This is a genomic window from Paenibacillus macquariensis, assembly GCF_900156375.1.
Lineage (GTDB): Bacteria > Bacillota > Bacilli > Paenibacillales > Paenibacillaceae > Paenibacillus_AQ > Paenibacillus_AQ macquariensis.
The window spans coordinates 115,344-156,652 of record NZ_FTNK01000014.1; the positions used below are offsets into that span (position 1 = coordinate 115,344).

The 41,309-nt window shown below is 41.3% G+C and carries 36 protein-coding genes (1 of these 36 only partly in view); 8 read left to right on the forward strand and 28 right to left on the reverse strand.

Going from position 1 to position 41,309, the window contains the following annotated elements; translation table 11 throughout:
* From nfsA to BW961_RS21360, 4 genes are all read right to left on the reverse strand, one after another.
* A protein-coding gene (nfsA, locus tag BW961_RS21345) for an oxygen-insensitive NADPH nitroreductase (RefSeq protein WP_068592032.1) crosses the window boundary here: on the reverse strand, nucleotides 1–299 show its 5' end (the start). Its footprint begins 463 nt before the window's first position; the window shows 299 of its 762 coding nt (coding positions 1–299); it begins with the start codon at nucleotides 297–299; its stop codon lies beyond the left edge, outside the window.
* On the reverse strand, nucleotides 296–889 hold the full coding sequence (locus BW961_RS21350) for a TetR family transcriptional regulator (protein ID WP_068592034.1): 594 nt from the start codon (nucleotides 887–889) through the stop codon (nucleotides 296–298). The genes nfsA and BW961_RS21350 overlap by 4 nt, the downstream gene beginning before the upstream one ends.
* 60 nt (nucleotides 890–949) lie before the next feature.
* Nucleotides 950–2,125 carry a YhgE/Pip domain-containing protein gene (locus tag BW961_RS21355; protein ID WP_068592036.1) on the reverse strand — a complete coding sequence of 392 codons (1,176 nt, stop codon included), beginning with the start codon at nucleotides 2,123–2,125 and terminating at the stop codon, nucleotides 950–952.
* A gap of 194 nt (nucleotides 2,126–2,319) precedes the next feature.
* Nucleotides 2,320–4,554 (reverse strand): heavy metal translocating P-type ATPase, encoded by a 2,235-nt coding sequence (locus tag BW961_RS21360; RefSeq protein ID WP_068592038.1) that lies wholly within the window; start codon nucleotides 4,552–4,554, stop codon nucleotides 2,320–2,322.
* Between the two features lie 294 nt (nucleotides 4,555–4,848).
* Here BW961_RS21360 and BW961_RS21365 point away from each other — a divergent pair, with 294 nt between their 5' ends.
* Nucleotides 4,849–6,693, forward strand: a complete 1,845-nt coding sequence (locus tag BW961_RS21365) for a diguanylate cyclase (protein WP_068592040.1) — start codon at nucleotides 4,849–4,851, stop codon at nucleotides 6,691–6,693.
* Between the two features lie 112 nt (nucleotides 6,694–6,805).
* Here the strand turns inward: BW961_RS21365 and BW961_RS30660 are convergent, their stop codons facing one another.
* Nucleotides 6,806–6,979, reverse strand: coding sequence for a hypothetical protein (locus tag BW961_RS30660; RefSeq protein WP_169810361.1), 174 nt, complete (start codon nucleotides 6,977–6,979; stop codon nucleotides 6,806–6,808).
* Between the two features lie 285 nt (nucleotides 6,980–7,264).
* On the opposite strand from BW961_RS30660, the gene BW961_RS21370 reads away from it, so the two are divergent.
* Both BW961_RS21370 and BW961_RS21375 read left to right on the forward strand, forming a co-directional pair.
* Nucleotides 7,265–8,929, forward strand: coding sequence for a copper resistance CopC/CopD family protein (locus BW961_RS21370; protein WP_068592042.1), 1,665 nt, complete (start codon nucleotides 7,265–7,267; stop codon nucleotides 8,927–8,929).
* A 36-nt stretch (nucleotides 8,930–8,965) separates the two neighbouring features.
* Nucleotides 8,966–9,679, forward strand: a complete 714-nt coding sequence (locus BW961_RS21375) for a YcnI family copper-binding membrane protein (RefSeq protein WP_244556017.1) — start codon at nucleotides 8,966–8,968, stop codon at nucleotides 9,677–9,679.
* Between the two features lie 129 nt (nucleotides 9,680–9,808).
* Here the strand turns inward: BW961_RS21375 and BW961_RS21380 are convergent, their stop codons facing one another.
* Both BW961_RS21380 and BW961_RS21385 read right to left on the reverse strand, forming a co-directional pair.
* On the reverse strand, nucleotides 9,809–10,039 hold the full coding sequence (locus BW961_RS21380; protein WP_068592044.1) for a cold-shock protein: 231 nt from the start codon (nucleotides 10,037–10,039) through the stop codon (nucleotides 9,809–9,811).
* A 160-nt stretch (nucleotides 10,040–10,199) separates the two neighbouring features.
* The gene (locus BW961_RS21385; RefSeq protein ID WP_036651712.1) at nucleotides 10,200–10,400 is read right to left on the reverse strand and encodes a cold-shock protein; all 201 of its coding nucleotides are present in this window, start codon (nucleotides 10,398–10,400) and stop codon (nucleotides 10,200–10,202) included.
* Nucleotides 10,401–10,956: 556 nt separating this feature from the next.
* On the opposite strand from BW961_RS21385, the gene infC reads away from it, so the two are divergent.
* From infC to BW961_RS21400, 3 genes are all read left to right on the forward strand, one after another.
* Nucleotides 10,957–11,442, forward strand: a complete 486-nt coding sequence (infC, locus tag BW961_RS21390) for a translation initiation factor IF-3 (RefSeq protein ID WP_068592046.1) — start codon at nucleotides 10,957–10,959, stop codon at nucleotides 11,440–11,442.
* Between the two features lie 117 nt (nucleotides 11,443–11,559).
* Nucleotides 11,560–12,633 (forward strand): undecaprenyldiphospho-muramoylpentapeptide beta-N-acetylglucosaminyltransferase, encoded by a 1,074-nt coding sequence (locus BW961_RS21395; RefSeq protein WP_068592048.1) that lies wholly within the window; start codon nucleotides 11,560–11,562, stop codon nucleotides 12,631–12,633.
* Nucleotides 12,634–12,894: 261 nt separating this feature from the next.
* Entirely contained in the window at nucleotides 12,895–13,644 is a 750-nt protein-coding gene (locus tag BW961_RS21400; RefSeq protein ID WP_082867701.1) for an SDR family NAD(P)-dependent oxidoreductase, read from the forward strand.
* Nucleotides 13,645–13,755: 111 nt separating this feature from the next.
* Here BW961_RS21400 and BW961_RS21405 read toward each other — a convergent pair whose 3' ends face one another.
* The 4 genes from BW961_RS21405 to BW961_RS21420 form a co-directional block, all read right to left on the reverse strand.
* On the reverse strand, nucleotides 13,756–14,550 hold the full coding sequence (locus BW961_RS21405) for a YitT family protein (RefSeq protein ID WP_212568137.1): 795 nt from the start codon (nucleotides 14,548–14,550) through the stop codon (nucleotides 13,756–13,758).
* A gap of 161 nt (nucleotides 14,551–14,711) precedes the next feature.
* On the reverse strand, nucleotides 14,712–15,965 hold the full coding sequence (locus BW961_RS21410) for a cation:proton antiporter (RefSeq protein ID WP_068592052.1): 1,254 nt from the start codon (nucleotides 15,963–15,965) through the stop codon (nucleotides 14,712–14,714).
* 4 nt (nucleotides 15,966–15,969) lie between these two features.
* Complete coding sequence (locus tag BW961_RS21415; protein ID WP_068592054.1) at nucleotides 15,970–16,464, reverse strand: cation:proton antiporter regulatory subunit; 495 nt, start codon at nucleotides 16,462–16,464, stop codon at nucleotides 15,970–15,972.
* Between the two features lie 155 nt (nucleotides 16,465–16,619).
* On the reverse strand, nucleotides 16,620–16,991 hold the full coding sequence (locus BW961_RS21420) for a hypothetical protein (protein ID WP_068592056.1): 372 nt from the start codon (nucleotides 16,989–16,991) through the stop codon (nucleotides 16,620–16,622).
* Nucleotides 16,992–17,289: 298 nt separating this feature from the next.
* Here BW961_RS21420 and BW961_RS21425 point away from each other — a divergent pair, with 298 nt between their 5' ends.
* Nucleotides 17,290–19,215, forward strand: a complete 1,926-nt coding sequence (locus tag BW961_RS21425; protein WP_244556018.1) for an LTA synthase family protein — start codon at nucleotides 17,290–17,292, stop codon at nucleotides 19,213–19,215.
* A gap of 123 nt (nucleotides 19,216–19,338) precedes the next feature.
* On the opposite strand, the gene BW961_RS21430 is transcribed toward BW961_RS21425, so the two are convergent.
* The 17 genes from BW961_RS21430 to BW961_RS21515 form a co-directional block, all read right to left on the reverse strand.
* Complete coding sequence (locus tag BW961_RS21430; RefSeq protein ID WP_068592058.1) at nucleotides 19,339–21,006, reverse strand: AraC family transcriptional regulator; 1,668 nt, start codon at nucleotides 21,004–21,006, stop codon at nucleotides 19,339–19,341.
* A gap of 122 nt (nucleotides 21,007–21,128) precedes the next feature.
* The gene (locus tag BW961_RS21435; protein WP_068592060.1) at nucleotides 21,129–22,136 is read right to left on the reverse strand and encodes an ABC transporter substrate-binding protein; all 1,008 of its coding nucleotides are present in this window, start codon (nucleotides 22,134–22,136) and stop codon (nucleotides 21,129–21,131) included.
* 291 nt (nucleotides 22,137–22,427) lie between these two features.
* Nucleotides 22,428–24,656, reverse strand: coding sequence for a DEAD/DEAH box helicase (locus tag BW961_RS21440; RefSeq protein WP_068592062.1), 2,229 nt, complete (start codon nucleotides 24,654–24,656; stop codon nucleotides 22,428–22,430).
* The gene (locus BW961_RS21445) at nucleotides 24,653–25,972 is read right to left on the reverse strand and encodes an ATP-binding protein (RefSeq protein WP_068592065.1); all 1,320 of its coding nucleotides are present in this window, start codon (nucleotides 25,970–25,972) and stop codon (nucleotides 24,653–24,655) included. Before BW961_RS21445 ends, BW961_RS21440 begins: the two co-directional genes overlap by 4 nt.
* A gap of 21 nt (nucleotides 25,973–25,993) precedes the next feature.
* On the reverse strand, nucleotides 25,994–28,765 hold the full coding sequence (locus BW961_RS21450) for a TerB N-terminal domain-containing protein (RefSeq protein ID WP_068592067.1): 2,772 nt from the start codon (nucleotides 28,763–28,765) through the stop codon (nucleotides 25,994–25,996).
* Between the two features lie 215 nt (nucleotides 28,766–28,980).
* On the reverse strand, nucleotides 28,981–29,358 hold the full coding sequence (locus tag BW961_RS21455) for a rhodanese-like domain-containing protein (protein WP_244556019.1): 378 nt from the start codon (nucleotides 29,356–29,358) through the stop codon (nucleotides 28,981–28,983).
* Nucleotides 29,355–29,666: a rhodanese-like domain-containing protein gene (locus tag BW961_RS21460; RefSeq protein WP_068592069.1), complete on the reverse strand. Its 312-nt coding sequence runs from the start codon at nucleotides 29,664–29,666 to the stop codon at nucleotides 29,355–29,357. The genes BW961_RS21455 and BW961_RS21460 overlap by 4 nt, the downstream gene beginning before the upstream one ends.
* Before the next feature lie 42 nt (nucleotides 29,667–29,708).
* Complete coding sequence (locus BW961_RS21465; RefSeq protein ID WP_068592071.1) at nucleotides 29,709–30,506, reverse strand: sulfite exporter TauE/SafE family protein; 798 nt, start codon at nucleotides 30,504–30,506, stop codon at nucleotides 29,709–29,711.
* A gap of 316 nt (nucleotides 30,507–30,822) precedes the next feature.
* Nucleotides 30,823–31,968, reverse strand: coding sequence for an MBL fold metallo-hydrolase (locus BW961_RS21475; RefSeq protein ID WP_068592072.1), 1,146 nt, complete (start codon nucleotides 31,966–31,968; stop codon nucleotides 30,823–30,825).
* A 20-nt stretch (nucleotides 31,969–31,988) separates the two neighbouring features.
* On the reverse strand, nucleotides 31,989–32,384 hold the full coding sequence (locus tag BW961_RS21480) for a DsrE/DsrF/DrsH-like family protein (RefSeq protein ID WP_068592073.1): 396 nt from the start codon (nucleotides 32,382–32,384) through the stop codon (nucleotides 31,989–31,991).
* Nucleotides 32,385–32,441: 57 nt separating this feature from the next.
* Entirely contained in the window at nucleotides 32,442–32,657 is a 216-nt protein-coding gene (locus BW961_RS21485; protein WP_068592075.1) for a hypothetical protein, read from the reverse strand.
* Between the two features lie 42 nt (nucleotides 32,658–32,699).
* The gene (locus tag BW961_RS21490; protein ID WP_068592078.1) at nucleotides 32,700–33,269 is read right to left on the reverse strand and encodes a sulfurtransferase TusA family protein; all 570 of its coding nucleotides are present in this window, start codon (nucleotides 33,267–33,269) and stop codon (nucleotides 32,700–32,702) included.
* Nucleotides 33,270–33,561: 292 nt separating this feature from the next.
* Nucleotides 33,562–35,148: a response regulator gene (locus BW961_RS21495; RefSeq protein WP_068592080.1), complete on the reverse strand. Its 1,587-nt coding sequence runs from the start codon at nucleotides 35,146–35,148 to the stop codon at nucleotides 33,562–33,564.
* Entirely contained in the window at nucleotides 35,120–37,036 is a 1,917-nt protein-coding gene (locus tag BW961_RS21500) for a cache domain-containing sensor histidine kinase (protein WP_068592082.1), read from the reverse strand. The genes BW961_RS21495 and BW961_RS21500 overlap by 29 nt, the downstream gene beginning before the upstream one ends.
* An 87-nt stretch (nucleotides 37,037–37,123) precedes the next feature.
* Complete coding sequence (locus tag BW961_RS21505; RefSeq protein WP_068592085.1) at nucleotides 37,124–38,794, reverse strand: type 2 periplasmic-binding domain-containing protein; 1,671 nt, start codon at nucleotides 38,792–38,794, stop codon at nucleotides 37,124–37,126.
* 97 nt (nucleotides 38,795–38,891) lie between these two features.
* Entirely contained in the window at nucleotides 38,892–39,782 is an 891-nt protein-coding gene (locus BW961_RS21510) for a carbohydrate ABC transporter permease (protein WP_068592087.1), read from the reverse strand.
* A 19-nt stretch (nucleotides 39,783–39,801) separates the two neighbouring features.
* Entirely contained in the window at nucleotides 39,802–40,773 is a 972-nt protein-coding gene (locus BW961_RS21515) for an ABC transporter permease (protein ID WP_068592117.1), read from the reverse strand.
* A 277-nt stretch (nucleotides 40,774–41,050) separates the two neighbouring features.
* Between BW961_RS21515 and BW961_RS21520 the strand changes: the two genes are divergently transcribed.
* On the forward strand, nucleotides 41,051–41,309 hold a 259-nt coding region (locus BW961_RS21520), incomplete at its 3' end, for an HTH domain-containing protein (RefSeq protein WP_342190467.1).

The window sequence follows — 41,309 nt, forward strand, 5'->3', positions numbered from 1 at the left end:
AAATGCGGTGCCGTTACTTGCTTCAGGCGATGTAAATCTGCACACCAGACCAGGAAAACGGAACACTGCTCAACATACGCTTGATTTCCCGCAAGAGCAGCTAGCTTCCCTTTAAGTTCTGGTTCCGTTATAGCAATGACACTATAAGCTTGCACATTACTAGAAGTTGAAGCCCGTTGTGCTGTGGATATAATCGTATTCAACTGTTCATCTGTGACCTGAGTATCTGTAAATTGACGAACAGATCGATGGTTCCTTAATAGAGAAAGTGTCTCGTTGACTATAACTTCATTGCTCATCTCTCTAACGCTCCTAATCCTCGTAGTATAAATTCAACTGTCTGATCAGCAAGAATATCCGGTACAAGCTCATCATTTGGAAATAACTTTTGAATTAAACAAGTCTTCTTATGTGCAAGGGATAAATTGATAACCATTAGCAAAGCTTGAGGCAAAGAAGTGAAGTGAAAGACACCTTCTTCTTTCCCCTTTTCCAATAACTGCTTGACCTTGGACCACATCGGATTCACGAATTCTAACACAACCCTCATCCGATTAGATTCAAGCATAATCTCCTGCTGAACAATATCACTTAACTCTTTATCAGCTATAGTAAATTTAATTACCCCATGAATCATCGTTCTCATACCTTCCACTGGGTCTTGAAGCAAATCTTTAATATCCAACAAATCTTTATGTGGAAAAAGATTTACAAACAAAGCCTCAAACACCTTCTCCTTGCCCCCAAAGTGATAGGATACAAGAGCAATGTTGGCATTAGCTTCCTCACATATCTGACGGACACTTGTTCCATCATATCCTTGCCTAGCAAAGAGCTTCTTAGCCGATAACAAAATACGCATTTTTATGTCTAGTTCCGAATATTCCATTGGTTCGTCCCCTTAAGATTACTACATCTCATTATGAATCTTAAGAATTGCATGTGCAAGCTAGGGGTGACTCGGTATAGATACTGGGATGCTTTCTTCTTGATGAATCCCCTTAGAGACTTTTTCTTTCTTAAGAGCCACCACCAACAAACTAACTAGCAAACATATTACAGTAATAATCATGAGTCCCCATATACTCGAAGATATGCCAGGTCCTCCGAACTGAAGCGCCATCAATCCTTGAACACCGTATGTCGCCGGTAAGAATTGTCCTATCGAATGATAAAAGTTATTCAACATGAGTCGCGGTACCATCGCACCTGAGGTCACTAGTTGCATGGACATCATGATAATATTTATTAGCATCCCACTCATGCCTAACACGTTAATAAACATTTGACTAAAGAACATGAAAGCAAATATTAATAACATCTGAAACATCCATAGTGCTAGAAAACCACGCTCCATTTGTCCTCCTAGTACCAATACCATGACCGAACCTATGAAAGAAATCACAGGCGCCGAAATAAAATTAATAACTAGTCGTGCACGAAAACTATTCCATTTGGAAAGCGTACCTGCCAATAATAATGTTGACTGATGTAAGTTCTGCGCCATGATCATACTTCCAACAAAAGAAGCCAAGACAAGCATTAATGGAACCATCTGATTATTCATCCCACTGACAGGATGGGTATAGATCATTTGGGACTCTACTTTCCCCACTAATGACTGAGCCGTAACACCCGCTTGGGCAGAGGGCATTTGTAACTGTTCTAGCACAGCTTGAGTCCCTTGCGTGGCTACATTCTTATTCACCATATCTGTGATTGTGGTTGCTACCGTCTGCATTATACTCTTAATTAAAGCCGCATTCGATTCGTTAATTGTATAGACAAGCGAAGCCTTTTCCCCAGAAGTCTGCAATTGTTGACTGAAATCTTCGGGTATTTGTACAATCATCTGTACATCACGTATATCCAGCTGTCTCTCTGCCTCTTGTTGATCCAAGGTAATGACTTTAAAAGGAAGCTTGCCAACAAGTTGCTTCTCTATCATTGCCCCCGTCGTCTTATCCTGATTTACTAAAGCGATCTGAAAGTTATCAACTCGTTCAGTCACCCCATCATAAGCCGTCATCCATATCGCGCTAAAGATTAACTGAAAGGCAATAGCTATCACGATTGCAATAATCGTTTGAGGTTTCTTAAAATAAGCTTGTAAGGCATTAACCATCCTTCTCATCTCCTATTATCTCATTTAAACATTTGTTTTAATTAAACGTTTGTTTAATCATGATATGGAAATATAGTCATACTGTCAATCCCTTGAATAGAAAAAAACCTAAGAAAGTTAACTTCCCTAGGTTACTTGTCGATTGATGTAAACTCCCACCCCAAATTGATTATTACGTTAGAAGTTAAAGCATTTCATAGCTTCACACGTTGCAATCGTAGTGCATTAAGCACGACGGAGACTGAGCTAAATGCCATCGCTGCGCCTGCAAGCCAAGGAGCTAACAATCCTAAAGCAGCTATTGGGATACCTATTGTATTGTACGCTAACGCCCAGAACAGATTCTGCTTAATGTTGCTCATCGTTCTTCTGCTCATCATGACAGCGTCCGCAACGGCGTTCAAATCCCCTCTCATCAGCGTAACGTTGGCGGCTTCCATGGCAACGTCCGTTCCTGTGCCGACGGCCATTCCGATATCTGCTGTAGCTAAGGCTGGTGCATCATTAATCCCATCTCCAACCATGGCGATAACTTTACCCGACTGCTGTAGCTTCTTCACTTCCGCTGCTTTGCCCTCTGGAAGCACCTCAGCCAATACCGTTAAGATACCTGCTTGCTTGGCAATCGCCTTAGCCGTACGCTTGTTGTCACCGGTAATCATGATGACATCCATCCCCATATCTCGCAATCGCTTGACAGCTTCTCTAGAAGTCTCTTTGATGGTGTCCGCAACAGCCACGATTCCCGCATATTTACCATCAATAGCAACAAGCATGGCGGTCTTTCCTAATTCTTCAAGGCTATTCATGTCTTCATGGGCAGTTCCTATATCCAGTCCATGATCAGACATCAGTTTACGTGTACCTACGAGCATCTTCCTACCTTCCACCCATGCCATGACGCCATACCCTGGAAGGTTCTCAAAATGTTTGGCAGCAGGTAGTGGCAACCCTTTACTTCTATCTATCGCCGCACTCACAATAGCATCTGCAAGTGGATGCTCCGAATACCTCTCAACAGCAGCTGTCATTCTGAGTAATGAGCTCGCGGTCATCGGCGCTACGGGAAGAACGTTTGTCAATATAGGCTTACCATTAGTCACCGTACCTGTCTTATCTAACACGACAACTTCTATTCGCTGTGCAGACTCTAAATACTCTCCGCCCTTGAACAAAATTCCAAGTTCTGCAGCACGACCCGACCCTGCCATAATTGACGTTGGTGTCGCAAGACCAAGCGCACATGGGCAAGCAATGACAAGTACAGCAATGGCTTTTTCCAAAGCACTAGCGAATTGGCTTGGCTCCACTACGAAATACCACATAATGAACGTAATCACCGCAATGCCTACCACAATAGGTACAAAAATGCCTGAAATCACATCTGCAATCCGTTGAATAGGTGCCTTTGAACCTTGTGCTGCTTCTACCACTTGGATGATCTGTGCTAGCGTCGTATCTTTACCAACCTTCGTGGCTTCGATACGAAGGACACCATTCTTGTTCAGCGTTGCACCTATTACCTTATCTCCCACCCGTTTCTCTATAGGGATACTCTCTCCCGTAAGCATCGACTCGTCTATAGATGATTGGCCTTGAATAACTTGTCCATCTACGGGAATCTTGTCTCCAGGTTTAACGATGATCACATCACCGACTATAACCTCATCTATTGGAATGCTAACTTCTTCTCCATCACGCAGAATGAGCGCAGTCTTAGCTTGCAATCCCATCAGACTCTTAATAGCCTCCGATGAACGACCTTTGGCCAACGCTTCAAACCATTTGCCTACCAGAATTAATGTGATTAGCATACTACTTGTCTCGTAGTACATTTCGACCGTGTGTTCCATTGTCCCCATACCGATTGACTGAATCGTAAGATATACACTATAGAAATAAGCTGCCGACGTACCTAAGACGACCAACACATCCATATTGGCACTACCATTACGCAGTGCTTTATAGGCGCCCACATAGAATTGGCCTCCAATAATAAACTGTACTGGCGTACTTAAGACCAGTTGGAACCACGGGTTCACAAATAAAGAAGGAACAGGAATCCATGAAGTGAATGAGAAATGTGCTACCATAGCCCATAGTAAGGGAAGCGAAAGTGTTGCCGCGAACAACCACATCCATTTTTTCCGATCAATTTCATGTTGTCGAAGCCGCGCTATATCTTGTGCCTCCTGCTTAAGTGAGGCTCTATATCCAAGTTGTTCCACTTTGCTAATCATCTCATTCACCGTTATATTGCTTGATAAATACGCAACATGAGCCGTTTCCAAAGCAAGGTTCACATTCGCTTGAGAGATTCCTGTCATTCTGCTAAGACCCTTCTCAATCCGAGTTGCACATGCTGAGCACGTCATACCCGTAATTTGTAATGTTGTCTTAAGCTCTTCAGATGTATTTGATAATACCATTGACGATCCCCCTTTACCCCAACCACTCTCAAATCTTAACTAAGGGGATTTATCAACAATTCGTCAATCACATCACTTTCACCTTCTACGATTCTTTCCACGACACAACTTCTCTTGCGACCTTCAACAATGGATTCCTTAATACATCGCGCTATAGCCTATATTTATGGAAATTTTTATGAAATAAATGGTATAAAATAAAGGAATTTTTCTTTTTTTGACGAATCATAGATAAATTAGCACATCTAAATTTCACAACCCATCAATAGTCACTCTAAAGAAAGAAGGTTATCCATGTTTACCTCACAATGGTTCAAAGGTATAACATGGCGTCAGATTTACCCATTGTTACTATGCCTTCTTGGGATTAGCTTATTCAGCATGGTATATAAGCCCTCTTTGTTCGAGTATTCATCCTCTGAGTGGATATTATTAACATCTATGCTTGGGACCTCTTTTGTACTTTACTTTTTCACATTTCAGTTACCACCTGACGGAAGTAAACAATCGATGGACTCTGCCGTTTATCTGGCTTGCGTGTTTATCTACGACGTTTCATTTGCCCTAACCGTACTATTCTTAAATGCACTTGTCTTTACAATCTGCGAAAGAAAAGTTGCGCTGAGAAAGCATCTGATTAATTTCTGTATTTATTCCAATATGGTCATCCTTTCTGCCACTATGTATAACTGGGCAGGAGGTTCCACAGGAGCCTTAGATAATAGACACCTATTTGCTTATACCCTCGCATTAACGGTGTATTTCACTGTAAATATCTTATGTATTAGTATATTTTACTTTCTGGACTTTGGTAATCGTCTTCGCGACACACTCAAGAACCAGTTCAAGGCATCCTTAACGATATATCTATGCACCTTAATCCTATCTATCGTCCTTACTGTATTAATTGTCCATAACGGTATTATAGGACTATTATTGTTTACGGGTCTCAGCATCCTACTCTCGCGATCTTATATTCGTATGTTTAACCTATATCTACAAGTTGAAGAGCGAGCAATCAAAGATCCTCACACAGGACTTTATAACCACAACTTTTTTGAGCGTAGTCTTGAGAAAGAACTCAATGATTCCATCTTGAATACCTCTAACTTATCCCTTGCAATGATCCATATCGATGATTTCAAAATATTTAAAGATCATCATGGTCATCTCTTAGCTGACCAACTGCTTGCCTTGGTTGGAAAGAATCTTAAAAACGAGTCTGAAGCGATCGATGCTATAGCCTCTCGGAGTATAAATGAAGAATTCACAATTCTCATGCCCGGTTATGATTCAAATAAAGCTTTTCTCTTTATAAACCGCCTTCGCAAAAATCTAAATGATACTTATTTCGAAGGAGTTGAGGTATTTCCTCATAGTTGTCTCTCTTTCTCTGCAGGTATTGCTACCGTTCAACTGGATATACATCACAAATCAGATCTCGTTGATCGCGCAACTCAAGCACTATCTCAAGCTAAACACCAAGGGAAAAACACAGTCTACATCCATGGATCTACAACTAATCTAAAGTCAGAAATCGACATTTCCCAAGATGTGAGAGACCTCGAACAACTACTAAGTCTTTTCTTGTATAAAGATATTACAACCTATACCCACTCTAAGCGAGTATTTCAATATGCCATCGACATGAGTGAAATTCTACAGTTGGATGCTATATATTATAGAAAATTCGTATTAGGAGCTCTCATTCATGATATCGGAAAGATAGAACTCCCTCGTGAACTCCTTCAAACGACCACAAAACTTACCTCAGATGAATGGAACATGATCAAAAGCCATGTCACATGGGGTAAACACATCATTTTGAGTCAAGAGCGGTTCAAAGAATTAGCCCCTTTAGTCGAACTCCATCACGAACGTTACGACGGCAAAGGATATCCCAATGGCTTCAAGGAAGAGCAAATTCCAATGCTGTGCCGCATGCTGACCATTATCGATTCCTTCGATGCCATGACATCGGAAAGACCCTATCAAAAAACGAAGACATTATCAGAAGCTATCACAGAAATTCGGGCATGTGCTGGTTCACAATTCGATCCAACTCTAACAGAGTTATTTATCGCTTACATTGAAGAGAAATTCGTTGGGACGATAAAATTCCCAATGCTACAATTCTAACAACCATGCTTCTTTTTATATGATCTCGATCTATTCCTGTTAAAATATGAATAACCCGTTAGTTCGATTACTTGCGAACTAACGGGTTATTTAGTGATTTAATGTCGTCATCTCAATCTTTTTCCGTTGTATTCATTTCGTGAGATGTTTGATGAAGCTCTTTAATCATATGCTGCATAAGCATATTCTGCTGATCACTAATGCCAACCTGATTATCTTGCATGATCATTTGGTGGATATTCTTCTTCAATATCTCACTACGACGTTCCAACATAGCATGGTTCATTAACGAAATCACTCCTGACTTGTTTTTGAACTTGCGGTTAAAAGTTCTACTTTAAGTATAAAGAACGCTGAGCAATTATGGAATCTCGCTGAACATGACTCACACCTTGAAATACAGGATACACTTTGAAGAGAGGTCCTGACCATCCTTAGTCATAGATATCCTCCCTCATGCTCCATCTTCCTTCCTAACTGCGCTCTATAGCCCATTAGAGTCATTACAATTTAAAGAACAGCACGGTAAAATAGATCTATTACAACATAAGAGTAAGTAGGTGAATACATTTTGCACATTATTAAAAAGACACTCGGACTTGGATTGATCCTATCGTTGGTATGTATATTTCTATTTCCTTCATCCATATATGCACATGCCTATCTTCAACAATCCACACCTTCAGCCAACGAGACAGTCTTAGGTTCACCATCCAAGATCACACTCCAATTCAATGAATCGATCCAGCCTGCATTTCATTCTATTCAGGTTACGAATTCATCAGGAGAACGCGTTGACCTAGATGACAGCCACATCGCAGACAATCAGCCAAAGACACTTGAGGGAAGTGTCCAACCCAATCTGCCAGATGGGCTCTATATCATTGGTTGGAAGATCATTTCAGGGGATGGTCATCCACTAGAAGGGAACATTCCTTTCCAAATTGGAAACAGTAGTAGTTCAACTAATGTTCCCGCAGCTACCTCTACAGGGTACTATCCTGGATTAGATCTGATTGTAATCCGGTGGTTACTCTACTTAAGCACGGCTTTCTTATTGGGTATTCTCACCTTCTATCTATTCATGTATCCGTCTAATCCCAAAGCGAAACATCGATTACCACAGCGCAGCCGTATGATGTTATGGATATCTTACGGAGGTATAGTTGCAAGCATTGTGCTAAGTCTTCCCTTACAAGCTACGATCGAAGCACGACTACAATGGTCTGAGTTATGGACGACTCCATGGGTTGAACAAATGATGCAAACGAGCTTTAGCACAATTTGGTTACTCCAATTCGTTATGGTCATTGTCTTAGGCGGTGTTATGTATATTGCCAATCGAACATCTGAGAGAAGTTACACAAGGTCCTTTTATCAATACACGGCTTTACTTCTGGGACTCGGAATTCTCTTATCTAAGTCATTCATAGGCCATGCTGCTGCATCTGAATTGAAAGTTCTATCCATAACGATGAACTTCCTTCACTTGTCCGCTAGCTGTATCTGGATCGGTTCATTACTTACTCTAGCTGCTATTCTGCCAGGTGAGGCTTCGCTTCCTTCTTCCCCCGAAGATCGAAAAAGGATGATTTTCCGAGTTATTCGTACGTTCTCCTATTGGGGAACCGGTCTTGTAACCATCCTTATACTAAGCGGGACCTATGCCAGTCTGAAGTATATACCGACCATGTATTCATTATTTAACACAACATATGGTCAAGTGTTGCTAATCAAATGTGGTCTCGTACTCATCATGCTAGGGTTGGCAGCCTTCAACATGTTACGTGGAAGACGTAATAAATCCATAGGAAGAACGGTATGGATCGAATTAAGTGTCGGTGTAATCACACTTGTGCTTGCGGCACTCCTTAGTAATTTACCAACAGCCATGTCTTCACCAGGTCCAGTTGATCTGAGTAATACGTTAGCGACTGGGGAAAAGATTTCACTTCAGGTTAGTCCTAATACCATCGGAAATAATCAATTTGAAATCCAAGTACAGGATGCTAGTCACAAAGAAGTAAGTAACATTCAACAAATTAAGCTTACGCTCACTTCCCTCGATATGGACATGAACAAATATGAAATCCTCATTCCATATCAACCGGGTTCCACTTTTATCGCCGAAGATCTCATCAGCATGGCCGGTCGGTGGAATATCCAAGTTCATATCCTAACAGATTCGCTGGATACTTTGGACACCGAATTTAACATTAGGGTAGGAACCGAGTAAGACGATTCACACTACAATTGAGAAGAGGGATTTACTTTGTTTAAAAGATCTAAATTATCTATCATGTTCGTTTCAGTTGCCACATGTATCATGATGTTCGCTGGTGTCGCAAGCGCTCATGTTACCGTTAAACCAACAACATCTACACCAGGTGCTTGGGAAACCTATACTATTAAAATTCCCGTTGAAAGAGACATCCCAACGACGAAAGTAACGTTAAAAATTCCGACTGGAGTAGATTTCAAACAATATCAACCTGTACCTGATTGGCAAATCAGCACAGCGAAAGACACTTCAGGTAAAGTCAGTTCCATTACATGGACCGCTACAGGCAACGGAATCTCTACAGGTGAATTTCAAGCCTTTAACTTCGTAGTCCAGAATCCAGAAGCGGATGCATCCTTAGCATGGGACGCTTATCAATACTACAAAGACGGAAATATTGTAGAGTGGACTGGAGATGAAGGTTCAGAATCACCTCATTCTATCACCGTTGTTGCAGCCGCTTCAGCATCTGAGGAAGCAACTAATAATAACAACAGTGAAAGTCATGACGATACTCATGGCACAACGACACCCACAGTACCCGTGTCAGATGGTCACGAGCATTCAGACATGTCGGACTCATCCAATATGGATATGACTAATTCCACCTCAGGCATGGGTATTGCTACCATGATTATCTCTCTTGCAGCCTTAATCTTTTCGATAGCAGCTTTATTTGTAGCTCTCAACAAGAAAAAAGAATAAAGTTTACTACGACTAAGACACACTTCATATTTACAAATAGAAACAGACCGTAATCCTAAAGGATTACGGTCTGTTTCTATTTGTATTAGAAGGCAACATCCACCGATGGAAGTTCTTCCTAGATGTTATTTAATCAATCTGAACGCCCTTCTTGATTGCCTTCAAGTCACCATTGGAATTGTTAAGTATAGGAAGCATCTTGCTAGCCCTCACCATAGGGGAATTGCACAACCGACAAGTCGGTTCATGTTCAAATGCGAAGTTATCACGCATCCATCCCTTACAGCTCTCGTCCGTACAGGACCAAATCGAAGTATCTTCCTCTGGAATTTCCTCTAACGATTTTTTGCGATAGTTCATACTCAACCTCCTTCTAAGACTTTAAAAAACCAAACAAGTATAGACGGATACCTAACTTAGAATAGCGGCATCCGTAAGATAGATCATACCTTTACGTTCTTAAATATCATAGTATAGAAAAAACCACCCTTAACAGACGTTAAGGGCAGTCTTGAGTTAATTAAAGTTTAACTACGTTTTCTGCTTGTGGTCCACGGTTTCCTTCAACTACGTTGAACTGTACGCGTTGGCCTTCGTCCAAAGTTTTGAATCCGTCACCAGTGATAGCGGAGAAGTGTACGAAAACGTCGCTTCCACCTTCAACTTCGATGAAACCGAAACCTTTGTCTGCGTTAAACCATTTTACTGTACCTGTTTGCATTTGTAATTCCTCCAAAAAGTTAATTTAATGCTGATCTTTTTTTACACTTACATATAAAAAAGTTTCACACATTGAAAAGAGTTCCATTTTTACTGAATCCGCTTTTCAATACGTGAAAGCGATCAATGTGTTCTTGCTGTTTTCTAACTAAGGTAATTGTATCACACGCCAATACTAAACGCAAGGATGAGGTGAAATCAATTATTAGGCTCTTCATATTTCCACACAAAAAAAATTTGCACATAACAACGTATTCCCCACCACTCTATATATTATATCCAATCGTCGATGTTTTATAACAATAAGGCATTGTATTATTTCTCTCTTCATATGATGAACAAGATTTGCTAAACTTTCTCAGCCTTCAATTCTTGTTGGCGAGGGGCAATTCTCGTTCCTAAGTAACATTTCATTTCCGATATTACCCCCTTTCAATTTCAACTCACTCTCGAGTCTAAGACTCACACGTTACGGACTTTTTCTAATAGTTGATATTTCTCTTCCCACACGCTAACATGGGGTCATTATCCCAAGTGAAAGTCTAGGTGTGTAAAGAATGATCAAAAACGAAAAAATTAGAGCCTCCGAGGTTCAATTGACCGGCATTCATGGAGAAGACTTAGGTGTGGTCTCCACTGTTGAAGCACTATCCATGGCCAAAAAGCTCAAAGTGGATCTGATCTGTACATCCCTCTTTAGTAGCCCACCACCCTGCCGATTAATGAAGGCTGGAGCTGCTAAGCAAGAAGTACAGCAAGGCAAGCCAAAGAGCGGCAAGCAAGAACAGAATACTAAGGTAAAAGAAATACGCCTGACCCCTCAAATTGAAGATCATGATTACGATACGAAGAAAAATCAGGCTCATAAGCTGTTGCAATCGGGAAAATCCGTGTTGCTCGTTGTTCGTATTCAAGGTAAAGAAGGTCCTAAAGCGAAGGAATTGTTAGAACGATTACTAAAAGATGTTATTGACGTTGGGGGTAAACAAACTGGGATACAACTCAGCGGGAAACAAGCCATGGTTCAGGTAAACCCTCTATAGAGAGTGGTTGCACGAAATCTGAGTAGTTACTAACAGCTACTTACTTGATATCAATTGAAAAGAAATTTAGAATAACTGGGACACGTAAGTGACCAGAACAACTGTGAGGTTTAACAAATGTCCAAACGTATTTTATTTACTGGTGGTGGATCCGCAGGTCATGTCACTGTGAATGTAGCTCTCATTCCAAGGTTTGTTGCATCAGGATGGGATGTTTCATATATAGGCTCGATCAAGGGCATTGAGTCTGAGCTTATTCGTAACGTTGATCATGTTGATTATCACGGCATTTCAACAGGCAAACTTCGACGATATATGAGTGTTGAGAATTTCAAAGATCCCTTTCGCATCGTCAAAGGTGTATTTGAAGCTTACTCCTTAATTCGGAAAATAAAACCCGATGTTGTGTTCTCAAAGGGTGGATTCGTCTCCGTGCCTGTCGTCATTGGCGCCAAATTAAACAACGTGCCCATCATTATCCATGAATCAGATATCACGCCAGGTCTCGCTAATAAAATCGCACTTCCTCTTGCAACTAAGGTATGCGTGACATTCCCTGAAACGTTAGATCATATCAAGAGTGACAAAGCCACTTATGTTGGCGCTATTATTCGTGATGAGCTTCGAGCTGGCAATGCCGCTCGTGGGCGAAGCCTACTTAAGTTCGTTAACAGTAAACCCATTATTCTCGTAATGGGTGGTAGCTTAGGTTCGAAAAAAATAAATGGAACCATTCGTAACAATCTATCCCAACTCCTGGAACAATACCAAGTGGTACATATCTGCGGGAAAGACCAAATCGACCCTTCCATCCATCTCGATGGATATCAACAGTTCGAATACATCCACGATGAGCTGTCGGATGTCATCGCTTCCGCTGATGTTGTCGTGACAAGAGCAGGTTCCAATTCGATATTCGAATTTCTTGCACTTCACAAACCCATGTTATTGATCCCTCTATCAAGGGCAGCAAGTCGGGGAGATCAAATATTAAATGCACAATCATTTCAGAAAGCAGGATATGCTGAGGTTCTAATGGAAGAAGAGTTGAGCGATGACTCCTTCATGAGATCTTTAGAACTCTTGTTGTCTAACCGTCTTCAAATTGTAGACAACATGACTAAACATGATCATTCGAGTACGATAGATCAAGTCATTGGGCTTATTCAAAAGGCTGCCAAAAAGAAGTAATCGTATGGAAAATGGGGATTCTCCACATTAAGCGGACCCTTTCCCTTGCAATATATGACTAAATACACGTCCTTTCGATAATGAACGACGTGTATTTAGTTTGCTATTTTGTAACATTTGTTCACTTATATCATCACTTAACGGATGGTAAACTATGGATATGAATGATCAAATTTGATATATTAGCTTAAATATTTCGTCTTTTTTTGTGTGTTTTCATTTATGAAAGCCCTATCATTTTATTGAAGGAGACTAAACAAAATGGCTATGGAGTCGACCGTAAAATGCGCTTTAGTTACAGGTTCTAGTAGGGGGATTGGAAAAGCAGTCATTTTGGAATTTGCCAGAGCAGGTATCCACGTCATGATTAACTATTTCGGTGACGATAAGGAAGCACTGGATGTTAAGAATCAAGCAGAAACTTACGGCGTTCGAGCTGAAATCTTTCATGCAGACGTCAGTGACCCTGTTCAGGTACAAGATTTATTCACTGCGATGGACAATCTGTTCGGAAGAATAGATATTCTAGTCAACAATGCCGGAATTGCACAAGCAGTATCCGTCAGAGAAATGACAGACGAGCAATGGGACAGAATGATCAAAATACATATGTATGGCACCTTCTATACCTCTCGTGAAGCAGCTCGCCGAATGTGGGAGCAGAAATCCGGGAGAATCATTAACGTTACATCCGACCTTGTAAGCCAAGGTGGTGCTGAATTCGCACATTATGCAGCAGCTAAAGGCGGCATTACTGCGTTTACTAAATCACTTGCAAGGGAACTAGCTCCATACGTGTTAGTTAATGCCGTAGCACCAGGTGGTACATTCACCGACATCCGCTCTTCTCTCGAGGAAACCCAAGATAAGAACGACGCACGTTATTTACTAAATAGACTCGCATTCCCACGGGAAATTGCAAGATCCATTCTATTTCTTGCCTCAGATGACGGAAGCATTTATACCGGACAAGTTCTTGGAGCCAATGGTGGTAGTGTCATGAACGGCTGATGTGTTCAGCTATTATTTCCGTGATAATAGTAAGTTACAATGAAAAGCCGAACGCTAGGATTACTCCCTGCTTTCGGCTTTTCATTAGCATGATAATTAATTTCCATTAAACTAATTTGGTGCGATTCTTGTATCATTACTTGAAATATCCGCTTCAGGGTCTATGGACCTCACCAGAACCCTAAATCGTGCTTTTTCAGCGATATGCACTTTATATACTAAAGGTTTGGATACCAAGTTATTGTGTTCAAGGTCGGAATTCATCTCATCTTCCGATATATTCGTAAGACTAAGACTTAATCCCAGAACCTGCTTAATCTCGTCATGTCTCGCGCTCTGAACATACATCGTCCTGTACAATGCGAATCCTCTAATGGTGATATGAATCATCTCGTACGCTAGAAGATAGGCAATAACAGAATACATCGCTTGATCCCATCCGAATATAACACCAGCGGTGCTCAACACCATACAATTAATCAACATCATGATGTTGTCCACAGGTAATCCATTTCTCCAATGAGACTGTTCAGAAAGTTCCAGCGTATCCAATGCTCCGCCATATCGAACAACTGTACCAACTCCAAGTCCCAGTGAGACTCCACCGACCATTGCAGCAGATAATGGATGCTCGATCAATGCAGGCGTATGATGAAGAAAGATGGCACTTAGTGAGAATACGATCAATCCCAGTACCGTCAGGATGACAAACTCTCTTCGAATGTGTCTGTAGTTCATACCTATAAAGGGTACATTCAATAAAAGAAGAAATAATCCTAATCTCATCTCCGTCATATGAGCGAATAGAGCAGAAATCCCTGTCATTCCACCAACAATAATCTGATTTGGAATTAAGAACAACTCCAACCCTACTGAGGCTAACACGCTTCCTATAACAACAAACAAAATTCGAGTACACCAGCGTTTAAATTCACCGCGCTCATAAGCGTGCGTTGGTTCCAAAGAAGCTCTAAGTAGTTTCAGTGCAAATCCTCCTCTTCTGCAATAGAGTTTACCTATCATGACAGACGGTTCTGGACAGCATTTCAGGCGTGGATTATAAACGTTTACGTTCCACTTTCCTCTGGCAGCTTAGGTTTCACCTTAACCTCACCTTTATCTCTTCTCTTAGAATCTTTGAATTTGAATATGTTATCCATGAAGTTATAAATATGCTTAGACTCTTTAGATAATAAAGGCCCTAGGATGGCCATGATTAATACATACAGAGCTGTAAAGGACTGTAGTATGGGCATAAGGCCCCCTGCTTTGCCTAAGTTAGCCATGATAATGGAGAATTCCCCACGTCCCATGATTGTGAATCCGATGTTAAAGGATGCCTTAGTTGACAATCCTGCACTTCTACCTGCTATCATACCTGCAACGAAATTCCCAATAAGGGTTAGAAGAACAGCTGCAAGAGATAACCATACCGCACCAAACATTTCTAAAGGATTAATGGATAGCCCAAAGCTAAAGAAGAAGATAGCTCCGAAAAAGTCCCTGAAGGGTAAAATAAGATGCTCAATGCGTTTCGCATGGTCGGTATCCGCGAGTACGAGTCCAAAGAGTAACGCTCCTATAGCTTCAGCTACATGAATCGTTTCTGCAAAGCCCGCCACTAGAAATAATGAACCAAACACAACAAGGACAAATAGTTCATTAGAACGAATATTGAGCAGCTTATTTAACAATGGGACAGCTTTTCGTCCAATAATAATCATCAATAACATGAATCCCAAGGCTATGGATGCCGTCAATAGTACACCCCACACACTAGAGGAGTCACTGAGCACAATTCCTGAGAGGATAGATAAATATACAGCAAGGAATACATCTTCAAACATGGTTATTCCAAGGACCATTTCTGTCTCTGCATTAGCTGTACGCTTCAGATCCACAAGGACTTTGGCTACAATGGCACTCGAAGAGATGGTTGTAATCCCTGCAATAACGAGAATCTCCGAAATCGGAAACCCCGCTAACCATCCCAATATAAGTCCCAAAGTAAAGTTAATTCCAATGTATATCGATCCGCCCGTCACAATCGACTTGCCTGACTTGATCAACCGCCCTATTGAGAATTCAATACCCAAATAGAATAAGAGGAACAGTACCCCGATGCGACCTAAAAGGTCGATAAAGGGGGCGCTCTCTATGAATCTGAAATCAAAATGCCAAAAGTTCATTGCGTGAGGCCCAACGGCCATACCAATCAATATATAAAAGGGAATAACGGAAAATCTAATCTTAGTCGCTATCAGTCCCGCTGCAGCGATTAAAGCAATGGCCAACCCTACTTCAAAAACAATATAATCCATCTATTCAACCACTTCCGTTCAGTAAAATTTGTTTGAATAACTTCTGCTGTTCACGTTCTCCTACAACAACCAGCGTTGACTCCTTCGTAATCACGAATTCTGGACCTGGGTTTACGTGCTTGCTGTGATTTTTCTCAATAATGGCAATAATCATAGCTCCCGAATTCTGGCGCACATCAAGTTCACCAATCGATTTACCAATGGATTTATAGCTACTGTCAATTTTGTACCATTCAATAATCAGTTCATCAAATGCCATATCCACTTTCTCAAGTGCTTTCGGGACATAAGTCATTCCACCTACAATTGCCGCAATCACACGTGCTTCATCGTCATCCATAGAAATCATAGATACACTGTCATCCGGATCCTCATAGTCAAAATGATACATTTCTCTTCTTCCATCATCATGAATAATGACAACTAACTTATCCCCACTACGCGTCATAATATGAAATTTCTTCCCAATACCTGGCAAATCTATTTCTCGTACATTCATTATTAAAATACCTCCAATTATTCTGAATATTTAAATAGAACGATTACATTGTTCATTAAAAAAGAACAGTGTCCGTCTCTATTGTTCATCATTTTAGTATAACATTATAAAAATTTGTATTAGGAAAAGGTAAGCTTATAAAAGGGTGAATTAAATTAGAGCACAGACCAATTAGCTCTGCTCACAAAAGTGGAGGTGTATTTAATGGGGTCAAGAAATAAGCGACGTAATAATAAAGGAATACAACGTTTAAAGGGATTCACAAATAAAGGTAATCGTAGGATGTTTAGAAGATAAACCATGAATAAAAGAGGTAATAATTGCGCGACTATAATAAGCCTTGAGTATACTGGTGCGGTTTGACGAACTAGAGGTCTAACCATATGTACTTCTGAAGTAATCGTTCGCTGGTATGTTTCATTTTCACTCGTACGCTCTTCATTAGAAGACACCGGAAAGGAGAAGGATAGAACCAAAGCTATACCAAGCAACATAAAAAAACGAAATACCTGTTGTATTCTGATCATATCTCATCTCCTCCTTTCGCATACTGTTACTAAAATGATAACACATTACAAAAACGATCTCAAACTGAGATGGATCATTGTGAAGTCATGTTTATGGTCACTGATGATTAAACCTTGATGCACTTTAGTGGCGGAAATTTACGCAGAGTCGAAGTTCTTGGTTATTATGTCCACGGATCTAACATATTAACAGTCGATTCTCCTAATGACTAATAACTACCATTTCTTTGTCTTTTTTCGTTTTTTACGTTACACTAATTATTAATTTTTCAATAAAAGAAAAGAAGTGAAATAAGAAATGTCCATGAATTGGAAAGCAAACAAATTACCCACTTTGATTGGTATTACGCTACTATTATTAGCTAAGTTATGCCTCCTTCGCTTTTTCTTTTTCAAAGAAGTTACGGGAGCAGGTCTAATCGCAGACACATTGTCCATCCTTGTAATCATGTGTTTATTCGATCTCATCACACCGATCAAAGCAAAACGAAGCGTATTCTGGAGTGTTAATCTCATTGGTTCGCTTATGCTCTTTGCTGCAACGTTGTATCAGATTCATTTCGGTTCAGTACCCACATATACGACACTCACAGAACTAGGACAAGTAGGTCAAATTCGTTCCAGTATTACTACTTTGATCAAACCGATCCATTTCTTGTTTTTTGTAGATTTGGCTGTCGGCCTAATATTTATTCTTGTTAGTATCATTGTCCGTCGCAAGAGACATCGAATGCACACCTTAGGTCATATCATGAGTTCTACTCGCAATCACCGGGTCGGAAAAATGAAATGGAACATCGTTGTTGCATTAACATTAATACTAAGTATTGGTTGTTCAAGTCTTGTTATCAACCGTTCTCTGCACATCGATAATGAACTTGTTCAAGCTGAGAATCTTGGATTTCTAAATTACCAAGTGGCTGCTGCACTTAAGAGTAAACAAGAGAGCAACATGATCGCTAGTGGAAATCTGCAGGAAACCAAAGCAGAAGTGAATGCGCTACAGTCAACCTATCCTTATCGTAATAATAACGCTGTACCACCTGCACAGTTCGGATCTGCTAAAGGCATGAACGTCATTGTTGTGCAAATGGAAGCTTTTCAGAATTTCCCGATTCACCTCAATCTAGAACAACAAGAAGTCACACCTGTGCTTAACCAGCTTGCGAAAGAAAGCTACTATTTCCCATACTTTTATCAGCAGATTGGTCAAGGCAATACATCGGATGCTGAATTCATGTCCAACACATCCATTTATCCAACCGGAACCGAAGCGATGTCGGCCGGATTTGGAAACAGAGAGCTACCAAGCCTTCCGCGCTTATTACATGATCAGCAATATAAATCAGCAACTTTCCATATCAATGATGTAACTTTTTGGAGTCGAAACTTGTTATACCCAGGGCTTGGATTCGATCATTATTATGACAAACCCTACTATGTAAATGATCTATTTAATGATTTCGGCGCTTCAGATGAAGAAATGTATCGTGTTGGTATCGAGAAGATCACAGAGATGGCCTCTGACAAGAAGCCTTTTTATGCACAGTTCGTAACAACGTCTAGTCATGCTCCCTTTGTTATTCCCGAAGATAAACGTAGAATTACGGTTCCTGCCGATATGGAGGGATCGCAACTCGGTAACTATTTAACAGCTGTGAATTATACCGATTATGCATTAGGTACACTTATTGATCAGTTAAAAGAGAATGGCCTGTGGGATAACACCATGTTGGTCGTTTATGGAGATCACTTTGGTCTTAACCCGAAAGAAATAGCTGGGTCTGAGATAACAGCCAAACTTGGTATTCCTTACGATAATCAGATCAGTCGATTCAATATTCCATTCCTGATTCATGTTCCTAAACAAAAGGATGGTAAAGTTGTTGAACTTACTGGTGGACAACTCGATATTATGCCGACAGTGGCTAATCTCTTGGGTCTATCCTTAGAGGATAAGAAGTTTACCGCATTCGGACGTGACCTTCTAAATACGGACCATCATGTTGTGGGGATGCGATATTACTTACCAACAGGGTCTTTCTTTAATAACGATGTCTTGTTTGTTCCTGGTGCTGGTTTTGAGGATGGAACAGCCACTTCGCTAAAGACACTCCAACCTGTTCAAGATGTGAGTGCCTACCGTAAGGACTATGATTATATAATGTCACTTATGAAATTATCAGATAAATATGTGAAATTGTTGCCTAAACGTACACCATAATCGTGTATAGGTACTTGATACAAAAATTGTCTTGGGACATTAGAGCAATACGCTCTAATGTCTCTTTTTCTTGCTATATGATCTATCGCATCTAGCACAAGAGCCGCCTCAATGCACGATTATTTAGGAAGATCTTGTGAGCAAGTCTGGAAGCATATCAAGAATGTGGATACTCGTCAGGGCGTCCCCATAATTCCACTCACAATCCTCTACCCAGTAAGCATGGCCACTTCGGACAGCGGGTAGTCCTTTCCACACCTTACTTTCAGCTAATTCATAGGCCGCCTGCCGGGATGAAGCCTCCTTCGTCAGAACCATAAATATTCGATCTCCTGCGAAATGGGTCAGATCATCGATGGAAATTTCCATATAGCTCACTCCTCGGTCAAGTAACTGCCCAATACTGGAAGGCGCCTGAAAACCCGACTTATGATATAACGTAGCCGGAAGTCCAATTGTTCCCATTACAAAAAAACGTCCACCGCGATCAGTAATGAACACTGAAGCGCTCTCCCCCGGTTGTAGTTCCTCACTCAATCGCATCCACATCTGCTCCGTGCGTTCCTTATAATTCTCCAGCCATTGTTCGGCAACCACACGAACGCCCAACAAATTTCCTAGCGTGTGCAGCCGCTCTTCAAGGGGCGCAAATGAATCAAATGTTACCGTTGGAGCGATCCCCATCGCCTTGTTATACTGTTCCTCATCGCTGCTCGCCAGAATAATTAAATCCGGTTCCAACTCTCCTAGCTTGGCAACATCGATTAAGAATCCGACGTCGACCACATTGGATAATTTCTCTCCAATCTTGATGCGTTCTTCCAAGAGTGCACTACCCTCTACTGCATCTACACCAAGTGCCACTAAATCGCCAAATGTCTCTCCGTGATATACGATTCGTCTCGGACGCTGCGGAATCTCGACGCTATTACCAAGCCAGTCGCGGACGTGGACCAGCCCCAGTGTTGATTTGGAATACTGTCTTGGCGCTTGACCCGTCATCTGGCGAAAGCGACGGTTGAAATAATATTCATCCTGAAAGCCGACTAGATGAGCAATCTCACGCAGCGGTGCATCTGTGTTTCGCAACCACTCTTTAGATCTCTCAATCCGCAACTCATTCAGATAATCCAGTGGTTTCTTACCGGTCAGTTGTTGAAAAATCCGAGTATACTGTTGATACATAACCCCTGCTAATTCTGCAAGTTGCCGGACGCTTATACGTTCCATATAGTGACTATGAATATAGGTAAGGGTATCCTCAACGAGCTTGGTCCCATCTACATTCACGCTCTCAGGTTGAATGTTGTGCTGAAGAAGAAGCACCATCAGCTCTTGAAAGCAAAGCTGTCTCTTGTAATCTCCCAGTTCGTTAGAGGATATCTCTGCTTCTTCCATAAGCTTCACAAGACGTAGGATACGAGTCAGTGGATGGGCAGTCAGCTCCCCTAACCTAGATGCTAGCTCTCCATTGTATAATTGAGGATGCATTCCTCTCATCTGAATAGCGGAAAAAGACAGCCTGTAATATATTAGGGTGCATTCCGTTTCATTCTGAAGCTGGTATCCACTTTGGGGACAAACTAAGAATGCCCTACCCGGAACCAAGTGAAACTTTCTATAATCGTCCGTCATGCCCCCCGCTTGACCCTGTGTTACAACCATCAGTGTATGTAATGGGTTTCGTTCCTTTAGCGTTTCCCCTCCAGAAGGTACCTGACACAATCGGACTTCATCCAAATGAAAGAGCAGTGATTGCGTTGTTGATATAGGAATGGGATCCTTATTCATAATGAACGACTCCTTTAAATGAGAATAGTTCTCATTGTATAGAAAAAAGGTAAGCCTTTCAACCCTAAGATTGAAAAGCTTACTTAAGAACGATCGCTATCTTTATATATTTATCTTAGGCCTTAGTTACCCAGTAATTTCGGTAGCTCATTCAGCATATATTCACGGGTAAAGGCGTCCGAGCTCGCTTTATTTATATCTAATCGGTAAACATGTCCGTTCTTCACGGCAGGAAGGCCCTTCCAAATCGGACTTGCCAACAGTTCTTCCGTTGATTTCCCCGCTTCACTGTCTACAGGATTGAGAATAAAGATACGATCTCCTGCAAATTTACCAAGCTCTTCCACTGATATTTGTCTAAATCCTTCTCCTGCATCTAGAACCTCTTGAATCGGCTCCGTCGGTTTCATACCACCCTTGCCATACAATAACTGTGGAAATCCAGCTTGAGCCATAATGAACAGCCGATCCCCAGGATAATACGTAAATACAGATGCCGTCTCTCCTGGCTTAAGCACCTTTTCGTAAAGTTGCTTCCAGATTTCCTCCGCCTTTGCATTGTAAATAATAAGCCAGTCCGTTGCCTCCTGCTGTTTACCAAAGATGTCACCCAACTCGATCATTCGTTCATCAAGCGATGCAAATGTATCAAACATAATCGTTGGGGCGATTTTTGTAAGACTTTCATAGGCTTTCTCGTCGGTGTCTGCAACCAGAATCAGATCGGGATTTAGGGAAATAGCCTTCTCAAGATTAATAGGAAAACCCACATCCTCCACTTGGGTCAACTCATTCTCATATAATGTATCTTTGATGGAGCCTCCGAGCGCCCCAATCGGCTGAATGCCTATCTCCAGTAGATCACCCGTCGTTTCACCCGCAAATATGACACGCTGCGGTGCTGTCGGGATATCAACCGTATGCCCTCTATAGTCAGTGTACGAACGTGAGACTTCATTCTCTGAAACATCTGAAGTTCCCTTCGCTGCATCCGTTGTGCTGTCTGCACTATTTCCATTCATAGATTTACTGGCTATAATGTCATCTTTACTACCAGTGCAGCCAAGTAACATAACCCCCATTAGGGAAATCAGTGCTATTAATCCAACCATATATCTTACTTTCTTCATAAACACTCTACCCCACTATTCTATTCGTTTTATAGTTATAGATAATGATAATCATTCTCTATTAGTAGAGTACGGATATCGACATACTAAATCAATGGACAAAATCAAATCTGTCTCATTTATTTTCTACAAACATACTAGCATAGCGGGTATTCATTCAGATTTTCTCAACATAATCTTGCACTGCTACCGTCTTAAACCTTCTTTTCTCATGGAAATACCCCCTCCAAGGTCTCTCATCACTACATGAAAACATGAGTTTTTAATGAGAGACTCTTAAAGGGGATCACATTAGATCTCGTTTATGGGGTTATTATTTGATGCTGAACTGTATTCATGTTTCCCTAGTTCCTTAGCAATTCCTCTAACATCAAGTCCATCTATTGCAAAAGCTCTTCGAATCAACTCAGGAGGAACAAACTCATCGTATTTGCCCAAATACGGCGCTTCATCAGGTGATAATAGGGTGATCGGATCCTCGCAGTTAGAGGATTCTGCTAGAATATGGTCAAGGAGAGTCTGCGCATTGGTCTTACCCGATACGACCATATAATAAGGCTCCATAGGGACAACAGACCTAAGGCCCAACTTATCCTTTAGGTTATTCTTAATTAATCGTTCCAAGGTTCGGAACTGCTTGCTTCCTACCCAAGGCATGATGAAGAAGGAATCGCCTCCAGCAGGTATGACAGAACTACGTAACATCCCGCTTTCCCGCACAAGGCGGCGAGCACGTTCGAGACGGTTCACGGCATTAGGTGCTAAATAGGAGTAGATACCATCGTCCGCCAATATCTCACGCATCTTCTGCACGACACGGGTATGTACATCCCCACCAGCTCCCAACCAGAGCGTGTCCACTTTTCCACGGGAAGATTTCACATAGACCGCTTGATGCTTCGTATCTACCTCTTCAACCTTCCACAGCTTACCTGCCAATGTGAAACAATATCCCGGAGGTGGAACCGTTGTAATGGAACCAATCTCCTCCGTCCCGTTATATACAACATGTTCCTCATCATCTTTAAACACGGCATAGAACCGGAAGTTATTCACGATTCGCTCCCCCATCAATCCAATAATGAGGGTACCCACTTCTGTCCGCTGAATATGGTCAGTCTGCAGTAAATAATTTAGAAATATCTTGTAATCATCTGGCCGAATCCCTTTAAAAGAAGGTAACGTGAGCACCGCTCTTGCAAGATCGGCAGGTGCCGCTTCACCAAGGCTCTTAAGCGCACTCATCGTTTGATGATACAGCAGTCCCATTGGCATTTGACGAACTTGTAGCGGTTCAACCCATTTCTCTCGAACATATAGTTCGATGACAGCAATCGCTCGCAGTAACATCCATGGCATCCGTGCGGGTAACTCTGCCTCTTCATCCTCTTCTTCCGGGCATACGAATAACATTTCCGATGCTGCATTACCACGACGTCCTGATCGTCCTAGTCTTTGGACGAAGCTCGAACTGCTGTAAGGTGCTCCAAGTTGAACCACTCTTTCCAGTTCACCTAGATCAATCCCTAATTCAAGTGTTAAGGTTGCCGCTGCAACGGCTGGTCCATATCCTGTACGGAGTGCCGCTTCCGCTTCTTCACGCAACATCGCAGATATACTGCCATGATGAACGTAGAATACATCGGGCTCATGTCGCTTCGTAGCTATGCGCCGTAGTTCCAATGTCATTAGTTCCGCATCGGAACGACTATTCGTGAAGACCAGAGCTTTCTTATGATGCGTATGATCGTATATGTAGTCGTGATACGCTTGCTTCGCATGTTCCAACATCTTAGCCTCTTCTTCATTACGTGCATCAGGAAATGAGAAGTGCTCTACACTCAACTTCAGTTTGCGTCCACCCTGTGGAGACACAATCTCCGTTCGTTTGTCTGTGCCTGCACTAATCCACTCCGTTGCGGAATCATAGTCACTAAGCGTGGCTGACAAACCAATTCTACGCGGCTGACAGTACGCCATTCGCTCAATTCTAGCCAGCTGACATAACACTTGAATGCCTCGGTCCGATCCCATAAAAGCATGCACTTCATCAATGATGATGTACCTGAGATCATGGAATAAGGCTGGAATTGCATTGGGTCGATTCATGAGAAGCCCCTCTAGAGATTCAGGCGTAATTTGTAGTACCCCAGAAGGCTTCTTCATGAGTTTAGTTTTCTCAGCTTGAGGAACATCCCCATGCCAATGCCACACTGGTATTCCGCCTTCTCTCAGAAGTTCATTCAGTCGTTCAAATTGATCATTAATTAGCGCCTTCAGTGGGCTAATATACAGGATACCCACCGATTTAGACGGCCTAACATGCAACTCCGTCAATGCTGGAAAGAAGACGGCTTCCGTCTTGCCAGAAGCCGTCCCCGAAGCGATAAGTAAGTGATTGTCCGTATCAAATAGCACACGACAAGCTTCTACTTGTGCTTCACGTAATTCATCCCATCTTTTTCGATATATAAATTCTTGAATGAACGGAGCTAATCGGTAGAAAGGATTGTTACTCATAGTTCGAACTCCGCAAGGAAGTCATTCACTTCATCCGGATCAGCCGCAGCGGGTGCCACATGATGCTCGCCGAGAAGGTCACTGAATGTCTTCTCTGGATTCTGATAGAGTGTATTGAGTAAATCCATGAAATCTCTCACAATTTCACGTGTCGTGAGGAGTTCATCTGCCCCCAATCGACCCACTGCTAGTTCCATAAATTGTACCAGTTGTACGTCGCTTAAAGATGACTCATAACTATAGTGCATCGCATGAATCTGACTAAGCTTCTGTAATAGAATTAAGATCTCTTCATGCGACAACATGTTCAAGCGAAGCATCGGTCCTGTGTAATTCTTCAAGCCTTCAGTGCCATAACGTCCCTCTACCAATCGCGATCTAAGTGCTTCATAGCTGAACAATCCTCGTCGTGGATCCTCCACAAATTGAGGGGTTCCGCCTAGGAATATGCCTAGATGCTCTGCTTTACCTTGCATGGTGTCATTAAACATCATGAGTAACTTCTCATAGTTACTTTGACGAGAGATGCTGTTGGTTATTTTGTATAGATTAACCCCTTCATCAATGAACAGGAGCAGTCCCTTGTAACCGATTCGAGCCACGAACTCCGACCACAACTTCATATAGTCGTACCAGTTGCTATCATCGATAATCACACCAACATCTATCGATTTACGTGCCTCGGTTTTGGTCGCATATTCACCACGTAACCAACGAAGTGCAGCTTGTTTACCCTCATCGTCTAATAACTTATAACTGTTCCAATACGCTGCGAGTACCTTAGCGAATTCGAACCCATGTACCATGTTCTGCATCTCTGATGTAATGGCAAATATCCGTTGCTCCACTTCCTGATTCAATGCAAGATCATTCGGTCGAAGACCTAGCTCCTTCATCGCTGCTTGCTGAATGGAGGCAATCCATTTCTGCAAAATAACTTCGAGTGCTCCTCCATCTGGACGCGTGCGTGTGGAGAGGTGCGTCATCAGCTCACGGTACGTCGCTAATCCCTGCCCCTTGGTTCCAACTAATCGCCGTTCAGGCGACAGATCAGCATCTGCCACAACAAATTCTCGATCCATCGCGTAATTACGTATCATTTGTAACAGAAAGCTTTTGCCGCTACCATATCGTCCTGTAATCAGCTTGAATGTTGCGCCACCCTCTGAGACATTATCCATATCCCGTAGAATAGCTTCAATTTCAAACTTACGTCCTACTGCGATATGCTCCAACCCAATTCTCGGCACCACGCCTGCGGTTAAGGAATTCACAAGGGCTGTCGTCATTCTTTTGGGAATTTTCAATTCACTCATGGTTATCACCTCTTACTCTTCTCATGAAATTATCTTCGTTAATTGAGCCAACATCGGCATATACTCCTCAGTCAATTCATCACCATCTATAATTAAATCACCAATCGTATCCATTGCGATCTGGTTAATGTCATCTAGTAACAGTTCTGGCATTGTTCCCGCTTCATTGGCTATATTCTGTAGTCCTGACAGACCGTGTCCCTCTTTCAGTACATATATAGCTTCGAGTTGAATTGCTCTGAGTGCGTCCGCGAATTCCGCCCACTCTTCTGGTAGTCCAGTGACATCCCATGTTATGTGGGATTCAGGTGGCTGACCGTCAACTTCAGCTTCTTCAAGCCCCTTTAAGTTATGCTGCGACAAATTTAGAGATAAGGCTGTATCTTCATCCCCATCAACAGCCCATTGTGACCCTTCAGGTTCGTGATCCACAACAAACTCAGCATCTTCCTCTTCCTCTTGGTTCACAGTAAGAATATCTCGAACGAACTCCGAATCTTGCTGAAGCTGAGCAAGTTTCTCTTCATCGATAACGACAGCTGGACCGGTCCGTTCTTGTACAGGCGATGTATTGAACATTCGATCCATGTAACGAGACACGAGTGTCTCAATCTCAGGTTCTAGCTCAATGCCACGAAGTCTTCCCTTAAATTTCAATTTCTCTCGAAGTTTATTCTCCGTCAGACGAATCAATTGTGTCGCGAACTCCCTTAGAGGTGCATGTTCACTAATTCTGGATACATGTATAACAACCGATCGACCATGTTGAGATTCATCGTACATCGCACTTTGAAACAGAGGTCTTTCCTTTTCCGTCATCGGTCCCGGGTAGAACATCTCAATGAGGCGTAGCCCTTGTTGTTTCGCTAAATAAGCATCCACTAGCGCAAACACCTTAGGGACATATTCCTTCATGGATTGTTCCCCGTCATCGATGTAGAACTTACTCTTGGATACATCAACATCGGACAATCTTAGCAACAGGGATAAGGGGATATCAAGCGGTTCTGTCTTGAATCTATACTTCAATTCCATCTCTAACAAATCACCGGAAAGTTCATTTGGAGCATATCTGAATGCATCATGAAGAGAAATAGGAAGCTGATGTACCAAGGCAAAGTCCGTCATCCATTCTAATAAATGCGACGTCAGTTTCTTATGACGTTCACGATAGGCCATCCATACATCGACCATCATGTGATACCCTTGTAGCGGTTCTCTCCATCCGATCCCGTTGATCAATTCATACACATATAGAAAAAGATAAGAAAGATCTGTATCCGGATATCGCTTCCCTCTCACTTCACCTCTCCAATAGAAATACCATTTAGATTGCGATGCTGTCATGCTATCATAGGTAGGCCAGTAGTTCATAAAAGGTACAAACTCAGCGGATGATTCGATGGTTTCCTCTAACATTCTAGCTCTTTTGGTAAACCGATGTTCACTTGCGTCTCCCAATCCTATTCCCCTGATAGGAAATAAGGTAGTGGATGATTCAAGCCCCCTGGCTGATCTCGGCTGTAGTGGAAATAGAGACTCAATTTCATCATGAAGTTTAAGATCGAACGGGGATTTCAGTTCGCTCCTAGAAACGGATGCTTGGATACCTTCTACCTCTGACAAAATCGGCGTACTTTGCCCTTGTTCCATATGATGAGAGGCATGTCTTTCGGGTACCGGCCATGGCGTTAATACCGATGGAATTGATTGTCCCCCATCTTCTCTACGGGGAATAGGTGTCCCCTTCTCGCCACGCTCTCCTTCTAGTTCCATCTCCGTCATATGAAGTGAGGTAGACTCCGAAAGTATGGACGGTCGTACCATCCTCCGATAGGGTCTTGGCAATTCTTTTCTCGGATTCTTAGGATTATAGATCACGTATTGAGATACGGTATATTCATTGATCTTCAACAAATTCATATGAGTAGTCGACACATAAGACTGTGAAATATAATCTTCTTCTGCATAGATCGCAATCTTGAGCCGTGACTTCATCTTCTTCAATTGCTTATATATTTGAGTCGTACTACTTTTCGTTAAATCATCGGGTTCAAGCATAAGTATGATATCAAAGGACATCGTCTGTACTTGTTGTTGCTTCGCTACATTAGGTGTAGCAATCATAATCCCACTGGAGAGAATCTCTTGAAACATCTGTTGTTTCCCACCAGCGGTAAGCCACATCGCATCTAGCTCAATCCAACTCTCTCTCAGCTTGTCCAATAATACCTTTTTACCTACCACAAGGATCTTCGTGTCTGGATAACGATGTATTGTATCATTCATGAACATCCGTATTTGGTCTGCATGTTTGAATGCTCCACCCCGAGCACCCCCATTCAAGCCCCACTCCGCCAGAAATTTCAAATGTTCGTAGACTGGGTATGTTCCTCCATGGGGCCACACTAGATCAGGAAAGACAACCCGATTCCACGCACCTTGCATCCTCTCACTTCCACGAGCAATAATCTCCACCGGAAGGAGTTGATAAGGTCTGTCCAATACGGCTCCATGAATGGTTCTGCCCATTGGACCTATCCCAGCTTGCCTAAGGGTATCCACCGAAATATAACCATCAAGAACAGGTACAAGAGACTCGTCTGGCTTGATCTTTCGTGAGACTTCAGCAGCTTTAAGCCGCTCAGATCCTACCGTCAACACAGGAATCGCATAGGCTTGGCCTACACCATTGTTCACTTCTGAATAACCTTCCAGTACAAGTTCAGCAGCTTGAAATGCTTCGCGAATGTGGATGTCAACAAGGTTTCTTTCTTCCCCTTTGTCGGTCATAAGTCACCCTCCTTTCCTAGTCCACTGTATAAAAAAAATCCTCTTCACACGCTATATATACTTCCTTCGATGATCATCGAGGTTGGAATTCACTAATAAACACTTCGATTAGATTATATCACTATTTATCTAAAAACTGATGGTTTCACGTCGGTAACATCATACGCAAAAAGAACCCCAAATGTAATATTCAGGGTTCTACTTATTTGGTTATATCACTTCGAAATCTTCCCTTTCCAAGCGCCGATGCCGCCTTGCAAGTGCGCTAGTTGGGTATAGCCTTTTTTCATAAGAATTCCTCCCGCTTTACCACTTCGCATACCACTTCTGCAATAGAGGAGTAGATGGCTATCCTTTGGAATCTCCGAAAGTCGATGGCCTAACTGAGAAAGAGGGATATTCTTAGCACCCGGGATAAATCCACCTTGAAATTCATGTGGTTCGCGTACATCAATCAACATCGGTGTTGGGCTATTCTTCATTTCGTTACGGAAATCCGCATCCTTTAAACTTCTTACATTCTTGGACGACCCCATTCGGTTAAAAATAAACCAAATAACAACGACGAGGATAGCGGGGTAAATAATACTCACACTAATTCACCTGTCCAATCCAAAAGACCGCCCGTCATATTAATGACATTAAATCCTCTTTCACTTAGCATCTCACATGCTAAACCACTACGGCCTCCACTTCTACAGACCATGAACATTTCCTGAACTGGATCCAACTCATCTTGTCTTTCCAATAGTTGTCCAAGTTGAATATGTGTAGCACCCGCAATATGTCCTTCCATCCATTCTTGTGGTTCTCTTACGTCTATAATCATAAGGGACTCCCCGTTGTTCAAACGTGTAGCGAGCGCCTCGGGCGTTATCTCTTTCGGTATATTAAAGGCCATTTCATTTCTCTCCTTTATTGAAGTTCCTTTATTTCATAACAATTATAAAATCGACAACCACACTTTAACCGCCGTGATTGAAATTAAAACGATTAAGGCATATCGCAAATATTTCACATTCATTCTTGCACTGATCTTCGATCCAAGAGGTGCCCCTATTACACTTCCTATTACAGTGAACAGCGTTGGCACGATGGGAATATGCCCTCCTGTTATTTTACCAATTACACCGCCTATGGCAGAAATAAATACGATGGCAAGGGAAGAGGCTATTGTCGTTCTTGTTGGGATTTTTAGCACAGTTAACATAATAGGAATAAGAATAAAAGCTCCACCTGCTCCAACAATACCCGAGACAATACCGGTTAAAAATGCCGCTACAATGGCAATCATTCTGTTGTACGTTATTTCACTCGAATCATCTTGTTGTTTGCCTTTATTCGGAATAACCATAAGCACAACAGCAATAATCGCTAATACACCATAAATAACGTTAATCTCATCTCCAACTAAAAATCTGGAAACGTATCCTCCGATAAGGCTTCCTAGCAAAATACTAACGCCCATATTGAGTACAAGTCCCTTATGGATCAATGACGCTGTTTCACTTTTCTTGCTTCTCACTTTATAGGCTATAACGCCCGCTAATGATGCAAAGAATACTTGAAACATACTGATGCCGGATACCTCTTGTGCTGTAAAGTTAGCTACACCAAGACTTGAAGGAACAAACAGTAACAAGGGATAATTGATGATAGCCCCACCAATACCTAACAATCCAGAAAAGAAAGAACCCACAAAACCAAGAATAATCATAATCATTGCAAGAAATATGTCCATAGACCCACCTTTATACTGCTAGCCCAATAGATTGATACATCCATTGAGCTCGCAACAATAATTTAATTAAGCCCCTATACACAGGGGAATTGTAAAGGTATAATAAAACCAAGTAAATTCATATGAATTAGGTGATTATTGTGCTGAATAAATTAAAAAGCTTGTTTGAAAGCAGATGCCCAACGTGTCATGAATTACTAACCTGTGATAATACGAACGTACACTTGATTAAAACATGCTCACAAGGTCACTATAAGGAAGAAACCTATCATTCCCTTGGCGTAAAAATTGTATATGATGCTACAAGCAACCTTGATTAGTCATGAATTGCACAACGGTTCGGCCCAATTTCCATATTACGTTGTTCTTCATCACTCGGTTGAATCTTACCCATATTGGTCTGACGAATCTCTTGATAAGCATTCGGTTGCGGTGGTAAATGATTCGTTACTTTGTCTCTGAAGTCTGCTTCATTCGGTATATTTAACCCTGGGTTAATCACATACAAATCTGCTAGACGACCCGATACTTGTCCGCGCTCACCAAGTTCAGAAATGTTGGCAAAGTGTGCCGGCAGCACAATCAACTCTTCTGATAGTTCTTTATAACGATGATATAATGTAGTCCGTAAATCTCCGACCCAATCCTCTGCTTTACCTGCTAAATCCGGACGTCCAATCGACTCCATGAACAAAATATCTCCTGTTAATAGGTACCGATCATCCACGATCAATGATGTACTCCCAATCGTATGTCCCGGTGAGTATACCGGTTGTATGTTAATCTTTGTGTTTCCAACTGTCAAGGTCTGACCCTCTTCAAGCATAGCATAATTGAACACAACTTCCGTCGCGTCCTTTGCAGGTAACCAGTAGGTTGCGCCCACTTTTTCAGCTAATAACCGTCCACCTGAGATATGATCCGCGTGAAGGTGAGTATCCAGCGTGTGCTTGATCTGCACATGTTGTTCTTTAGCAAAATCCCCATATACATCTGTCATTCTAAGCGTATCCACAATTACTGCTTCTCCATTAGAGATGATCATGTAAGAGAGACATCCTTTGCCTAGGCGTACGAACTGATAAATTGAACCCCCATCCGTAAGATCACCGATTCTTATAGGTTCCAAATGTTCACTCCATGACTTCATACCACCTTCAAGATAGAAGATATTGTTTCGTCCCGCCTCCACCATCTGTTCAGCGATAAATTGAGATGAACCCTCTTTGGCACATACGACAAGCACCTTGTTACCGTCCGGAATCTGATCAAGTACAGCATCCACGCCATCCAACAAGTCGAAATAAGGAATATTGAGTACTTCAATACCCTCGCCTTCTATTTTCCAGTCCTTAAAATCACTTTCATTACGAACATCAAGAATAAATAATTCTTCTTTGTTCACGACGATTCTTGCCAGTTCTTTGGCTGTCATTACCTCTAAACCTACTATAGGTATCATATGTGTAGTCCCCTTTTGAATTAGAACGATAAATTAATGTTAGCGTCTTTGGCGAAATCCAAGAAAGTTACAGCGCCACCCACTTCAATGCCATCGATAAAGTCCTCTTTCGTTAAATTCATCACATCCATTGTCATTTGGCATGCAATAATCTTCACGCCCAGTTCTTGTGCCATGCTCACCAATTCAGGAATGGCGGGCACATTAGCATTCTTAAATCCTTCAGCGAAATGTTCTTTCCCTTCTGGCAATGGTAGTTGTTGATGCGCTTGTTTATGAATTAAGTTCAACCCTTCGAAGGTGAAAAAGATTCCGACCTCTGCATCTGTTGCTGCGGATGCTGTTGCAATATTGAATACCTTATAGGCATCGAATAATCCACCGTTACTTGCGATAATTGCGACTTTTGTAGACATAAATAATAACCTCCATGAGTTGTAGTATCTGTGTTAGAAGACTGCTACGATGACGGATTATCCTTCCGATCGCTGTTGCCCTCCGATTTCTTGATTATTTACTGCTTCTAGCGGTTGAAATCCGAGGGCAAGCAATTGCTTACGTAGTAGTTTTCCTACGGAAACCTTGTAGGCGAACGCTATCGCTTTTGTAATAGCTTCCCTACGGAAAGCTTGTATGCGACACTTTCGCTTCTTCAGGACAATTCCGTCCTCTTCGCTAAACTTCTGCATGATTCATTTTCCAAAAACTAATTATGGGTTGAGCCAATATGTTTAGTTATTGTCAGTCGGGCCTGTCCAAACAGACATGCCTTCTATTACATTCGTAACATTCTTGAATCCTTTATCAGCTAGCATTTGGCATGCCATGTCACTTCGATGTCCTGTATGGCAAATAACGTGAATATGTTGTTCAGTATTGAGCTTATTCATGCGATTCTCTAATTCACCAAAGGGGATAGATACGGCATGGGGTATATGATTAAAACTATATTCAGCAGGTTCACGCACATCTACAATGGTTATTTCTGCGCTTGATTCGACCATTTGTAACAATTCTTCATTGGAGACGGTATGAAGGTAGGTCATTTCCTCCTTCAATTCATTAGGGTTCGCTTTACGAATGTAATGTTTGAGGACGTCTCCTTCCGTGATCGTGCCTAAATATTGATGACCTGTATTCTTAGTCCATCCTTGCATATCCGCGAGGGAACCTTTATCTGTAGATTGAACTTCCACGACTTGACCTGAAGTCAATTCATCCATTGCTCTTTTCGTTTTTACGATAGGCATTGGACAAGCAAGTCCTTTAGCATCCAGCACTTTATCTACTTTAATTGTCATGAATCTAATCCTCCTATTATGCAAAGCAAAAGTTAGTATTCAATAATACTCATACCCGTATGGGTATATTATGAGTATAGTGTGATCTTCTTCATAGGTCAATTAACGTTGCTAATTTTATTATCTCTAGTAATCTCACAATGTAATAATATGTATATATTTGACCATTCTAATTATGTGTTCGTGCAGCAAAACTCCCATTTCACAGTATGTGAGACGGGAGTTTTGTTGTTATTTTAATATTGTATTCAATCCAATTGAATCCCCAACATTTAGTATTTTAAAAAATTCACTAGGCTTTGAGTTGTTCATCAGCCTGAACCTTTATGCGGTACTCCTGAGGAGTGACACCTTCTAGTTCTTTAAACACGCGAGAGAATTGTTTACTATTCTCAAACCCGACTGACTCCCCTATCATTGAAAGCTTAACCGGACTACTCAATAACAACTCCTTGGCCTTTCGGATCCGTACCTTTTTCAAATATAGAACGAAATTCTCCCCAGTATGTGCTTTAAAAGCCTCGCTAAAATAGGAATAATTCAGGGATACATGATTGCTTACCATTGCCATATTTAATGCACGAGAATAGAACTCTTCTATAAAAGCAACCGCTTCTTTCATATCTCCATGTTCTGTATACGCCGAACGAACCTGTGTAACATAGTCATTCACACTGATCAGTAGATGTTCTAACTTACGATAATAATCATGAAAGCTCTGAAAGTTAGACATATTGCCTACCTTCTTATATAACTTAAGAACTTCAACCGAAGATTCTCCGTAAACTAGAAACACTTCATCAAGTACTTGCTCATTTACCAATCTACTAACCCGCTCCAAATATGAGATGTCTATCTGATTCAAATGTTCAATCTGAAATATACTGCCTAGCAGAACCAACATCTCTTTCTCATGATCTGTTCCGAGCATGTTACCTAATTTACGAATATCTTCCTGAGGGTATGGAAAGCTCCTACGTTCCCCCTTGATCGCATCATACTCAATGAAATGGGCCTGCGGATATAAGAAAGTATACTGTAATGCTCTTACAGCTTCCGTATATTGAGTAGTAATATCCACTAGCTGATGACCCTCTGTGCTACAAATTCCGATACGAAGACCCTGCCAACCTTTGGCTTCAGCCTGTTTAGATAACTCTTCAAACCAACTCCTTGGACTCCCGATTAGAACGAGTCGCCCTTCGTAGTCAGGTGTCATGACTTCAAGTTTCCCTTCCAAGCAATCCGACAGCCGATCTACAAGGCTTTCTGTTTCACTCGGGGACATTCTGGACCCATCGTCATATCGGAAATTCACAACAGCTAATGTAAATGGCTTCTCAATCTTTTGAAATCCGATCTCACAACTATACTCCTCCCACTCATCTTCCGATAACTGACTCTCTTGCAGCAACAATTGCTGTATACGACTAGCACGAATGCCCTTATGTAAAAGTTCACATTCCTCTTCCCGTTGCCGATCGATAGCTTCTTGTTTCGTTATGTCCTTCTCGATACGATTCAGAAGATCAAATAATTCTTCTCGGCGAATTGGCTTTAATAAATAATCTTTTACTTTATATTTAATGGCTGTCTTCGCATATTCGAAATCATCAAATCCACTTAGAATGACAACAGCCGGTCCTTCCCCACAATTCTCGTTAGCTAATTCCGTTATAAGGCGAATCCCATCCATGATAGGCATCCGAATATCGGTGATCACAATATCGACACATATCTCCCGGTAAAGCTCCAATGCGCTTTGTCCATTACTCGCCATATGAATACAATATATATCTGGGAACTCTCGTTCAATCATCGTCTTCAATCCAACTCGGATATTCTTCTCATCATCTACGATCAGTAGTGTTCGCTTCATCAGTACTTCCTCCTGTCAATAGCACTCTAGGTAAAGTAATTAGCACCTTCGTATACACGCCCTCAACACTTGTAATGATCAGCCCATAGTCTTTGCCGTAAAAGAGTTGCATCCTCTGATGTACATTGTGTAACCCAATCCCTGTACCCGCTCTTATATGGTCTTGCTTATCTCGATCCAACATATTCTTATCATCGAATCGGTCCTCTTGGATTCCTTTATTTAGCTCTAATAGTTGATCTATACCTATCCCGTCGCCATTGTCCGTAATCGATATACAAATATCATCCTTCACGGCCTCTACCACAATTCGAATTTCTTTGTCCGTACTGTCATCACTCGATTCTGACCACCCATGCTTGACACTATTCTCTATAAGTGGTTGAAGAGACATTTTCAGTACTTCTATTTCCATGTATTGAGTTGGTATTTCCATAACTAATAAGATAGGTTCTTCAAAACGAATATTCATGACATCGATATAATTCTGAATATGTCTAATCTCATCCTTTAATTTGACATACTCTCCCGACCATTTGAAATTATAACGCATCATCCCACCAAGGGATGTCAGAGCATCAGATATCGTGCGATGGTTGTCTATTTCCGCCAACATTTTAATATTCTCTAACGTATTATAGAGAAAGTGGGAGTCAATTTGATTATGTAACGTTCGTAGTTCTGCCTCTTTGGTCAATGCCTGCTTACGAACAGCCACGGCAACAAGTTCGTTGATCTTGTACATTAATTTATTGAAATGGTGAGCAAGCTCCGCAATCTCTCCACCACCACGAATCGTAATTCCTGTGTAGAGTTCACCTCTACGAGCTTTCTTCATCGCTTCCGTAAGTCTGACTAAATTCTTCAGAATAAAAGAATTAAGTATATATGCGATCACCGTGAATAACACGATAAACAACACATTTGTTCCAATGGTCTTGTTACGGATAACGGAAATCTCTTTCGATACACCCTCCATAGAGACCACATTTAGTAAATATGCGTTCATACTCTCAATGGGAACCTGGATGAACAAGAATGAATTACCGTTCTCACGATACTCAGTGTTCCATACCTCGCCTTGTTGGAGAGATATGAAGCGATCACGAATCGCCTGATTCATTACTTTATTATCCTGAAGGAAGGAATCATTCTGTCGTGTAAACAGTTTCAAGTCACTATCTATTAGAAAAAATTGCGATTGATCATCCTGCATTTTCGAGAACGTCCTAGGTGAGAATTTAGATAACAACATATCCACTTGAATAATGCCCGAATGTACACCGGTAGGAACACTGATCTCTCGGAGCAAAGATACTTTAGGACTATTCTCTGGTTTTGAACCCTCCATCACATCGAGGTCATAGTCTTGAAAGACCCACTTCGGTTGATTTCCCAGTCCAATTGTCTCCTTATACCATGGTTCCTGCTTAATCCTATCCTCTCGAAAAAAGATAGGCCAAATTTCATGGACATACTTACTGGCCGAGAACAACCGTAAGTGCTCTATATTTGGATTAGTAAACTGGATTCGAGTCAAATTAACAAATGCATTCATATTAAATTCAACAAGTTCACTTATATCGAGTTCCGTCTGACTCGTTAAATAATTCTTCACATCTTTATCAGATTCAACAATTTGAGCAGACCGCTCCATCGATTCGATCTGATTCAGAATTTGTAATTTCTCCATTTCAAGTAAATTACTATTCTTACTAATCGTATCTCTAATATAGGTTTCATTGATCGAATTGAATGAACGGGTAGAGACAAATAAACTAGGCACCAAAATAATTAAGATATACGCTGACATTAAGCGACTCTGTAACGATCTACGATCCCACCAATACCTCAATGATTGTAGAAACTTCGGTGTCCATTTCATCATCTATAGCTCTCCCCATTCTCGTTGAAACAGCCCCGAACCCGCGTTAATTACGGATTCAGGGCTCTTGACCTATTTGTTTGATTATAATTATTTCAAGAATTCTTGTAATTTCTTTAAGTTTTCCTCATATTTCGTTTGTTGGAATGCCGTTACTTGATCCAATCCATCTTTTTTACGTTTTTCTTGATAATCATTCCAGATGGTATCGAACTCAGCATCCGAACTGGACATTAAGAGTTTAGGAAGGGTTTTACCAAATTGCTGACCAAGTTTCGTATTAATGATACCTTCTGGCGAATTCCCCGTCGGGTTAATTAACTCGAACTCAGATCCACTCACCGTCTTCCCTCTAGTCCAATCTTGGATAGATTTAAACGGTTCTACAGCTTTCGGAGCCCATTTATCTGTGATATTCGTATTCATCAGCATCCAGAATGTGAAGGACGATCCATTCTGTTTATCAAAGGCAGAGCGGTCTGAATTCAGTAATGCTAATTGATCAGGTTTATATTGATCTACGCCATCAATTGTATCATAGCTGAAGCCTTTCTCTCCTAAGAATAAATCCTTGTTTCCTTCTTCACTGTTCAGATAACTCATGAAACGAATAGCACGTGCTTTGTCTTTCACATTCTTAGAAATCAAGGTTACTGTCCATCCTGAAATACCAGGACCGTCCAGCGTAGGTGTATCTAGATTCGTGTTAGCTGGTCCATCTACAGCGATATAGACCGCATTTGGATCTTTCGCATATAACGAACTTAATTGTGCTTCCATATCTTTCCCTTGATAGATCATTGCGAAATAACGGCCTTGAGCAATTTTTTCTTCCATTTGCGGACGTTTGTCAATGAAGACGTCTTTCGCTAACAATCCTTCTTCATTCGCTTGACGCAAAGTCTTAAGCCATCTCACATATTCAGGATCCGTAGAGCGATCATTTATTTTACCGTCTATTGCTCTTGGGATAGCTAATAAGTTCTGAATAAAGACTTCTAGTGAATAGTTACCTGTATCTGTGAACTCATGTAATCCAAGTGGGATTAATGGCTGGCCATTTACCGTGCCAAATTTCTCCTTCGCCAATTGTAGCGCTTTCAGAAATCCTTCAGGTGTTCTCATTTCTGGACTACCAATCGCTTCGTACATATCTTTACGTACGAGGAATGTTTGGTTAGCGATATACGTATCTCCATATTGAGCATAATCTTTTGGAGAAGAAGATGCATTCGGATAAGCATAGACATTACCATCAGGCTTTGTATACCAAGATAACTTCGCAGCATCAGATGCCGTAAAGAAGTATGGATCATACTCATCAGCTAGTTTATTAAGTGGAAGTACCATTTCACCGTCAATCATCTTTTGAATGGCATCATCTCCTTTATCTAACGTAATGAAGTCAGGAAGATTGCCAGATGCAATTAACGTATTTAATTTCTCTTTTTCATTACCCGCTGGAACGATAAAGTTAATATCTACGCCTGTCTTTTTCGTAATGTATTTCGACGTCGGATCTACGCCCCATTTATTCGCGAACCAAGAGAAGTTCAGATACCAATCAAATTTGATTGGAGAAATGTCTTCTTTCCAACCTGGTTGATCTGCAGTTAACGTCACAGCGGGCTTATCTTCAACTTTATTGCCATTAGCCGCTTTATTAGTGTTATTCGTTCCTGAGGAACAGGCCGCTGTGGAGACTACCACGACCAATGCCGCAGTCATTAGCAAGCTACGCTTCAAATACTTCATGTTCATTTTCTTTACCCCTTTTCGATGATAGTTAGTATATCATGCTTATATTACAACCCTTACCGCCACTATGCGGTAAGGGGGAATATCTTGAAATAATGGACTATCCTTTGATCGAACCAATCATCATACCCTTCACAAAGTACTTTTGTAAGAAAGGATATACGAACACAATAGGAAGTGTAGTAACGACCATCGTCGCGAGCTTGATCGATTGGGATGTTACTGTCTTCGCTCCAGAACTTCCTTGCACTGCAGCAACCATTTGACTAGAACTTGATTGTGCAACCACTCGGTATAGATACGTCTGAATAGGTTGAAGATCCGTATTGTTGATATAAATCATGCCCGTGAAATAATCATTCCACTGATATACACCATGGAATAATGCAATCGTCGCAAGAACAGGCATGGATACCGGAAGAACTATTCTCAGAAAAATGGACCAATCATTAGCCCCGTCAATTCTAGCTGCTTCCTCCAATCCTTCCGGAATTTCACGAAAGAACGTCATAAAGATAATAAGATCGAAGAAACTAAACATAGCAGGAATGATATATACAAGAAAATTATCAAGTAAATGAAGATCTTTCATAAGTAGGAACGATGGAATCAGTCCACCTGCGAAGAACAATGTAACCGTCCCAATCAGGATATACACTTTACCTCCGATAAGTCCCCTACGTGAGAGGGCATACGCAACCATGGCTGTAAAGAATACATGCGCAACCGTACCGATGAACGTCTTAGCTACTGTAATTCCCATAGCAGTCATAATACCTGGACTATCAAATACCGCTTCGAAGTTCTCAAAGCTAAACATTCTAGGCCACCAGTAGATACCACCACTCATGGCATCTGTCCCATTGTTAAAAGCGTTGACCAACACGTACCATATCGGGTACAAGGTGACGAAACAAATAAGTAACATACCGATGGTGTTGATGATATCGAATAGGGCCTCACTTTTCGTTTTTCGTTGAAGTTTAAACATGTGTATGAGCCTCCTTATTCTAAAACAGCGACGTATCGTTAATTTTTTTAGAAAATTTATTCGCAACAAGTAGTAGGATCAATGCAATCACTGACTTAATCAAACCAACAGCAGCTGAATAGGAATACCTACCGTTAAGAATACCTGTTTGATATACATAGTAGTCTATTACATTACTTGCACTGTCATTGAGCGAGTTACGTAAGACTAGAATCTGATCGAAATTAGAGTTAAGCACGCCACTGACTGCTAGTATGAATAAAATACTAATTGTAGATTTAATGGACGGCAGTGTAATATACCACATTTTCTGAAAACGTCCTGCACCATCGATGGTCGCTGCTTCGTACATTTCAGGAGATACACTCGAGATCGCAGCCAGATAGATGATCGCAGACCATCCTAACTCTTTCCACAAATCTGAAGAAATAATAATTGTCCAGAAATAGCTAGGCTCGGCCAAATAGGTAATAGGTTGATCAATAATATGTAAAAATAATAGTATATTATTAATAATTCCAACGTCTGCTAACCAAGTTGCTAATATGCCTCCCAATACAACCCATGAGAGAAAGTGTGGTAGGTAAGAAATCGTTTGTACGAATTTCTTGAAACGAACAGATCGTAGTTCATTTAGAAAGAGAGCAAAAATAATAGGTAATGGGAATCCTATTATTAACTTAATAAAACTAATCCCGATCGTATTCTTGATGACATTCCCTAGGTTCTCATCTTCCAGAAAAGCTCTGAAATGCTCTAGCCCAGCCCAAGGTGCTTCTGATATCGAATGGATAATATCGAAATTTTTAAAGGCGATGATTACACCATACATTGGAATGTAATTGAAGATAATCATCCATGCGACTCCAAGTAAAGCCATGGTCTGAAGATGCCTCTGGGTGTATAATTTCTTCAACCATTTACGCCGAGTTGAGGGCGAATTAACTGGGATTTCTTGCGATGCAATTTCTCTGTTTATAGTAGGTTTCATTTCCACGATTTCGACCTCCATGCTGATTCTTTTTCTCTATGTTGAAAGCACTTACATCACTATCTTTATAGTACGTCCTTTTCCTCATAGACATAAGGCTTCAGATTTCGTATTTAGGGTCTCATTTTTCGGGTAATGATAGAAAATAATATTAATAAAGGCGACTTTCCATTTAGCTCTGAACTGTGACCCGTAAGATGGAAACTTTGAAAAAAGTGACCCTCTTGCGGGTCATTTGTGTTTTAATCGAATTATCTAAAAAAGCGGAGGTCAATTTATGAACAAAGCGAGAGGAACTTCAAAGATATTTAATGAACATGAGATCAAGCAATTGGAGGTAAATCCCCATGTTCAGAATGTCAGGGAGAAGACCATTACGTATTCACCCACATTTAAGCTGGCCGCAGTGAAAGCCTACGAGAAGGGACAGACTCCAATGGAGATCTTTCTTGAAGCTGGATTTGACTTGGATTTCATTGGTCGTGACAAGCCAAAGCATTGTCTAAATCGTTGGCGTAATACGTACACTGCTCTCG

What these genes read in the sequence shown, in the direction of transcription:
- BW961_RS21350 (WP_068592034.1), bottom strand. Translation starts at nt 889, where the DNA reads ATGGAATATTCGGAACTAGACATAAAAATGCGTATTTTGTTATCGGCT.
- BW961_RS21355 (WP_068592036.1), bottom strand. Translation starts at nt 2,125, where the DNA reads ATGGTTAATGCCTTACAAGCTTATTTTAAGAAACCTCAAACGATTATT.
- BW961_RS21360 (WP_068592038.1), bottom strand. Translation starts at nt 4,554, where the DNA reads ATGGTATTATCAAATACATCTGAAGAGCTTAAGACAACATTACAAATT.
- BW961_RS21365 (WP_068592040.1), top strand. Translation starts at nt 4,849, where the DNA reads ATGTTTACCTCACAATGGTTCAAAGGTATAACATGGCGTCAGATTTAC.
- BW961_RS30660 (WP_169810361.1), bottom strand. Translation starts at nt 6,979, where the DNA reads ATGAACCATGCTATGTTGGAACGTCGTAGTGAGATATTGAAGAAGAAT.
- BW961_RS21380 (WP_068592044.1), bottom strand. Translation starts at nt 10,039, where the DNA reads ATGAACTATCGCAAAAAATCGTTAGAGGAAATTCCAGAGGAAGATACT.
- BW961_RS21385 (WP_036651712.1), bottom strand. Translation starts at nt 10,400, where the DNA reads ATGCAAACAGGTACAGTAAAATGGTTTAACGCAGACAAAGGTTTCGGT.
- infC (WP_068592046.1), top strand. Translation starts at nt 10,957, where the DNA reads ATGATCAAAAACGAAAAAATTAGAGCCTCCGAGGTTCAATTGACCGGC.
- BW961_RS21395 (WP_068592048.1), top strand. Translation starts at nt 11,560, where the DNA reads ATGTCCAAACGTATTTTATTTACTGGTGGTGGATCCGCAGGTCATGTC.
- BW961_RS21400 (WP_082867701.1), top strand. Translation starts at nt 12,895, where the DNA reads ATGGCTATGGAGTCGACCGTAAAATGCGCTTTAGTTACAGGTTCTAGT.
- BW961_RS21410 (WP_068592052.1), bottom strand. Translation starts at nt 15,965, where the DNA reads ATGGATTATATTGTTTTTGAAGTAGGGTTGGCCATTGCTTTAATCGCT.
- BW961_RS21415 (WP_068592054.1), bottom strand. Translation starts at nt 16,464, where the DNA reads ATGAATGTACGAGAAATAGATTTGCCAGGTATTGGGAAGAAATTTCAT.
- BW961_RS21420 (WP_068592056.1), bottom strand. Translation starts at nt 16,991, where the DNA reads ATGATCAGAATACAACAGGTATTTCGTTTTTTTATGTTGCTTGGTATA.
- BW961_RS21425 (WP_244556018.1), top strand. Translation starts at nt 17,290, where the DNA reads ATGTCCATGAATTGGAAAGCAAACAAATTACCCACTTTGATTGGTATT.
- BW961_RS21430 (WP_068592058.1), bottom strand. Translation starts at nt 21,006, where the DNA reads ATGAATAAGGATCCCATTCCTATATCAACAACGCAATCACTGCTCTTT.
- BW961_RS21435 (WP_068592060.1), bottom strand. Translation starts at nt 22,136, where the DNA reads ATGAAGAAAGTAAGATATATGGTTGGATTAATAGCACTGATTTCCCTA.
- BW961_RS21440 (WP_068592062.1), bottom strand. Translation starts at nt 24,656, where the DNA reads ATGAGTAACAATCCTTTCTACCGATTAGCTCCGTTCATTCAAGAATTT.
- BW961_RS21445 (WP_068592065.1), bottom strand. Translation starts at nt 25,972, where the DNA reads ATGAGTGAATTGAAAATTCCCAAAAGAATGACGACAGCCCTTGTGAAT.
- BW961_RS21450 (WP_068592067.1), bottom strand. Translation starts at nt 28,765, where the DNA reads ATGACCGACAAAGGGGAAGAAAGAAACCTTGTTGACATCCACATTCGC.
- BW961_RS21460 (WP_068592069.1), bottom strand. Translation starts at nt 29,666, where the DNA reads ATGGCCTTTAATATACCGAAAGAGATAACGCCCGAGGCGCTCGCTACA.
- BW961_RS21465 (WP_068592071.1), bottom strand. Translation starts at nt 30,506, where the DNA reads ATGGACATATTTCTTGCAATGATTATGATTATTCTTGGTTTTGTGGGT.
- BW961_RS21475 (WP_068592072.1), bottom strand. Translation starts at nt 31,968, where the DNA reads ATGATACCTATAGTAGGTTTAGAGGTAATGACAGCCAAAGAACTGGCA.
- BW961_RS21480 (WP_068592073.1), bottom strand. Translation starts at nt 32,384, where the DNA reads ATGTCTACAAAAGTCGCAATTATCGCAAGTAACGGTGGATTATTCGAT.
- BW961_RS21485 (WP_068592075.1), bottom strand. Translation starts at nt 32,657, where the DNA reads ATGCAGAAGTTTAGCGAAGAGGACGGAATTGTCCTGAAGAAGCGAAAG.
- BW961_RS21490 (WP_068592078.1), bottom strand. Translation starts at nt 33,269, where the DNA reads ATGACAATTAAAGTAGATAAAGTGCTGGATGCTAAAGGACTTGCTTGT.
- BW961_RS21495 (WP_068592080.1), bottom strand. Translation starts at nt 35,148, where the DNA reads ATGAAGCGAACACTACTGATCGTAGATGATGAGAAGAATATCCGAGTT.
- BW961_RS21500 (WP_068592082.1), bottom strand. Translation starts at nt 37,036, where the DNA reads ATGATGAAATGGACACCGAAGTTTCTACAATCATTGAGGTATTGGTGG.
- BW961_RS21505 (WP_068592085.1), bottom strand. Translation starts at nt 38,794, where the DNA reads ATGAACATGAAGTATTTGAAGCGTAGCTTGCTAATGACTGCGGCATTG.
- BW961_RS21510 (WP_068592087.1), bottom strand. Translation starts at nt 39,782, where the DNA reads ATGTTTAAACTTCAACGAAAAACGAAAAGTGAGGCCCTATTCGATATC.
- BW961_RS21515 (WP_068592117.1), bottom strand. Translation starts at nt 40,773, where the DNA reads ATGAAACCTACTATAAACAGAGAAATTGCATCGCAAGAAATCCCAGTT.